This window comes from Phytoactinopolyspora limicola, assembly GCF_011320225.1.
Lineage (GTDB): Bacteria > Actinomycetota > Actinomycetes > Jiangellales > Jiangellaceae > Phytoactinopolyspora > Phytoactinopolyspora limicola.
In genome coordinates this window covers 152,858-209,529 of sequence record NZ_JAAOEN010000005.1, presented here as the reverse complement: position 1 = coordinate 209,529, position 56,672 = coordinate 152,858, and the positions used below count along the sequence as shown (strand labels likewise).

Here is a 56,672-nt window from a genome sequence, read left to right as displayed (position 1 = left end):
ATGAGGAACGCTCTGGCGATCTCGTCACTGTTGAGACCACCGAGTACCCGGAGGGTGAGTGCAACTTGCGACTCCCGCGACAACACCGGGTGACACGCCAGGAACATCAGCGCCAGTTGATCGTCATCGATGCGATCGGGGTCCCACAATAGGTCGCTGTCCGGCCGGGATGCCCCCGCGGACACTCCGGTCCGGCCTGAGGCGACGCCGCCCTCACCCAGCTCACGGGCGAGGGCGGCGTACCGTTCGTCGAGTGCGGAGCGGCGGCGGAAGGCGTCGATCGCCCGCCGACGGCCCACGGTGAGCAGCCAACCGGCAGGGTTGCGTGGCACACCTTCCCGAGGCCAGGTGACAAGCGCCTCGGCCAGCGCCTCCTGCGCCAGATCCTCAGCCATCGGGAAGTCACCGGTGTACCGGGCCAGTGTGCCGACGATGCGCGCCGACTCGATGCGCCACACAGCCTCTACGGCCTTGCGGCCGCTACCGGATGGGGTCACCGCTGGCCGGTCGATTCCCGCCACGCACGCTCCTTCTGGATCCACTCGTTGTCCTGCGGAAACTCGTCGATACTCGTCACCCGACGGATCTCGGTCTTCATGCCGGGGCCAGTCATGGGGGCCCGTTTGGCCCACGCGACAGCTTCTTCTTTGGAGGCGACGTCGAGGATCCAGAACCCACCGAAGAGCTCTTTGGTCTCGCCATACGGCCCATCGGTAACAACAGGTGGTTCGGAAGAGAAGTCGACGACGACACCTTCGGCCGCATCGTCGAGGCCTTCCGCGGCCACGAGAACGCCGGCCGAGATCATCTCGTCATTGAACCGGCCCATGGCCTCGAGGATCTCGTCGAAGTCGACGTCCTGGAATGCCGCGTATGCCTCGTCGGTCGCCCGCATGATCAGCATGTACTTCACGGTTGCCTCCTACGTTGCAGGTCCTCTTTCGGACCCTCTCACCCTCAGGTCGAACGGCGGAACTCCAGAATCGACATCACGTACAGAATTTTTTCCGCCGTACCACCGGGCTGTGCTTTCAACGCGCCAACCGCCGACGACGTACCTGGTAGAGCCCAACCAACACAACAACAAGAACAGCACCTCCGAGCAGCCACGGGATCCACGGCACCCAGGTGAACCGCGCGGACGGCGGCTCCGCTGTCCGCACGTCGGCATCCAGGAAGACCGTCGGCACGAGGGCCGACCACACGGCTATCTCTGTCGACGTGTGGACTTGCCTGACGATGGTCTCACTCGACACCTCGGGAAGGTCCGAGACATCGAATCGGACAAAGCGCGTCCCGCGATCCGAGTGGGGGATGAGCCCCAGTAGTCCGGTTTCGCCCCAGCCCAGAAGGCTGCCTCCACCCAGACCGCCAAGCTCGACGGTGCCCAGGTGGCTACCCGTCGTTGTGGCGAACACCTCGAGAGAATGTGGGTTATATCCGTCGGGCGGAACGTTATCGTCTCCCACAGCCCACACGGCGACGGACTCACCATCCGGTGAGAAGGCCGCCGCTTGGTGCGCCCCGACGGCTAGTCCTTCCACAAGCAGCTCCGGCGTTGACATCTCAAGCGTGGCCTGTGCCGGACCGTCGCTGCGGGCAACAACCAGGTCTCCGTAGTCTCCGGCCCAGCGCAGCTCCAGCCGGCCGTCCCGCGACACCGCCAGTGGTGTGCCGTGGGCGCGTATACGCCACTCGCCAGCATGGCTGTCGAGAACCGCGTCGCGATCGTCGGCGCGGTAGGCCCCCTCGTCGAGCCATTGGGTCACCACCGCCACCTGAACCAGCAGCTCCCGGCTATCCGGTGCCCACGTCAGCCGTTCAATACTGCCGCCCGACGGCAGGTCGGGCACCTCGAACCTCTCGGTGCGCCCGCTGACCAGGTCGGTGATGAGCACACTCGGCCCGTCATCCGGGTCGGGATAGGAATCAGCTGATGCTGCCAGCCGAGTGCCGTCCGGCGATAGGGCGACCCGGTCTCCGCGGCCATCCAACTCACGGACCGCCCGGACGACGTCCCGTTCCGCACCGACGACAAGCGGAATATACGACGACGTGGACCACAACCCGGTCCTGATCGGTGCTGCCCCCCAATACACCACGGCGGCGGGGCCACCCAGTGGATCGTCCCGGAGGTCGGGGATGTCACGCGGCGCATCGAACAGACGGTCCGGCAGGGTGGCTTCCGTCGGTGTGGGGCCGGCCGGCGGTGGTGCGTCGCTCGACAACTGGGGCACCCCGCCCAGCACCAAGGCCGCGACCAGCATCCCGGCGCCGACGAGTGCCCCCACTACCTGAATCTGCCGGCGTCGTCGCACCCGGCGACCCCGCGCCCACGGGTCCGTGGTCAGATCGAACGGCGGAGCCGAGTCCGCCGCCTCCCGTAATGCGGTGCGCAGCCGTGTACTCATGGGGTCATCTCCAGGTCGGCTAACTCCGGCGCCAGCGTCCTCAGCCGCGCCAGCGCGTACCGCGTCTGAGATCGCACCGTCCCGATGGACACGTTCAGCAGTTCCGCGGCCTGTGACTCGCTGAGGTCCTCGTAGTAGCGCAGCACCAACACCGCCCGCTGTTTCGGAGTCAGCTTGGCCAGCGCCTGCTCGAGGGTGACCCGCATGGGCACGTCGACGACGTGCTCCAGCTGGTCCGCCGGCGCCGACTCCAACACCTCGGTGAGCTTGCGGCGCCGCCACCACGAAACATGTTCGGTGTAGAGGATCCGCCGCACGTATGGCTCCGGGTCCCCCTGCGCGACGATCCGTTCCCAACGCATGGCGGCTTTGGACAGTGCGGTCTGAACGAGGTCTTCGGCGAGGTGAACGTCGCCGACCAGCAACCATGCTGTCCGTTTCAACGCCGGCAGCCGCGCGCCGACGTAGGCACGGAAAGACTCTTCCACCTGGTCCACAGTCGCCTCCGGCCGCACCGAGCTTCTGTAGTGTTCCACGTTCACGGGCACCCGGATCTATGGAACGGACGGGGCGGACAACGGAAACCCGGCCCCCGGCCCACCTCAGGACCGCTCCGGCCACAGCCGGTTTCCGCCGACACCCCGACTTCCTCGAACGCGCCGTGGCATAGGCGGGCGCCTACACTGCGCAACGTGAACTCGTCTGAGACGTTGAGCGGCCTGCCCCACCGGGAGGCGGCCGGGCGGCTGCTAGCCAGCGGTTGGAGTGTGTGCGGCCTGGGTGACTGGGCGACGGTGTGGCGGTCCCCGGACGGTACGCAGGTCGCTCGGATCAGCCCATTCGAGCCGGCGTATGGCGTCTTCGTGGCGCTATGCCACGGCCTCGACGGGAACCCCATGCTGCCCCGGATCGACCTCGACGTCGCGTTGGGGGGCGGAGGTCGCCTGACGGTGATGGAGTTCCTCTTACCGGTGAGCGCGGAGGAGGCCGGCGCGGTAGCGCAGCGCTGGACCGACGCGTCGCCGGGTGATCCGATCACTCAGGTGCGCCACGAGGCTGAACGTCTCGACGCGGAGGCGGCAACGTCGGTCCCGTTCTGGGGCGGACTCGACCACAACCCGAACAACGTCATGAAGAACGTCCATGGCGAGTTCAAACTCGTGGATCTCTTCTACGCGGCAGGCCTTGAGATCTACCGGGTGTTGCTGGAGGATCCGGCGACGATCGCCAACCGTTTCGCGCCGCACCAGCGCGAGTACATCTGCGATATCGCCGCTATCTCGCGGATGTCGACACCGGAGGAGATCGCCCGACTCCAATCTGCGGCGGCGAGCATCACCTGACCTGTGGCCGACGCCGGGCTCCGACGGTGCCTGAGTCTCGACCCGGCGGGGGCGACCACACTGGTCACCCGCCGGCCGGTGAACCTCGGCGGCAGAGCTGTGTCGACGAACCGCCCGTCGCCAGGTGGCACACACGTACCATCGGAGATGTGAAAGGCATCGCACAGGGGGACGGTGTCGGCGGCCCAACAGCTCCGTCGACCATCAACGACGCCGCCGAGGTCGTCGCCGAGTTCCGCCAACTGAGAGACGAGTTCTCCCGCTTCATGCTGTCCTACAAGTTCGGGATGGACGAGATCACGACCAAGTTGCGGATCCTGCAGGAGGAGTTTCGGCTCATCCACTCGTACAACCCCATCGAACACGTGTCGTCCCGGCTCAAGACGCCCGAGAGTGTGCTGGACAAGGTCCGCCGCAAGGGGTGTGAGCCGACCTTCGAACGCATCCGCGAGGAGATCACCGATATCGCCGGTGTCCGCGTCACGTGCTCGTTCGTGTCGGACGCCTTCCGGGTCTTCGACCTGTTGACCGGGCAACGCGACGTCGACGTGGTCACGGTCAAGGACTACATCAGCAACCCCAAAGACAACGGGTATCGCAGCCTGCACGCGATCGTCGAGATCCCGGTCTTTCTGTCCGCCGGACCAACGGCGGTACGGGTGGAGGTCCAGTTCCGCACCATCGCCATGGATTTCTGGGCCAGCCTCGAACACAAGATCTACTACAAGTACGACAAACACGTTCCCGGCGAGCTTCTCACCGGCCTACGCGAGGCAGCGGTGACAGCGGCCAAACTCGACGAAGACATGGAGGAGCTGCACCGGGAGATCCACGGTGATCGCCATCAGCTACCTGCCGAACCGAGCGGCGGTGGGCTCGAACTGTCGGAGGAAGTGGTCGTTCAACTGCTCCGGCAACGAGCTGCGCTGCGGGCCGCCGTGAATACACCTTGAGTTAGCAGGTCGGCCGGACCTACCGTGAGCCCGTGGCTGATCTCGAACGTGAAGTCGACGGCGTCGCGGCTGAACGCGGCTTCTCCGGGGTCGTCCGGGCTGATCGAGGTGGCATCGTCCAGTTCGCCAAGGCGTATGGTCTCGCGCACCGCGGCTACGGCATCCCCAACACCCTCAACACCCGGTTCGGCACCGCCAGCGGTTCGAAGGGACTGACCGCACTGGCCGTCATTGGCCTGATCGACCTCGGGTTGCTGGAGCTGGGCACAACGGCCCGTTCGGTGCTGGGCGCCGACCTTCCACTCATCGACGACGCGGTCACGGTGGAACACCTGCTCGCTCACCGGTCCGGGATCGGCGACTATCTGGACGAAAACTCCGACCTCGACGTCAACGACTACCTGATGCCGGTACCCGTGCAGCACCTTGCCACCACCGAGCAGTTCCTGGCAGTGCTCGATGGCTACCCGATGCAGTTCACGCCAGGCGAACAGTTCGCATACTGCAACGGCGGATACGTTGTGCTGGCCCTGATCGCCGAACGGGTGAGCGGTGAGCCGTATCACGATCTCGTGGCCCGCACCGTCTGTGCGCCCGCCGGGATGACCGACACCGCGTTCCTACGGTCCGATGAACCAGCAGAACGCACCGCCATGGGTTATGTGCCCATGGACGGCACCTGGCGGACCAACGTGTTCCACCTTCCAGTACGAGGCACCGGCGATGGCGGCGCCTATACGACGGTGGCCGACTTCAGCGCCTTCTGGCCGGCCCTCATGGCCGGTCGGATCGTCCCCCGCGGGTGGGTGGACGAGATGATACGCCCACGCAGTTTGGTCCCCGAAGAATCGATGCGATACGGCCTGGGGTTCTGGCTGCACGAGTCGAACGACGCCGTCATGCTGGTGGGTTACGACTCCGGTGTCTCGTTCAAGAGCCTGCACCAGCCGTCCACCGGCCTCACCTACACCGTCGTCTCCAACACCGCCGGCGGCATCTGGCCGGTGGCGAGCCGGCTGGACGCGCTTCTCCTGTCCTAGGGCTATATCACCCAGGGCCGTCGAGTACGGTGCGCAGGGTGGCGGCGAACTCGTCCGGCTTCCCGGTCATGCCGTACTCACCACCGGCAAATCCAGCGTGGTCGCCGGGGAAGGTCGTGATCGGGATGCCGAGCCGGTTGGCCACTTCCTCGGCCGACCGGCGAGCCATCTGCCCGCCGGACTCGGCCCCGGCAGCAACGACGACCCGGGTCGAGGCCTCTCGTACGGCGTCGAAGTCGTGAACGTGGTGGGTACACGACACCATGTTCTGGCCGACGAGTGGATCGTCCCGAGAGCCGTCGTCGTCGGTTGGCAAACCGAAGTCGGCCGGATTGGGCGCGGGCCGGTCGAGGTATTCCGCCGAGAAGGGGCCATCATGGCTGGCCAATGCGATGAACTTCGCCATCGCCGGGCCGAAACCACTACGCAGGTATGTCTCGTGGACGTCTCGGCTGGCGGCCAACACGTGTTCGCGGTCCGGCAGCACCTGAGCGGCGGGGGGTTCGTGTGCCACCAGAGTGCGCACCTGCTCGGGATGGCGGGCGACGAGGACCAACGCGTTGACGGCGCCACCACTGCTGGCGAAGATATCGACCGATCCGGCGTTCAGCGCCGAGATCAGCTGGTGGAGGTCGTCGGCGTGTTCAACCGGCGTGGACTCTTTGGCGTCGTCGGTCCGCCTGCTCCGCTCCACGCCACGGGGGTCGTAGGTGACGACGGTGCGATCGGCGAAGTGTCCGGCGAGCGTGGCGAAGCCCGCTGCACCCATGGGTGAACCGATCAGCAACAGCACCGGTGTGGTGCTGTTGTCGTTGCTCCGGACGTCGTAGTGCAATACGGCGCCGGGCACATCGAGATTGTGTGTCTTCGCATCAGCCATGATTACTCCTCCGGTTCTGACCTACCCAACGAATCAGACATGTCACGGCTCAAGAACTCATCGGTGAATCGGCCACCCTTGGGTCCTCGATCACCCTGACGTCGTCCATGCGTCGACCCTGCCACCGAAAAGAAATACTGTCAAGACAGTACATTTTTTCGGCGCCGAGACTGCGCGGATCTGCTGTCCTGACCCTGACCAGCGGAACCGGGCGCGCCCAGCTCGCGTCAGATCAGTGCCGGGCATCGGCCCGGTACCACCCGAACGGAGCCCTGATATGCAGACCAACCGAGCTGTGCTCATCGTCCCTGTCATCGGCTTGTTGGCCGCCGCATGTGGTTCCCAGGGAGCCGACGCAACCACCTCACAAGCGCCGTCCTGTGCGGAGATCACCGCGTTCGCCGATCGGATCACCGATGTCGGGATCATGTATGACTACCAGCCATCCGACTCCCCTCAAGATCTGGCCGACGACACCGACGTGGCGTTCGCCGGAGTATTAACCGGCGGGTTCGACGAAGGGCCGAGCGACGCCGCGGGCGACGAAAGCATCGCGTACGTGGCCTTCGAGATCGAGGTCACCGAGGTCGCCACCGGCGAGACCGTGGCCACCGGCGACGTGGTGTCCGTCGCCGTCGACTACAGCCCAGCGGCGGTCGACGCCGACGAGTTCGAGCAGGCCATCGCCGCTGGGGCACCGGTAGTGGTGTTCGCCAACTCGACGAACGACGACCGTGGTCTCGTCGCCGCGATCGAAGGCCTCATGACCGCCTGCACCGGCGAGGCCCCCATCGGACTGCGCGGCACCATCGGGGCCTGGACGGACATCCAAACGCTCGACGAGGTGCTCGAGTTCGGCCGGTCCGACGCGTAACCGCGGGCGGCACGGGGTGACCCGCGGCGTCGGAGACGCCATCACCGGCGACGCTGGTCCGCCTCCGTGGCGACCCGTTCCAGGCGGTCGCGATAATCCTGCCACCAGGACTCGTCCCCCGGAATCATGTTGTCATTGTCCGGCCGTAAACCCACCACCCCATCGATCATTTCCCGGACGATGTCGGCGTGCCCGGCGTGCCGGTTGGTCTCGGCGATCAGGTGGATCAGCACCCGGTGCAGCGTGACCTGCCGGCGCTCCTCGGGCCACCACGGCACCGCGCCCCCGGCGTCGAGTGTCAGTGCTGCGATGGTGGCGTCACCATGAGCCCACACCTTCCGGTAAACCCCGACGATGTACTCCCGGGACTCGTCCGCGGTCGCCCACATGTCGGCGTCGGGTGGGGCATCCAGATCGAACCACGGAACCAACTCTGGAAACGGCCGGCCGAAGGTGGGCCCCAGATACCCGAACTCCACCGACGCCAGATGTTTGACCAGGCCGAGGAGGTTGGTGCCTGTGGGGGTCATCGGCCGCCGGATCTGGTACTCGGAGAGCCCGTCCAGCTTCCACACCATCGCATCACGTGCGATCTGCAGGTAGCGCTGTAGCTCGCCTTTGGGATCCGGATCGTTCATCATGCGCCTTTCTCTTGACCGGCCGCCCGAGCCGGCTCGTGCGCATGACAGTATCGGCACCGGGTGACAGGTGCCCTTCCGGTGCTAGCGGGCCCGTCCCTTCCGCTCGATGCGCTGCCGCGGTGACCACGGTAAACTCGCGCCGCATGATCCACGTGGATGACCAAGGCCGCCCCGAGCCTCCCTTGAATGCCGACGAGTCCGCCACCCTGTTAGGTTTCCTCGACTACCAACGAGCCACCTTGGCGTGGAAGACGGCCGGTCTGGACGCGGCCGGGCTGAACGCAACCGTCGGTGTCTCGTCGATGACCCTCGGCGGGCTCCTCAAGCACATGGCCTACGTCGAAGACCACTGGTTCTCCCGGACCCTGCGCGGCAACGAACCCCACCCACCCTGGGACACCGTCGACTGGTCCGCCGACCAAGACTGGGATTGGCACTCAGCCGCCAGTGACACCCCAGAACAACTCCACACCTTGTGGGCGGCAGCGGTCGACCGGTCCCGCGATTTCACCGCGGCGGCCCTGGCGGAGGACGGCCTGGAGACCACGGCCAAACGCGCTCAGCGCAACGGTGAATCGTTCAGCCTGCGGTGGATTGTCTGTCACATGATCGAGGAATACGCCCGGCACAACGGCCACGCCGACCTCCTCCGCGAGTCCGTCGACGGAGAGACCGGCGAATAAGAGGTTCGCCTCAAACGCTGATCACATCACCCGCAGCTGATCCCGCAGCGTCCGCGCCACTCGACCCATCACGGCTTCCGCCTCCGGCTGGACGATCGCCGGCACCCGCGACTCCGTCAGCACCGCGACGCCGAATATCTGCCCATCCGCGTGTTCCACCACGCCGACCTCATGCCGGAGGTTGAGCAAGGTGCCCGTCTTCGACGACCACGTCGACGCATCCGAGCTGAAGTCGGGCGCTAGCCGGTGTCTGATGACGTTGCCACCCAGCAGGGTGCGGATCCGCTCGGCCACCACCGGTTCGAGGCCGGACTCCGTCCACACCATGTGCAACAGCTCGACGAAAGCTCGCGCCGTCCCCGAGTTCGCCCGAGTGACGTCCAGCTGCCGGATCCGGTGCCCGCGGCCACCCGTCCCCGCCTCGATGGCCAGCGAATGGGCCAGATGCCGTTCAGCTGGCTCGAACCGGTCCGCCGGGGTATCACTGAGCTCGCGGATCGGATGGCGGACGGTGATGCCGGACAACCCGAGTTCTTCGAGGACGGCTGTCACGTAGTCCGGTGGTGTGAGGCCGAACAACACGTCGGTTGCGGTGTTGTCGCTAAGGCACATACTCAGGTAGAGGAGATCGTCGAGGGCGATCTGGGCCGGATGCCGAAACTGACTCAACCCCATGGGGCCGGGCACCGTCATCGGCCCAGGTTCGATCAGCACGGTTCCGGCAGCGTCCAGTTCGCCGGTGCGGACCCGTTCGAGAGTGGCCAGCGCTAGGGGAATCTTGACGAGTGAGGCGGTAGGGAACTCGAGGTCCGGGTCGATGCCCAGCTCGTCTCCGGTCTGCAGGTCTCGTACCAGGAACGACCCGCGAAGGCCCGCGTCGTCCAGCGCGCGGCGCTGCTCGCGGATGATGCGCTCCGCACTCACGTCTTGTCCTCACCGTGTCCGGGAGCGCCGAGGCAGTCGGCGATGCCGGCGCGCAACCGGGTGCGGATGTTGCGGGCATCGTCGCCACTATCGGCAACCACGTCGTATCCGCGGGCCAACCCGACCTCACCGATCGGGCACCAGTGCAAGCCCAGGTCCGCTGCCTGCCGAGCGGAACATAGCAGGAGGTCGGTGGTGGCCAAGACGTCGGCCGCGGCAACCGTCAGCGCCCCTGCCACGGCCACCTGAGCCGGCTGTAGTCCGACGGCGTCCCGTACCTGCATGATGCGGTCACGCACGTGCGGAACGTCGTCTTCGGGCTGAACCCAGATCCGCCGGAGCCGGCCGTGCTCGCCGCGACCCGGCCGGAGGGTCTCCATGTACACGGCTCGAGCACGCGGCTGGTCGACACTAGCCAAACCCAGCGGCACCGACCATGGCCCATCGCCGGGAGGGACCGCTACCAGTGCAGCTCGTACGTCCATGGAGCGCACCAACTCCATCCGTTCCGCTGGTGGCGCCAGCTGTACGTCCAGATAGATCTGTTGCCGGCGAGCTTCAGCCACGAGTAGCGCGAGATCACGCGCGGCACAGGTGTCGGGAACCGCCAACCGGAACGGGCTGAGTTTGGCCCTGGCCGCGGCATGATCCATAGCCTCGGCAAGGTGGACGAGACGTTTGGCCGCCGGAAGCATGGACCGCCCGAACGGAGTCAGCGTCGCCCGGCGTGCCGAACGGTCAAACAGCTGTTCGCCGAAGTGGCGTTCGAGCGCGGCGATTCGCCGGCTCGCCACCGACTGCGACATACGCGCGGTGGCGGCACCGACCGTGAAGCTTCCTCGTTCGCTGACGTATACGAAGGCCCGGCAGGCACCTAGCATGTCCACGGTCTGAAGGCTATGCCCTTTCCGCATCAAACCATCCGGCACAGCCTCGCACCGCATCAGGCGCGCCGCGGCCGACGCCCGGCTTCGAGAAGCAGCACAACCTGCGTTGGCCCGGTCCACCACCCCACGCTTCCTTATGGCTGCTGCCCCGAGGGCCGGAATGTGGTGCTCGGAGTGGAGTTGGTGATCGGAGTGAAGTTGGTGCAACCACGGAGCGGCGAAGGTGTTGCTTTGGCGACACCAACTCCACTCCGATCACGCTCCAACTCCACTCCGAGCGCTAACTCCACTCCGTGGGTCGGCGTCGTCGGGTAGCCAGCACCTCACGTCGTGCCAAAGCTCCACCTGGACGACAACAAGCCTCCTTATGGCGCACCCCGACCCGCCACAAGCCTCCTTATGGTCGCCTGGGCAACAACAAGCCTCCTTATGGCGCACCCCGATCCGCCACAAGCCTCCTTGTGCCGATGTGACGGGTGCAGCAAGGCGCCTTGTGGTGGCCACGCTCGGTCCGTCTGGCCGGCAAGCGGCGTAGCCCGTGCCGTTGCACGCTGCGGCAGCCCCGGCATCCGAGGGTGGCGTCAGGTGAGTACGCCGATAGTTGTCGCACTCCATGCCCATTCTGCATCAAACCATCCGGCACAGTCTTGGACCGCATCAGGTGTGCCTGGACAGACTAGCCGCCATGACCACTCGCACCACCCTCATCCGACGCGCCGCTGTCTCGACGCTAGCCGTCGCGGTGTTCGCTCCGCTCGTCGCCTGTTCGACCGACAACGGCTCGCCGGCGACGGCCGGCCCAACCGCCACCTCGACCAGCACCGACGAACCCGGCGACCCCAGCACGGCCGAACCAACGGCGGCTCCCACCACCGATCATGTCGTCGACCTTGAGGATCTCACCGAGCAGTTCGAGGAGCTGGAAGACGGCTACGACGCTCGGCTTGGTGTGTACGCGCTGGACACTGGCACCGGTCAGGAGATCACGTACCGCCCCGACGAGCGGTTCGCCTACGCTTCGACCTTCAAGATCCTCCTCTGCGCGGTGGTTCTGCAACAGAACTCGGTCGACGACCTCGAACGGGTCATCACATACACCGAAGACGATCTACAGGCACACGCGCCGGTCACCAGCGAACATCTCGACACCGGCCTGACGATCCGCGAGCTGTGCGACGCGACCACCAAATATGGCGACAACACCGCGGCGAACCTCCTGCTCGACGAGGTAGGGGGCCCCGAGGGTCTCGGCGACGCACTCCGCGAGATCGGAGACGACACCATCAGTGTCGACCGGTACGCACCTGAACTCAGCGATGCCGTGCCAGGCGACACTCGGGACACCACCACGCCGCGGGCTCTCGCGGCCAGCCTGCAGACCTTCGTGCTCGACGACACCCTGCCGGAGGAGAAACGCGAACTTCTGGTCGAGTGGCTGGTGGGCAACACCGCCGCCGACGATCTCATCCGTGCCGGTGTCCCCGACGACTGGACGGTGGGCGACCGGACCGGAGCTGGTGGGTACGGCACCCGCAACTGCATCGGCGTGGTCTGGCCGCCCGGCCGCGACCCCATCGTCATGGTGTTCCTGTCCACCCGGGAGACGGAGGGCGCCGAACGCGACGACCAACTCATCGCCGCGGCCGCCGAAGTCATCGCGGAGGCCTTCGAACCGTCGGCGACGCCGTAACCCTCGCCTCGCGCCGGTGCCCGGCGGGAATGGGCAGCTCCGGCAGCGGGACCCTAGGGTCCCGGCGATCGGGGTACACCTCGGCCAGCCAGGCTGCCGGTATCAGGCGCATGCCGACCGGCCCGCAATCGACCAGCACCGCGGGCTCGTTCCCCGCCGTCAGCAGCCCCACCACACACACCGTCACGCACGTGCTGTCCAGCGGCGTGACGTCGTAGTCGAGTGCGCAATCGGGCCGGCCCAACACCCGGTTCACCTCGTGGTCATCCGGTGCTCCGTCATCGGCCACCGGGATGGTGATGTAGTACTGCCGGCCCATCTCGACACCAGCGGGAGTAGTCATGAGTCCCCCTCACGAAGGCCGCGTCGACGGTGTCCACCCCAGACGCGGCCACGCGGTCCTTCTCATGATGCTCCTCAACCGTCGTCGCTGTCACGCCCTCGTCCCGTCCCCTCGAGGGCCGCCGATACGGCAGAATCGTGAGTTATGCGGGATGAGTCCGTCGCGTCGGTTGATACTGCTGGCGACGCCCACACCGACCTGGCGCGGGCGCAGGCTGGCGACGGCGACGCCTTCGGCCGCCTCGTGCAGCCACTCCGACCTGAGCTGCGCGCTCACTGCTACCGGATGCTCGGCTCCGTCCACGATGCCGACGACGCACTCCAAGATGCCTTGGTCCGAGCCTGGAAGGCGCTGACCCGCTTCGAGGGGCGGGGGTCGTTGCGCTCCTGGCTGTACGCGGTGGCTACTCGTACGTGTCTCGACACCGCCAGGTCACGCGGCCGGCGCGCACTACCCGTCGACCTCGGGCCGGCCAGCACACAGCCGGTCATCGGCGACATTCCGGCCACCGACGTCGCCTGGCTTGAGCCCTATCCCGGCGGTGACCTGGGTGCACCGTCGAACCCGGACGCCCGCTACGAGCAACGCGAGGCGATCGAGCTCGCCTTCGTCGCCGCACTACAACACCTGCCGGGCAACCAACGGGCCGCCCTGGTGCTGTTCGACGTGCTCGGTTTCTCCGCCGCGGAGATCGCGACGATGATGGACACCTCGACGACATCGGTCAACTCAGCGCTGGCCCGCGCCCGGAAGACACTGGCCGACAAGGTGCCGGCCGGCACTCAACACCAGATGCTGACCGAGCTCGGCGACACCCGGGTCCGGCAGCTCGTCGAGAGTTACACCGCCGCGCTCGAACGTGGCGATGCCGACGCCCTCGTGGCCCTGCTTACCAAGGACGTCACCTGGTCGATGCCGCCGCTGCCCCATTGGTACCAAGGATTGGCGGCGGTCACCGACTTCGCGGTGCGGGTCCCCTTGACCAGCTGCGGGTCATGGCGGCACGTCGTCACCAACGCGAATGGCCAGCCGGCGGTCGCGTCCTACCTGGCCGCCGATGGCTCCACCACCTACACGGCATGGTCGATCGACGTGCTGACCCTCCACGATGACCGCATCGCCGCCATCACCTCGTTTATCGGTGCCGGTCACTTTTCGGCCTTTGGCCTACCCGGTTCGGTCAGCTGAGCGCAGCACCTCCCGGAGTCGGGCGGCAAACAGCTCCGGGTGATCCATGAATCCGGTGTGGTCCCCAGGGAAGATGACCGGATCAACGCCGAGTTCGGCCGACAGCGCACGTGAGGTGTGATCGCACTCCTGCCCCGCCGATTCGTCGCCGATCGCAACAACGATCCGGTCTCGCACCGTCCGCAACAGGTCGAGGTCGGGCCGCCAATGGGTCGTGTGACGAAGTTCGTGTGCGAACCAGTAGTGCTCGTCCGGGCCGCGTTCCCCGCCGAATATCTGCTCGAAGACCTCGTCGGGTAGCACGATGTTGGCTTTGGCCAGGAACTTCCGCCACGCCCCAGTGTGATCCCCGGCGAGATACGTGGCGACGATGCGCTCGGTCTCCTCATGCATCTCCGCCCGGTTCTCGAGCAACTCGTCCAGCGGAGGCTCATGCGCCACTACGGTGGTGACCAGCGCAGGGTGGGCTTGGAGCAAGGCGAGCGCGTTCACCGCACCACCGCTGCTGCCGAACACCATTGCCGGGCCGGCATCCACGTCGGCGATGATCCGGGCCAGATCGTCGGCCCGCACCTCCGGGGTTGACTCCTGATCAAGGTCATCGAGCCGGCTGCGGTGCGCGCCTCGGGGGTCGGCCGTGACGACGGTGTAGTCGGCGGCCAAAAGGTCCGAGAGCGGAGCGAACCGGCTGGCGTCCATCGGTGAGCCAACCGCCATCACCAGCGGGCCAGCGCCGCGGACCTCGTAGTGAAGCCGTGCGCCTGGCACGTCGAGGGTGTGGGCAGCAACCGGGACGGTTGGGGCCTGGTTCATCAGATCCTCCTAGATGGAAAAGTAGTCGGTTACTGATGAGACCGCCCCGGGTCAGCCGGAATCGTCGCTCGTCCGCACAAATTCTTCAACGCATCGCGGTGAACCAGCGGTGGCCCGTTTCACAAGGTGTGGCGGACCCAGACGTTGGGTTCGACATACACCGCGTACTCATGCGCGAGGTCACAGTGCACCGGTACGAGCGCCCCGGACACCACGACGTCACCGTCTCGGTCGAACGCCAGCCCGGTCCAATCCCGCCATTGCGCCAGTGAGCCGGCGATCACCATCGACGACGGCGCCACCTTGACAATGGCAGCACCAGCACGCACATGCACTCTTAGCCACGGGTCCGCTGGCAGGCCGTCCGCGCGCATCTCGGTGATATAGGTCGTCATCGGAAGCGCCGGGCGCAGATGCTTCGCGTTGGGGCGGACCGGGGCCACCAGGACGTCGTGGCCTTGCGCCTGCACGGCCGCTCGCATCGCTGCCAGGATGTCGTGCGACAAGCCACGTCCGAGGTGGTCGGCGTCGATCGCGACATCCAGCGCGCTGGCGGCGGTCGCCGGCCGCCCTTTCCGCTGGTCGGCGAACCCCCATTGCAGAACCGTGTCCCAACCGCCGTCCGGGTACAGCTCACGGCCAGGCAGCTCCGTTGTGTAGGGAAGGCTGCGCCCCCGACCTATCACGCGACCGTCGTCAGCTGTGGCGACGACACAATAGTCCGGGAAGGTGACCGCCACCTGGTTGAACAGAGCGTTCGCCAGTTTGTCATGGCCCATGAACGTCGGCCAGGAGTCTCGGATCTCGTACATCCGACTGGCCAACTCCGGACGCTCGGCCACTGTGGTGATCGTTATGGTCGACATGGCGGCAGGTTACCGGTGAGCATTGGGCACCGTGCGGCAGTGAGATCGCCGCCGCGGGATCAGGCGTCGTAGTCGACAATCACTTTCGCCGAGCACACCAACGACTGGCAGGTCAGCACGAACCCCGCGGCGACTTCGGCGTCCTCCAACGCGAAGTTGCGCCGCATCGTGATGTCCCCCTCGACCACCCGGGCCCGGCAGGTGCCGCACACTCCACCTTTGCAGGCGAACGGCAGGTCCGGGCGGACCCGCTGAGCGCCGTCCAAGACGGGGGTATCGCGGGCCATCGTGGTTGTGGTGCTCCGGCCGTCCAGGATGATCGTGACCTCGCTGGTTTCACCTTCGAGGGGAGCGTCCTCATGCCGGACCGGGGGTGGTGGTACGTCGTCGACGTAGAAGAGTTCATGGTGCACCCGGTCGCGTGGGACACCGAGCTGTTGGTCCAACAGCTCCTCGATGGCGGTGACCATCTCGTACGGACCGCACAACCACCAGTGGTCGACGTCGCCGGCGTCCAGCAGAACCTCCACCAGGGTGTGCACCTTGTCCGGGGTGAGCCGGCCGGTGAACAGTTCCACGTCTCGGGGTTCCCGCGAGAGCACGTGCACCAACTCGAGACGGTCCGGGTAGCGGTCCTTGAGGTCGGCCAGTTCGTCGGCGAACATCACCGTGTCCGTGCGGCGGTTGCCGTACATGAGGGCCACCGTCGACGCCGGGTGGTTCAGGAGGCTGCTGGCGATCGACAACACGGGAGTGATCCCGGAACCGGCGGCCAGTAGGACGTGGTGGCCGGACTGGTCGAGGTCGGGGGTAAAGCTCCCGGTGGGCGTGCCGACCTCCACCTCGTCGCCGGGCCGGACGTCGCGCACAAGCCACCTGGAGAACAACCCGTCGGGGACCTCCCGCACACCGATCCGCGGCGGGCCACCTTCGGCCGCGCAGATGGAGTACGAGCGCCGCTCGTCCCGGCCGTCGATCCACCGCCGCACCGTCAGCGACTGGCCGGCCCGGAAGGCGTAGGTCTCGGCCAGTTCGTCCGGGACGTCGAAGGTCACCGCGACGGCGTCGGCGCAGAGCCGATCGACACCGGCGACGGTGAGCCGGTGGAACTCACCCCGTAGCCGAGCCCTGGTGTTCGTGGTGGCGGCCATTCAGATCTCCTTGACGTGCTCGAACGGCTCCTGGCAGGTGCGGCAGCGGCGCAGCGCCTTACACGCGGTGGCGCTGAATCGGGAGAGTTCCACCGTGTCCGCCGAGCCACACACAGGGCAGTCGACCCTGCGCACGGTGGGCGTCAGGACGAGTGGCACTGGTCCGGTCACCGCGGATGGTGCCGGCCCGGGCGGGGCGATGCCGTACTCGGCGAGCTTGCGTTTGCCCTCGGCGCTGATCCAGTCGGTGCTCCACGGCGGGTGCAGTGTGGTGCGCACCTCGACGTCGTGGTAACCCGCCGCGCGCAGCGTGTACACCAGGTCGTCACGCATGGTGTCCATCGCTGGGCACCCGGTGTAGGTGGGTGTGATGACCACTACGACGCGCCCGTCGTCCACCCACACATCCCGCAGCACGCCGAGGTCGGCGAGGCTCAGCATGGGGAGCTCCGGGTCGGTCACGGTCTGCGCCACCCGACGGGCGGCGTCGGCGGCCGGCGAGATGCGATCGACGGTGGGGGCCGGGGTGGTTGTCGCCATCGCCGTCACCAGACCCCATCCGGGTGGGCGCGGGCCACACTCTGCAGCTCGGCCAGCACATACCCCATGGCTTCGGTGTGTACGCCGTCGCGCCCATACCGGCCACCAACACCAGGCCGGGCCGGCACCTCCGGCACCGGAATGGTCGCCGCCTTCAGGACCTGCGTGAGTACGCCGTCGAACTCCTCGCGCACCGTCGCCGGGTCAACCGCGACTCCCCCGGCGTCGCCGGACACGAACAGCTCGCCGACATAGGGCCAGACCGCGTCGAGACCAGCGGCCAGCCGCTCCCGTGAGTACGCGGTGCCTCCGCCCAGGCGGACGGCCCACTGGGCGGCATAGTCGCGGTGATAGGTCAGCTCTTTGACACCTTTGGCCGCGATGGCCACCAGTACCGGGTCGGCCGCTTCCGTGAGCCGGGCGAACAACGCCAGCCGCCACGTGGAGAACACCAGGAGTCGAGCGATCAGCTCACCGAAGTCGCCATTCTCCACCTCGGTCAGGCGTACGTTGCGGAACTCGTGTTCGGCACGGAAGAACGCGAGGTGGTCTTCACCCGGACCGGGCGAAGTGGCCGCGGCCCGACTCAGCAACAGCCGCGCCTGGCCGAGCAGGTCGAGTGCGATGTTGGCGATGGCGACCTCCTCCTCCAGTTCGGGGAGGTTGGTGCACCATTGCTGCAACCGGTGCGACATGATCAGCGCGTCGTCGCCCAGGCCCAGACAGTATGTGGCCAGTTCGGCCGCGTCCACACCGTCGGGCAGGGTGGTGTCGATGCCGGCCAGCGGGTCCTCGAACCCGGTGCCGAATGCCCACCGGGCGTCGTCGGTCCCCTCGGTGATCGCTTCGTAAGCGTTGTCGAATCCCATGGCCGGCCTCACATGTGGGGGACGTGCTCGGGGATGTCATAGAAGGTCGGGTGGCGGTAGACCTTGTCCGCCGACGGCGCGAAGAACGGGTCCTTCTCGTCGGGACTGGACGCGGCGATGTCCGAGGACTTCACCACCCAGATACTCACGCCCTCGTTGCGCCGCGTGTACAGGTCACGGGCGTGCCGCAAGGCCATCTCGGCGTCAGCCGCCCGCAGCGATCCGACGTGTACGTGGTTGAGGCCCCGCTTGCTGCGCACGAACACCTCGAACAGCGGCCAGCCGGCTCGTATCTCTCGATGCTCCGCCATCTCACCTCTCCCTTCCTCGGTGATCGTTAGCGGTTTGGTGTCGCCATGGCGACACCAAACCGCTAACGATCACCGGCGTGTTTGCCGGCGTGTTTGGCGGCGTGTTTGGCGGCGTAGGCGGCCGCGGCGTCGCGTACCCAGGCACCGTCCTCGTGTGCGCGCCGCCGCTGTGCCAACCGCTGCGTGTTGCAGGGGCCGTTGCCCGCGATCACCTGTGTGAACTCTGCCCAGTCGATCTCCCCGAAGTCGTAATGCCCACGCTCGTCGTTCCAGCGCAGCTCCGGATCCGGCAGCGTGACGCCGAGCGCTTCGGCCTGCGGCACCGTCATGTCGACGAATCGTTGGCGCAGCTCGTCGTTGGTGTGCCGCTTGATCTTCCAGGCCATCGACTGCGCGGTGTTCGGGGAGTTGTGGTCCGGCGGGCCGAACATCATCAACGACGGCCACCACCACCGGTTGGTCGCGTCCTGCACCATCCGCCGCTGATCCTCGGTACCACCCATCATGGTCATCAGCAGCTCGTAGCCCTGCCGCTGATGGAAGGACTCCTCTTTGCAGATGCGCACCATGCCACGTGCGTACGGGCCAAACGAGCTGCGGCACAGCGGGACCTGGTTGCAGATGGCGGCACCATCGACCAGCCATCCGATGACACCGACGTCGGCGAAACCGAGCGTGGGGTAATTGAAGATCGACGAGTACTTCTGCCGACTCTCGATGAGGTTCTCGGTCAGCTCGGTGCGGTCTGCGCCCAGCGTCTCCGCCGCCGAGTACAGGTACAGCCCGTGCCCGGCTTCGTCCTGGACCTTCGCCAGCAGGATCGCCTTGCGGCGCAGCGACGGGGCTCGGGTGATCCAGTTGGCTTCCGGCTGCATGCCGATGATCTCGGAGTGGGCGTGCTGCGCCACCTGCCGGATCAACGTCTTGCGGTAGCCGTCGGGCATCCAGTCGCGTGGTTCGATGCGCTGGTCGCGGGCGATCACGTCCTCGAAGTGTTGCTCGAGGCTGGGCTCGGGTGTGGTGGTACTCATGTGGGCCACTCCTTCGCTACCAGGGTGAGAACGTCGTAGCGGGCGGCGAGTTCACCTTCGGTGTTGACGACGTCGCAGTTCCACCGCACCTCGCCGTAGTCGGCATCGACGCGCGGGGTGATCTGGGCGGCGGTCAGCGTCACGGTGAGTTCGTCGCCGGGTTTGACCGGAGTGAGGAAACGCAGGTTCTCCAGCCCGTAGTTGGCCAGCACCGGCCCGGGATCCGGCTGAACGAACAGACCCGCCGCGAGGGACACCACCAGGTATCCGTGGGCGACGATGCCCTCGAAGAACGGATTGGCCGCGGCGGCTTCGGCGTTGGTGTGGGCGTAGAAGGTGTCGCCGGTGAACTCGGCGAAATGGTCGATGTCCGCCTGGGTGACGGTCCGCGGGCCAGCGACGACGGTGTCACCGACGCGCAGCTCCGCCAGCGACTTCCGGAACGGATGGGTGGTGGTGTCGTGCTGCCGGGCACCGTGCACCCACTGGCCGGTCACCGCGCTCAGCACCGAGGGTGACGCCTGCACCGCGGTGCGCTGCATGTAGTGGAGCACACTGCGGATACCGCCCAGCTCCTCGCCACCACCAGCCCGGCCAGGACCACCATGGACCAGCATCGGCAACGGCGAACCGTGTCCGGTGGACTCCTTGGCGTTCTCGGTATCGACGACGAGCAGCCGGCCGTGCCACGGCGCCACCCCCACCACCACATCGCGGGCGAACCGTGCATCGCCGGTGACGACGGAGCCCACCAGGCTTCCGGCGCCCCGCGCGGCCAGCTCGATGGCGTGGTCGGTGGAGGTGTAGGGCAGCAGCGTCGCCACTGGGCCGAACGCCTCGACCTCGTGTGGTTCGGCACGTCCGGGGTCGTCGGCACGGAGCAGCACCGGGGAGATGAACGCACCTCGTTCGGGGTCGGCGTCGACGACGTCCACCTGCTCCGGATCGCCGTAGACCACCCGCGCGGCATCGGTGAGTGCCTTGAGCGAGCGCCGCACCTCTTCACGTTGTTCCAGACTGGCCAGCGCCCCCATCCGCACGTCTGGCGCGGTCGGGTTGCCGACGACGACGCGGCCCAGCCGTTCACGCACCGCCTCGGCGACCTCGTCCATATGGTCGGTGGGGACGAATGCCCGCCGGATCGCGGTGCACTTCTGTCCTACTTTCACGGTCATCTCGGTGACCAGCTGCTTGACGAAGAGGTCGAACTCCGCGCTGCCCGGCGTGGCGTCCGGTCCGAGGATCGATAGGTTCAGCGAGTCGGCCTCGGCGTTGAACCGAGTGGCGTTGCGGACGATGGCCGGGTGCGAACGCAGCCGCTGCGCGGTGGAAGCCGAGCCGGTGAATGCCACGAGGTCCTGCTCGGTGACGTGATCCAGCAGGTCACCAGCGCTGCCGCAGACGAGTTGCAGTGATCCCTCGGGCAGCAGGCCGGACCCGACCATCAGCTCTACCAGCTTCTCGGTGAGATAGGCGGTTTGGCTGGCCGGTTTGATCAAGGACGGAACCCCGGCCAGGAACGCCGGGGCGAACTTCTCCAACGGGCCCCATACGGGGAAGTTGAACGCGTTGATCTGGATGGCCACCCCGCGCAGTGAGGTGGCGATGTGCTGGCCGACGAAGGTACCGCCTTTGCCCAACGGCTCCATCGGGCCATCGACGTAGACGGTGTCGTTAGGTAGTTCGCGGCGGCCTTTGCTGCCGTAGGTGAACAGCACTCCGATGCCGCCGTCGACGTCGAACCGGGCGTCGTATTTGGTGGCTCCGGTGCGGTAGGACAACTCGTACAACTCGTCGCGTTGCCCCTGCAAGTACAGCGCGAGCTGTTTGAGGATGAGTGCTCGCTCGTGAAAGGTCAGCTCGCGCAGCGGCGGGCCGCCCACCCGGCGGCCATAGTCGAGTGCGCCGGCCATGTCGATGCCGGCGGAGGAGATACGTGCGATCTCGGCGCCGGTGACCGCGTCGTGTAGGGGTGTCCCGTCGACCGACGGAGACTGCCACCCGCCATGGACGTAACTACGTAGTGCGGTCATCGATGTCCGACCTCCTCGTCGTCCCAGGCACCGCCCGGTTCCGCTCTTCCAGCCTAGGTGCCCTGCGCCGGAGGACACCAACGAATTACCAACCGAACGTTCAGGAAGTGATGGTAGTCGACAGCGGAGCCGAGGAAAAGGAGTTGACAGTCACGAACCCCGCTCCGGACACCAACCACGGCCCGGTCCCCTATCACCAGCGATAGAAACCCTGACCGGTTTTCTTGCCGAGTTCTCCGCGAGCCACCTTGTCTCGCAGCAACTGCGGTGGAGCGAACCGCTCACCTAGCGTGCGGTGCAGATACTCGGCGATGGCCAGCCGCACGTCGAGGCCGACCAGATCCGTCGAGCGCAGCGGCCCCATGGGATGGCGGTAGCCGAGCTCCATCGCCGTATCGATCGCCTCGGCGTCAGCGACGCCCTCGTCAAGCATGCGGATGGCCTCCAGGCCAAGCATCACACCCAGCCGACTGGTGGCGAATCCCGGTGAGTCGCGCACGACGACGTCGGTTTTGCCGAGTCCCCGCACCCACGCCACCACGCGGTCTCGGACCCCTCCGTCGGTCTCCCGCGCCAGCACGATCTCGACGAGCTTCGACGCCGGGACCGGGTTGAAGAAGTGCATGCCGAGGAAACGGGACGGGGACTCTAGGACGGCACCCAGCTCGGAGATCGACAGCGAACTGGTGTTGCTCGCCAGGACCGTGTCGGGGCCTATCGCACCTTCCGCGGCGCTGAGCACGGACGTCTTCAGCTCGGCCCGCTCCGGTACCGCTTCCACCAGCAAGTCGAGCTGTGCCGGCAGGTGTGCGATGTCGGCCAGCACGGTGATCCGATCCAACACCATGCCAACCGTCGCTGGGAGTTTCCCGCGCTCGGCGGCTCTACCCAGACTGTTCTCGATTCGTCGCCGCGCGTCGGTGGCGGCATCCGGGCTACTCTCGACGACGGCCACCCGCGCACCCGCGGCGGCGAAGACATGGGCGATGCCGGCCCCCATGGTGCCCCCGCCGATCACCCCCACCGAACCCGGCACCCGCGCGCCCGGGGTGGTCGCGTCCGCGGCGGTCACGCTGCCTCCACGAGCATGGCGACACCCTGTCCAACGCCAACGCACAAGGTCGCCAGCCCCCGGTGTACATCCGCACGTTCCATGCGGCCCAGCAGCGTCACCAGGATCCGCGCCCCGGAACAGCCCAGCGGATGGCCCAGCGCGATAGCGCCGCCGTCGGCGTTGACCCGCTCGTCCTTGATGCCCAGTCGCCGGATCACCGCCAGGCTCTGTGCCGCGAACGCCTCGTTCAGCTCCACCGCACCGACGTCGTCGATGGCGGTCCCGGTCCGGGCCAGCAGTTTCTCCGTGGCGGGGACCGGGCCCAGACCCATGACGTGCGGCGCGACTCCCGCGCTGGCGCTGGCCACGACCCGCGCCCGCGGCGTGAGCCCGTAGCGTCGTACCGCGTCCTCGCCGGCGATCACCAGGGCCGCCGCGCCGTCCGCAAGTGACGACGACGAACCGGCGGTGACGATGCCGCCCTGGCGGAACACCGGGCGCAACCGGCCGAGTCTCTCCAGTGTGGTGTCGCGGCGCGGCCCTTCGTCGGTGGTGACCTCGCTGTCACCCACGGGTACTGGCACGATCTCGGCGTCGAAACGTCCGGCATCGATGGCCGCGACCGCCCGCTGATGGCTGCGCAGCGCGAACTCGTCGCATTCGGCCCGGCTCAGACCGTCGAGTACAGCCACTTCTTCGGCGGTCTCCCCCATGGACAACGTGATCTTGCGGGTGTCCGGCCCCGATCCGGTGGGCACCTCACGGTCGGCGGCGGAGAAACGAGGGTTGGTGAACCGCCAGCCCAGCGAGGTGTCGCTGACTTCACCGGGCCGGGCCCATGGTGTCCCCGGTTTGGCCATCACCCACGGCGCCCGCGTCATCGACTCCACTCCACCGGCCACGACGACGCCGTTCTCGCCGGCCCGGATGCTGTGGACGGCGGACGCGACGGCGGTCAGGCCACTGGCACACAGCCGGTTCACGGTGTACGCGGGTACCTCGTCGGGTAACCCGGCCAACAGTGCCGCCATCCGGGCGACGTTGCGGTTGTCCTCACCGGCCTGGTTCGCCGCCCCGAGGATCACCTCGTCCACTGCGTCTGCCGGCACTCCGGCTCGGCGCACCGCCTCACCCACGACGAGCGCCGCGAGGTCGTCCGGCCGGACCCCACTCAGGGCGCCCGCGTACCGTCCCTGGGGTGTTCGTACTCCATCGACGAGATATACCTCGGACATGGGATCTCCTCCCGGCTGCCTCGGACAGCCCAGCTCGAACCGCGTACGGAAGGTAGCATCGGCCCTCTCCCGGTGGCATATTATTAACCGGCCATTCGGTCGGTTGACTACCCGGTAGGTGGCCGTCCGTCCGCACCGGACCGGAGGTGATGCGTGGGCAACGTCTCGAACACCAGCCCGAACCCGGCGCGGGCCATGCTGGACGCGGATGTCGCCTCGACGTCGCTGGGTATTGAGCTGCTGGCCGTGGGCGACGGTTCAGCCACGGTCCGGATGCAGGTCACGCCGGCGATGGTCAACGGCCACGATATCGCCCATGGCGGCTACCTGTTCCTGCTGGCCGACACCGCGTTCGCCTGCGCATGCAACAGCTACGGCCCGGTGACCGTCGCCTCCGGTGCCGAGGTGTCGTTCGTGGATTCCGCGCGGGCCGGCGACGAACTCGTCGCGGTCGCCGAGGAACGAACGCGTTACGGGCGCAACGGCATCTACGACGTCACCGTCTACCGTGGTGCCCCCGACCAGCGCGACGTCGTCCTCGAGTTCCGCGGTCGCAGCCGCACCATCCAGCGAGAAGGCGAGCGGAGATGACCATCACCCACGGCGCCGTTCCGGCCGGCGGGCAGCCGGACCCGGACGGACTCGACACCGCCGAGCGCCTTACCCCGGAACAGCTGCGCGAGCTACAACTCGAACGCCTGCGATGGACTCTCCGGCACGCTTACCAGAACGTTCCCCACTACCGGCGGGCGTTCGACGCGGCCGGGGTACATCCATCCGACTGCACCAGCCTGGACGATCTCGCGTCGTTCCCCTTCACCACCAAGGACGACCTCCGGGAGAACTATCCGTTCGGCATGTTCGCCGTGCCGCGCGAACAGGTGAATCGGATCCATGCGTCCAGTGGCACCACCGGGCGGCCCACCGTCGTCGGCTACACCGCCGGAGACCTCGACACCTGGGCCACCGTGATGGCTCGTTCGATCCGAGCCGCGGGCGGTCGAGCCGGCGACATCGTCCACGTCGCCTATGGATACGGCCTGTTCACCGGCGGCCTCGGCGCCCACTACGGCGCCGAGAAGCTCGGCTGCACGGTGGTGCCGGTGTCCGGCGGCATGACCGCCCGCCAGGTCCAGCTGATCAACGACTTTCAGCCGAGCATCATCATGCTCACTCCTACATACATGCTCACTCTGCTCGACGAGTTCGAGCGCCAAGGCCTCGATCCGAAGGAGTCGTCGCTACGGGTCGGTATCTTCGGCGCCGAACCGTGGACACCGGCCATGCGTACGGAGATCGAGGAGCGGGCCGGGATCGACGCCGTCGACATCTATGGACTGTCCGAGGTCATCGGCCCGGGGGTGTCCCAGGAGTGTGTCGAGACCAAGGACGGTCTCCACGTCTGGGAGGATCACTTCTACCCCGAGATCGTCGATCCGCTGGGCGGCGATGTACGCGCCGACGGCGAGACCGGTGAACTGGTGTTCACCTCACTCACCAAACAAGCGATGCCGGTCATCCGCTATCGCACCCGTGACCTCACCCGCCTCCTGCCCGGCACCGCCCGCCCGGCGTTCCGGCGGATGGCCAAGGTGACCGGCCGCAGCGACGACATGATCATCGTGCGTGGCGTCAACCTCTTCCCCACCCAGATCGAGGAGATCGTCCTGCGGATGCCCGGCCTGTCTCCCCATTTTCAGCTGGTGCTGACCCGACAAAACCGGATGGATCATCTCACGGTGCAGGTCGAGGCCGCGCCTGGCGCCGCTACCGAAACCCGCAAGAACACCGCCGCGCAGGTGCGGCACGTGGTGAAAGACCGCATCGGGGTCACCGTCGACGTCGACGTGGTCGACCCCGAGTCTCTGGAACGTTCGGTCGGGAAGCTACGCCGGATCAAAGACCTGCGCACGGAGGACTGATCGGCATGGCCGTCGCCCCACCTCCCCCTTCCCGGCCGATCCGCCGGGGCCGCCCCGGCTACGACCTGGAGTCCCTGCTGAACGTGGCCGTCAAGCTGTTCAACGAGCGCGGCTACGACGGCACCAGCATGGAAGATCTATCTCGCAAACTCGGTATCACCAAGTCGGCCATCTACCACCATGTACCCAGCAAGCAGGAGTTGCTCAGGCTGGCGGTCGACCGAGCCCTGGACGGACTGTTCGAGGTGGCGCAGGAGGTCGAAGCGATGCCCGGGCCGGCCGTCGAGCGGCTGGAAGCACTGGTCCGCGGCAGCGTCGCCGTCCTCACCGATCGGCTACCTTTCGTCACGTTATTGCTGCGGGTCCACGGCAACACGAAGGTGGAGCGGGACGCCTTGGCCCGGCGGCGCGAGTTCGACCGATTCGCCGCCGACCTCGTCAAGCAGGCCGAGGCAGAGGGTGACCTCCGGCCGGACATCGAACCCGCCACCACAGCGCGGTTGTTGTTCGGCCTGGTCAACTCCCTGATCGAGTGGTATCGGCCGGGTCGCGGAACCGACACCGCGGCGCTGGCGGACGCGGTATGCAAGATCACCTTCGACGGGCTGCGGGTCCGGCCGGACCAGTAGGTGGTTGGTGCGCGGAGTGAGGTTGGTGCAGCGACGGAGCGGCGAAGGTGTTGCTTTGGCGACACCGATGTCACTCCGATCACGCTCCAACTCCACTCCGAGCGCTAACTCCACTCCGTGGGTCGGCGTCGTTGTGTAGCCAGCACCTCACGTCGTGCGAAAGCTCCACCTGGGCAACAACAAGCCTCCTTACGGCGCACCCCGCCCCGCCACAAGCTTCCTTATGGTCGCCTGGGCAACAACAAGCCTCCTTATGGCGCATCCCCGGGCCGGAACAAGCTTCCTTGTGCCGACGTGACGGGTGCAGCAAGGCGCCTTGTGGTGGCCACGGTCGGTCCGTCTGGCGGCCAGCCGGAGTCCGTCATCGATGGGCACAACTCGCCTGCCGGGGCACTGTGACACCGTTCCTGACCGGGACGGCCCGACGATCGGAGACGGCCGGCTCCACTGCCGCCACGTGGTCGGCGGAACCGGCCTCGTGGCCACCACATTTCGCCGACGTGGGCGGGGCGCGGCGCCCATGACACTTGTGTCACACCACCATATGCCCCGTTGTCCAGGTGATTCGTGCAGTTGCGTTCTCCGGCATGGTGTGGTTCTCTACGGGATGGTAACGGGACAATAACGACGATTTAGGGTGATCCTTAGGTGTCGAGGCCACGCCACAAGCACGCAAAGACTCGACGTCACCGCAAGGCTCGGCGTCTCCCCACCCGCGGGATGGTCATGCTGGCAGTTCCGGTCGCGGTTGCCGTGTCGGTGCCGGCCAGTTCGGTCACGTGGCTCGAGTCGCCGCAGCAGGCGATCTCGCTCGAACCCGTCATGAGTATGGGCGACATCGACCGAGAGGCGGCGCTGGGCCGTGGGTCGGTCGACCGGACCCCGGCGCCTCGACCGTCGCAGTCGCCGCTCCCTCCGGTGGCCACCCCCGACGTCGAACCCAATGAGGATCCCGACGACGAAACCGACGACGAAACCGACGAAGAGCCGGACGACACAGAAGAGGTCGAGGACACCCCCGAACCCGACGACGAGCCGGACGAGGAACCCACGGCCGTCGGCCAGATGTTCACCGTCAGCGAGCTCAACGTCCGCTCCGGGCCCGCCAGGCACACCACGGTGGTAGCCGTGCTGGCCGCCGGCACCGAGGTGGAGATCACCGGGAACACCGACGGCGACTGGGTGCAGATCCTGCACGGCGGTGGCACCTCGTGGGTCAACGGCGACTACCTCTCCGAAACCGAACCGTCGGAAGAAGACGAAGACGACGAGGCCGAGGACACCCCGGACGACGGCATTTCCTACCCCGAGTGTTCACACGGCACCTCGATCGAGAGCGGACTCACCCAGGACGCCATCCGGGTGTACCGTGCGGTCTGCGCTCGCTACCCGGACGTCAGCTCGTATGGCGGATACCGCTCCGGTGGCGGTGCCCACAGCCAGGGCCGGGCGGTCGACATCATGGTCAGGGGTTCGCTCGGCGACTCGATTGCCGAGTGGGTACGGGCCAACCATCGCGAGCTTGGTGTCAGCGAGGTCATCTGGGCGCAGCGGATCTGGACGGTCCAGCGCAGCAGCGAAGGCTGGCGCTGGATGTCGGACCGCGGCTCGGACACCGCGAACCACTACGACCACGTCCACGTCACGGTCTACGGCAACTCCGGCGGGTAGGACCCCGGTAGACCCACCCTCGTCAGGTGAGGTCGTTCCTACTCCCACGCCCACCATCGAGGGCGCTCAACGCGACGTCGGTGATCATGTCCTCCTGGCCACCGACCAGACCACGCCGGCCGACCTCGACGAGGATGTCTCGGGTGTCCAGGCCGAACCGTTCGGCCGCGTGTTCGGCGTGGCGCAGGAAGCTGGAGTACACCCCGGCATAGCCCAGGGTCAGCGTCTCCCGGTCCACCCGCACCGGGCGATCCTGAAGCGGCCGGACTAGATCATCGGCGGCGTCTTGCAGCGCGAACAGATCACATCCGTGTTCCCACCCCACCAGGTCGGCTACCGCGATGAACGCCTCGATCGGGCAATTCCCCGCCCCGGCGCCCTGCCCCGCCAGCGACGCGTCCACCCGGCTGGCCCCGTTCTCCACCGCCACGATCGAGTTCGCCACCGACAACGACAGGTTCTCGTGTGCGTGAATACCCACCTGGGTGTCGGGATCCAGCACGTCCCGGTAAGCACGAACCCGGTCCCGGACCCCGTCCATGGTGAGCCGGCCACCCGAGTCGGTCACATACACGCAGTGGGCGCCGTAGGACTCCATCAGTCTGGCCTGCTGGGCCAATCCGGCCGGACCGTTCAGATGGCTCATCATCAAGAAGCCCGCGACGTCCATGCCGAGTTCACGTGCGGTTGCGATGTGCTGCGCCGCTACGTCGGCCTCAGTACAGTGCGTCGCCACCCGCACGGACGTTACCCCCAGGTCATGGGCACGTTTGAGGTCGTCGACGGTGCCGATACCCGGTAGCAGCAGCGTGGTGAGGGTGGCGCGGCCGACGACCTCTGCCGCGGCCGATATCCACTCCGCATCGGTGTGTGCTCCCGGTCCGTAGGTCAGGCTGCCACCGGCCAGACCGTCACCATGGGCCACTTCGATCGCGGCCACACCACCGGCATCCAACGCGGCCGCGATGGCCCGCACCCGGTCCACCGAGTAACGGTGCCGGATCGCGTGCATCCCGTCGCGTAGCGTCACATCCTGCACATAGATCTCAGGCACCGTTCTCTCCCATCCGCGACGCCCACTGCTCCCCTACCCGCAACGCCGCCGACGTCATGATGTCGAGGTTGCCCGCATACGCCGGGAGATAGTGGGCTGCTCCTTCGACCTCCAGGAACACACTGACCTGGAGCAGATCTTCATCCGTCCCGGCCAGGACTGCCAGCTCCGGTCGGCTGGTCAACGTGCTGAACTGCACCTGCTGCTTGAGCCGGTATCCCGGCACGTAACCAGCGACGTCGGCCACCATCGTCTCGATGGCCGCCCGGATCCGTTCCGGCTCGGTGCCGGCCGGGACAAGACAATGCACGGTGTCCCGCATAACCAGCGGCGGCTCGGCCGGGTTCAACACGATGATCGCCTTGGCGCGCGCGGCGCCTCCTACCGCCTCCAACGCCCGAGCCGTGGTCTCGGTGAACTCGTCGATGTTCGCCCGCGTTCCCGGGCCGGCCGACCGCGACGCGATCGACGCGACGATCTCGGCGTACCGGACGTCGGCCACGCGACTCACCGCCGCGACGATCGGAACCGTGGCCTGGCCGCCGCAGGTCACCATGTTGATGTTGGGTGTGTCCTGGTGCTCGTCGAGGTTGACCACGGGCACGACGTACGGCCCGATCGCCGCCGGGGTCAGGTCGACGACGCGGCGGCCGGTCGGCCGGAGCACCGCGTCGTTGGCGACGTGAGCGCGGGCGGACGTCGCGTCGAACACGATCTCGACATCGTCGAAGCCCGGCGACCGCACCAGGCCAGCTACGCCGTCGGCGATGACCGGAACGCCCAGCCGGCCAGCCCGGGCCAGACCGTCGCTGTCCGGGTCGATCCCGACGAGAGCCGCGACCTCTAGTGTCGTGGAGAGCCGCATCACCTTGATCATCAGATCGGTTCCGATGTTGCCCGATCCGATGACCGCCACCTTCGTCGTCACGGTCCCTCCTGCGCGCCGACCATGTCCACGTCCGGCACGCTACGCACCAGGTAATCCCACCCCAGGCTGACCTGGCGGGTGCTGTAACAACGCGCCCGTTTGGCGATCGCCTCGTCCGGCGCCGACGCTCGCAAGGGCTCCGCGCCCGCGGCCATGGCGGCCAGCAGCTGCATCCGGCACGCCTTCTCCAGGATCACCGCCCCGAACACGGCTCGCTCCACACTGGACTCAGCGACGACGACGCCATGGTTGACCAGCAGCAAGGCGTTCCTGTCCCCCAGCGCAGCCGCCACCGACCGGCCCAGCTCCGGTGTCCGGATGAGGTCGCCGGTCTCGGTGAACCGAGGTACGTCGGGCGGGGTGAAGAAGGTGCCCTCGTGCCCGAGCGGTTCGAGTTCCAGTCCGGTCGCGGCCAGTGCCACCGCCGATTCTGGGTGGCTGTGGACGACGGCGGCCACGTCCGGGCGGGCCCGCAACACTTCGGTGTGGATGTGGTGTTCCAGGTGGACCGGCTCCGGTCCCTCCACCACATCGCCATCCCACGAGATCAGATGCACGTCGTCGGCCCGGACCTCGTCGAACCCCAGCCCGGCACGTTTGAGCCACACGCCGCGCCCGTCCGGGTCGCGGACCGACAGATGGCCCCACACGAGGTCAGAGTGGCCGTTCGCGGCCAGCACCCGGCAGCCCGTGGCGACCAGCTCCCGCAGCTCGGTGCGGCTCATGCCGGCTTCCCGGTCAGGAAGTCACCAACGATCCGGTTGAACTCGGCCGGCTGCTCGAACATCGGCCAGTGCCCGGCGTCGTCGATCATCTCGAACCGCCCGTTCGGCAAGATCTCACTGGCCCGGCGGCCCACCTCCGCTGGAGTGGTCGGGTTCTTGTCCGTCCACAACACGAGCACCTCGTGGTCGATGGCGGCCAGGCGTTCCTCGGTGAGCATGTAGACCCGGTTCTCCTCGCCGGGCTGCTCGGACACCAGCTTCGGCATGATGCGGCGGCTGTCCGGCAGCGTGTAGATCCGGTACCGGGTTTCCACCAGTTCGTCGGTCACCGTCGCGGGGTCGGCCATCAGCCATTCGAGCCGGGTCCGCACACTCTCCGGTGTTGGTGTGTCCACCGCGCGGCGGGTCACATCGCGCACCCGATCGTGGACCGCTTTGCTCTCCTGCTGCCGCTTGTTGTCGGCGAGCGCGATTCCAGCTCCGGTCACGTGGGCGATCCGGCCGATCCGGTCCGGGTGCTGCAACGCCGTCCACAACGCGATCCAGCCGCCCAAAGACTGCCCGACGACGTGTGCACGTTCCGCACCGAGTGCGTCCAGCAGCCGCAGCAGATGGTCGGTGAAAACGGGGGCGTGGTAGGTGACGTCGTCGGGTTTATCCGTCCAGCCGTGCCCGAGTGCGTCGATCGCGTGCACCCGCAGCCCACGCTCGGCGAGCGGGACCACGTTACGCACGAACGCCTCGACATGGCCGGTCAAACCGCCGATACAGATCACGTGGTCTCCCGTGTCGCCCGCCTCCAGCGAACGAGTCCGCCAGCCGCCGGCGTCGTGGAACCGGATCTCAGCGCCCAGCGCGTCGGTCCAGAACGTCATGATGTACCTCCATTGAGAAAACGGGCGACCTCGGTGTTAACAACCGCGGGGTTCTCGTAGTGCGGCCATTGCTTGGCCGCGGGCACGGTGTATACCTGGCCGACTGGGCTGGAATTCGCTGCGGCGCGCTCCACCACGGCTGCTGGAACGTGCGCGTTCTCGCCCCGGATGAACAGGGTCGGCACCCGATGCTCCAGCCACCACTCGGGGGTGAGCAGCCACCGGCTGTTGTCCGCCCGGCGGACCGCCCGGTGCACCGCGGTGGCACCATCGGCGGCGTAAAGGCGGCGGCGCAGTTCAACCATCTCGTCGTCGACGGTCGACTCGTCGTCCATCAGCTGCCGCAGCCGCAGCCGGACAGTCTCGGTAGTGACCTGCTTGAATGCCTCCCCGCCGTGTTCGTACGCGGCGGCGACCCGGGGATCGGCCAGCCGCTCGGCCTCCGCCTGCAACCCGGCCGGCTCCACGAGGACCAGACGGCGGGCCTGCTCCGGGCGCCGGCGAGACCACCAGGCAGCCACCCAACCACCCAAGGACTGACCGACCACGGTCGCCCGCTTTTCGCCGCTCTCCGCGAGCACGGTGTCGATCAGCGCGGTGGCATGGTCCAGCAGCTCAGCCACGCCGTATTCCGATCCGGCCGCCTCGGTGCAGCCGTGGCCCAGCAGATCAGCCGCGACCACCCGGTGGGTGCCCGCCCAGGCCGAGGTGTTGCGGTGCCAGGTTTCCAGGTGCCCGCCGCGGCCGTGCAACAGCACCAGCGGCGGCCCGTGAGCTCCGGCCGACACGACGCGGGTCCGCACACCGCCGGCGTCTATCCAGCGGACCTCCGCCCCGAGAAGATCGGTCCACATGGTCACGCGAGGTGCTCCCGAAGGTAGTCGACGGTACGTCGCCAGGTGAGCGCGGCGGCCTCCGGGTGATAGTTGGGGTGCGTGTCGTCGTGATACGCGTGCCCCGCTCCGTCGTAGCGGTACAGCTGTGCCGGTGTCGCGCTCGTGGGAAGGGCACCGTCGAGCTGGTCGATCTGGTCGGCCGGGATCGCTTCGTCGGCGCCGCCGAAGTGGAATTGCACGGGTGCGCGCAGCTCGGCCAGCAGCGGAATCCGGGATCGTGCTGAACCGGTGGGTGAGTACTCCGGCGGCAGCACCGGGATGCCGTACAACGACACCACGGCCCTGACGTCGTCGGTGCGCGTCGCCCACACCAGCACACTGCCGCCACCGAGGCAGAACCCGAGGGCTCCCGCGCGGGCTCCGTCCACCTCGTCGAGCCCAGCGGCGAACTCCAGCCCGGCCTGTAGGTCGGGCACCACGACCTCGTCGCGCGCGGCGAGGAACGCCTTGGCCCGGCGGTCTTCCTGCCCGGCGTAGTTCTGTGGTGGCATGCCACCGATCCGGCTGAACATGTCGACCGTCAGGCTGACGAAACCTTCGGCGGCGAGCTGGCGGGTGACACCCTGGCGGTGGGTGGTGACACCGAGGTTCTCGTGGGCGGTGACAACCAGCGGCCACGGCCCTCCGGCTTCCGGCAACGCCAGATACCCGCGGACCAGATCATCGCCGCTGGGAAAGTGCACCCAACCGGCCACGATGCCAGCCTCATGAGGCTTGAGGTTCAACACGGTGCTGCCCTCCTGTTGTTTGAACGTTCGTGTTCGCCGCCGGCACCGCGTGAGCGGCGCCCGAACCGGCCAGCGCTCGCAGCACCAAGCGGCCGAGCTGGTCGAGCCGCCGGCGCGGCGCCCGCGACGCCGGGACGACGATCGCCACCGCGCCGAGCGGCCGCCCACCCACGCTGACCGCGGCCGCCACCCCGGCCACCCCGTCGATGAACTCGTTGGACTCGGTGGCGAACCCACGCCGGGCGGTCTCGGCCACCTCAGCACGGAAGGTGGCGTGGTCGACGATGCTGCGCGGCGTGCGCGAAGCCAGATGCAGCTGGGGCACCAGTTCGTCGGCCTCGGCCGGATCGAGATGACCCAGGATCGCCTTGCCGATACAGCCGTTGCTCAACGCCGATCGCTTACCAACCGGTGAGGTCACCGCCAACGGATGGGTGGCGTCGCGTTTGTTGGTGATCAACACCGTGCGATCCATCCAGTCCGCCTCGGCCACCAGCACCGTCTCACCGGTCTCCCGGGCGAGCTGGTTGACCGCGTCCCGGGTCATCTGGGCCAAAGCCGCGGTGTTGGACACGAGTCCCCCGAGTTCCAGCAGCCGGCTGCCCAGCGAATAGGCGCCGTCGGCGTCCTGACGCAGAAAACCACGTTCGATCAGCGACACCGCGATCCGATGAGTGCTCGGCTTGGGTAGGCCGACGATGTCGGCCAGCTCTCGCAGCTGGAGCCGCGGGTAGGCAGCACTGAAGGCGGTGAGAATGTCCAGCGCACGGTCAACCGAACGTACGCCGCGCCGCTCAGGTACCACGATGTCTCCCTTCCCAGAGGTACACGTCGACATCCAGCCTAGATTCCGCATCACGGAACGGTGATCCGGTGAATGGACCACTACCGGGCGTCGTAAAGTTTCGCGTGCGGCACCCCAAGGATCACCAGGAGATTCCGCAGCACCACCGGGTTCAGTCCGTCGTCCAGCAGCGTGGCGGCGTCAAAATCCAGCACCGCCTGGTGGTGTCGAGGCTGTAGCCGGTAGCGGGCCAGCACCGCTGCCGGAGCGGCGTGGTAGGCGTCGAGCAGGCCTTCCTGGTGTTCCAGGTCCCAGGCCAGCTTGGTCAGGCCGAGAAGGCTCATGTGCCCGCCCCCATCGTCATCACCCCGATGCCGATGGCCCACTCCGGCATCGGCTGATACTCCAGCAGCCGTCCGGCCGGCGTTCCGGACGCGGCCTGGGCCACCACCCACGTCCGGATCTCCAGCGCGCCGTTGCCGGCTCGCTCCAGGATCTCCTCGTCCGGCCAGCTCAGGATCTCGTCGATCCCCCCGGATTCGAGCAGCGACAGGAAACGGCGGTCCCACTCCTCGTTGATGTCGCCGAACCTGGGCAGCCCGACCCAATGTGATACACCCCCGGTGCCCAAGACACCGACCCGCCGTTCGCCGGGCACCCCGGCCACCACCTCCCGGATGCTCTCACCGAGCGCTTGGCAGCGACGCAGGCTGGGCAGTGGCGCAGTGTTGCAATTGACGAACAGCGGCACCACCGGCAGCTCGAGCAGACCGAGCCGCACCAGCGGCACCATGAAGCTGTGATCCAGCGGCATCTCGTGACTACGGGACATATCGAAGCCCCGATCGACCAGCCCGGCCAGCATGTCCTGGGACAGCTCCGACGCGCCGGCTACCGTTCCCGTCGGGTTGCCGAACTCACCCCAGCCTTCGTATTCGTCGGCCACACCCAGGCAGAAGGTCGGGTAGTGCTCCAGGCGGAACGTCTCGTAATGATCGGTGGCCACCACCACCATGGCGTCCAGCCGCGCCGCCCGGATCTGCTCGGCCATCCGATCCCACGCCGCATTGAGCGGCCCCGAACGTTCAGGGGCGGGGTCTGGATTCTTGATGATGGCGCCCACGTGCGACGTTGCGCCAGTCCAGATCACGGCACTCATCACTACATCAACTCCACATCGTGCACGACCGGGCTGCCGGTGCGGGCCACATCCATCGCGAGCAGCGCACCGCATCCTGGACACGCGTATGAACGCAGCTCGAGTTGGGCGCTGAACCGGGTGGCCATGCTGACCTCGTGGACGTCGGTGCCGACCTGAAGACCGGCATGCTCACGCCAGGGATCACCGGCCCGGCACAACCCCTGCCAGCAGGTACACCTCACAAAACGCTCACCATCCGGCGCCGCGACCAGCTCCAGTCCCGCGCCGAGCGGGCCAACGCGGTTTACCCCGTCCGGAATCGGCACCGGTGGGCGGGCCGCGGGCCAGCCGCGACGCGTGGCCCGTATCTCGTCGCGTCGCTTCTCGGTCGCGTCGTCGTCGATCCGTCCGTCGTCGGTCAGGACCGCCCCGTACAGCCGGACCGCGGCGTCCGGGCTAACCGCCGCGTCGTCGAGATCCCGGCGCAGGTCGACCACCGGCCGGGCCAGCGGGTCTCCCCAACCGCCGCCGGATTGGTGAATGGTCGAGATGACATCACCGGACGCGATCGGAACCATCCCCTGGCGGCCCCGCATCACCGGCCGTTCCCCGTCCACCTCGGCAACCGCGCCCGGGATCCGGCCCGACGCCAGCTGATCGTGTGTGTTGCTGGCCCGGACCAGCTCGCGGATGTTCTGCGTGCCCGGATATCCACCGAACACACCCACCGAGTTGGGCACCTCCCAGCCGTGCCCGTTGCACATCGCTTTCAGCTCGGCGCCGCCGTGCACCAGGTAGACCGACCCCATACTCTGCCCGCCGCGGCGGCGACCGGCGCCGCCGGAGTCGGTCACCAAACCTCGCCAGAGGTACAACATGGGCGTCTCCAGCTCCATCGACTCCGCGTTGGACACCCGCTGCCGCTCGATGTTGTGTTGCCCCTGAGTCCACACGCCGTCCCGGTGCTCGTAGGCGCCGCCGCCGGTGGCCAGACAGTCGAGCATGACGTGGGTGAACCGCTCGCCATGGGTGTTGACGCCGGACAGAACGAACTGGTCCGGTCCGCCGGCGGGCAACGCCTGCGCCTCTCCCATCAGCTCGTCGGAACAGGCCAGCAACTTCGACAGGCACTCGACGGCGGTCATCTCCACCAGCCAGCCCGCCTCGAGCGCGCCACCGCTGACGGCGGCGGGCTGGGTGGCGTTACAGATCCGGCCCTCCGGGCAGACCACCTCAACCGGATGCAGCAGGCCCTCGTTCCAGGGCGCGTCGAACGCCAAACTCGGCAGCAGGGCCGCGTTGATTCCGGCCATCAGCCCGGAGAACGTGCAGTTGATGTAACCCGGCACCTGCGGTGACGACTCGGAGTAGTCGAAGGTCAGGGTCTCGCCGGCCTTGGTCAGGGTCAGCGACACGTCGTACGTCTCGTTCAGGCCCCCGTCGTTGTCGAGATAGGCGGTGGAACGGACCGTCGCGTCCGGCAAGCTGCGAAGACGCTGGCGCAGCCGGCGTTCGGACAGCTCGATCAACCCCGCCATCACCTGGCGCACCGTGTCCGCCCCGTACCGCTGGGCAAGCTGTGTCATGGCTCGCACCGCCGTGTGGTTGGCCCCGATCAGCCCGCGCAGGTCCAGCTTGAACGCAGCGGCCGCCCGGGTGTGAGCCATGATCAGATTCCACACGTCGGACCGGATCTCACCGGCCTCCACCAGCTTGGTCGGCGGCAGCTGTAGACCCTCTTGGTAACACTCCGTGGCGTCGTTGCAGAAGCTGCCTGGACGTGAACCCCCGACGTCGGGCATATGGCACATCGCACCGGTCCAAGCCAGCAGCTCGCCGTCGACGAAGATCGGCGCGACCACCCCCATGTCCTGAGCGTGGATCGAACCCTTCCACGGGTTGTTCACCACGAACATGTCACCCGGCTCGATTCCCGGATTCTCCGCACAGTCAGTGATGACGTGCCGGGTGATCAACGCCATGGAGGCCGAATGCAGCAGGATGGTACGGCCCATCGCGGCGACCGAACCGTCCGGCAGGTAGAGGCCGACGTTGAAGTCGTTCGCGTTCACCACATGTGGCGAACCGGAGATCGCTGCCAGGGTGGCGCCCTGCTCGTCGGTGATAGCCAGCAGCCGGTGCCGGATCACCTCGAACGTCACCGGGTCCACGTCGGTCACGGCCGCCGGTCCGTTCCCGGCCGGGTTCGTCATGGTGGCGTCCACTGTCACGCGGTCCCCCTACAGTCGATGATGAGATTCCGGTACGGGTCGACCCGCAGATGCTGGCCGGGCCCGATGACCACCGTCGTGCCGGCGAACTCGAGAATGACCGGACCACTGACCGCGCTGCCAGGGCCTACCTGTTCGCCTCGGAGCACCGGCACCGGCACCTGTCCGGTTTCGGGGAAGTAGACGTCACGTTCCCCGGCACGGGCCGCCGCCCAGTCGCCGGCACCGTCGTCGGGTTCGGGGTCGACGAGGCCATCCACCGCGACCCGGCCTTCCACCCGCAGCGTGTGGATCTCCAACCCGGCCGAACGTAGCGCCGTACCCGGGCCGTAGACACGTTCGTAGGTGGTGAGGAAGTCCTCGACGACACCGCGCATCATCTCCGGTGTCACCGGCCCCTTCGGCAGCGCGACCGGCAGTTCGTGGGTCTGGCGGCGGAACTTCAGGTACAACGACCGGGTGAACCGGGCCTGCGGTTCGTGGTCGAGGTCGGCGTGGCACCGAGCTTGGAGTTCGTCGAGGGCGGCCTGCAGCCGCTGCAGATCGATGTGTTCAGCCGGGTCGGCTTCACCGGCCGGGGTGCGCTGTACGTCGGTGACCTGCACGGCCCGGAACCGGTCCGCGGTCACCGTGCCGTACGCGGAGTGCACGGTGGACGTTGGTGGCACGACGAGCTTCGTGATCCCGGCCGCGGCGGTGTAGCCGGCCGCGTGGGTGGGCCCGGCGCCGCCGTAGGCGAACACGACGAAGTCGCGTGGGTCGCGGCCCTGTTCCACCGTCACTTTGCGCAGCAGGTCAGCCATCTGGTTGTCGGCGACACTCCGAATCCCGGCCGCCGCGTCCAGCACGGTCATCCCCAGCGGCCCGGCGACGTGCTGCCGGATGGCCTTCTCGGCTAGCTCGCGGTCCAGCGTCATCCGCCCGCCGAGGAAGTAGTCCGGGTCGATGATGCCGAGGACGACGTCGGCGTCGGTGACCGTCGGCAGGTCCCCGCCGCGCCCGTAACAGGCCGGACCGGGCACCGACCCCGCACTTCGCGGCCCCACCACCAGCGCGCCGACCTCGTCGACCGCGGCGATCGATCCACCACCCGCGCCGATCGCACTGACCTTGATGCGCGGCAACGACAGGTGGTAGCCGCCCAGTTCGGCCGTGTGTTCCACGAGCGGCTCACCGTCGACGATGAGTCCGACGTCGAAGCTGGTGCCACCCATGTCGCTGGTGATGACGTTGGGGAAGGCGAGCCGGCTGGCCAGCTCGGCCGAGGCGAGTACACCCCCGGCCGGACCAGAGGTCAGCAAGGAGGCGGCCCGCCGCGCGGCATCGCCGGCGCGCATCACGCCGCCACCGGAGTCCATGATCGAGATCTCGCCGGTGAACCCGCCGTCCTGCATCCGGGATTCCAGCTTGGCGACGTAGTCGCGGATCACCGGCCCCAGATACGAATTGACCACCGTCGTCGCTGTGCGTTCGTACTCGCCGATCACCGGAGCGATCTCGTGCGAAAGTGTCACGTACGCCTCGGGCCACTCCTGCCGCAGCAGCTCACCGATGCGCCGTTCGTGCTCGGGACGCACGAACGACCACAGCAATGAGACCGCCACCGTGTCCACTCCGGCGCCGCGCAACCGGTTCAGCACGGCGCGGACCGCACGCTCGTCGAGATCCACCAGCACGTCGCCCGCGGCGTCCACCCGTTCATGGACCTCGGCCACCAGGCCGCGCGGCACGATCGGCTCCGGGTCCCGGCGCCGGCTGTAGTGTCCGGTCGCCCCGTCCATCCCTACCCAGGAGCTCATACTCCGCTGAATCAGCAAGGTATCCGTGAAACCCGCGGTGGTCAGCAGCGCTGTGGTAGCACCACGCCGCTCGATCAGCGCGTTGGTGGCTGCCGTCGTGCCATGGGCGAAGTAGGCGATCTGGGCGCAGAAATCGCGCAGCGGCAGCCCGACGGCGGAGGCGGCCAGCGCGAGCGCGTCCACAACAGCCTCGGACCGATCGTGCGGTGTGGTCGGCACCTTGAACAGCCGCGGCTGCTCTCCGGCCTCCAGCAGGACCAGGTCGGTGAACGTGCCACCGATGTCGGTGCCAACCAGGAATCGCCCGGCCGGTACGGCGGACTTGGAAGCGCGATCCACGTGCTACTCCTTCGGTTCCTCGGGCATGGGGGAACACCGTCAACTGTTCAGGGCCGCGGCCACGTTCACAAGAAGGCGATCCGCGGTGCGGAATGCGTTGCCAAACTGGACTGAGGTTCACGCAGGCACGTCGTGCCGCGTCCTCCGCTCGATCCGAACCATGAGCGCGTTCAACACAAGACCGACAACACCGATCACCGCGACGATCGCGAACACCTCGGTGTTGCGGAACCGGCTGCGGGCCTCGACCACCATCGACCCGAGGCCGCCATGACCACTCATCATCTCGACGACCAGCGCGATCACCAGGGCGATCGCCAAGCTGATCCGGATTCCGGTCATGATCTGCGGCAGCGCGGCCGGCAGTCGGATCTTGACCACGGCACGACGTGCGGACAGCCGATGTACCCGCGCCACGTCCAGCAGAACCCGATCGGTCTCCCGCACGCCGAGGATGGTGCCGAGCAGAATTGGCCACACCGCGCCGAAGACCACCGCGAGCACGGACAGACTCTCCCCCGGGCCGACGATCACCATCAGCGCCGGCACTATGGTCACGGTCGGCAGCGCCCGGAAGAACTCGCGAGCCGGGTAAGTCAACCCGTCAGCCAGCCGCGACGAGGCGAAGACCAACCCGGCCGGCACCGCGATGACGATCGCGATGGCCAGCCCGAGCAACGCACGACCAGTGGTTGCCGCGGCGGCCGGGATCAGGTCGCCGCCGGTGAGCATCTCGTAGCCGGTGCGGGCTACCCGGTCCGGGGGTGGGACGAAGACCGGATTCACCCACCCCGATGTGCTCGCCACCTGCCACAGGCCGATCAGCGCGGCCGGCAGCACGAGCCGGATCAGCACGTTGGCGAGGTGTCCCATTCCGCTTCCATCCCGCCTTCCCATCACGGCCGCCGCAGATATCGCTCGGTGGCCTGTAGGACCGAGTTGAGCAGCAAGCCCACACAGCCGGTCCAGACGATGTAGGCGTACATCGTGGGCAGTTGCAGGGCATTGCCGGCGAAGCGCACCTGGTGTCCGAGCCCAGCCGGGACCGCCAACATCTCGATGGCGACCACCAGGATGAGCGCGAGTGCGGCGGCGACCCGTACTCCGGTGATGGTGGCCGCCACGGTTCCGGGCACGTAGACCGAGAACAGCTTGCGCACCGGGCCCAACCGCTGGATCCGGGTCATGTCCTCGAACCTGCTCTTGATCTCACGGCTGGCCGCGGCGACGTTGAGCAACACCGGCCACAGCGCCGCGAACGTGCCGACCACGATCTCGCTGCCCGATCCGAAACCCATGATCAGCAGCACCACCGGGATCAACGCGACCGGTGGCACGAACCGGAGGGTATTGATCGTCGATCCGAGCAGCCGGTCCATCATGGCCGACATCCCGATAGCAGCCCCGACGAGCACGCCGATGACGGTGGCGATCGCGGTGGCCGATGCGGTCACCGCAACGGTGTGCCCGGTGGCCCGCCACAGCTCAGCGCCGGTGAGCTGCTCCCCGAGGGCGGAGAACACCTCCAATGGGGGTGGCACGCCGTCGAGTAACTCGGCAGCGGCGACCACCGCCCACCCGGCCGTCAACACCGCGATTCCGGCCAAGCCGAGCACATAGGGCCGTAACCCAGCGACGATTCCCGCCATGTTCACAGCGCCCGGATCGTCTCGAACAACTCATACCGCAACGCGACGAACTCGGGCTCGGCTCGTGTCCGGCCCTGATCACGAGGCCGGTCGAGCTCGACCTGAAGTTCCCGCACCACCCGGGCCGGTCCTCGTCGCAACACGACGACCCGGTCGGCGAGATAGACCGCCTCATCCAAGTCATGGGTGACGAAGACCACCGTGAGCCCGAGCTCCCGCCATACCTCCAGCAACGCGTCCTCGAGCGCGAACCGGGTCAGGGCGTCGAGAGCGGCGAACGGCTCATCCATCAGCAGGATGGACGGCGTCGCCGCCAGGGCCCGAGCGATCTGCAGTCGCTGTTGCATGCCGCCGGACATCTGCGCTGGGTACAGGTTCTCCACATCGGGCAACTGCACTCGACGTAATGCTTGCCTGGCCAACTCCCGGCGATCCTTGCGGGCCACGCCGGCCGCCTCCAGCCCGAACTCTACGTTGCGGACGGCATTACGCCACGGCAGCAGGGCCCGGGCATGGTCCTGGAAGACGAACCCAAGGTTCGACGGCGGCCCCTGCACTGGCACGCCGTCCACATGTATCCCGCCCGATTCCGCCGGAACGAGCCCGGACAGCAGCTTGAGCAGCGTCGTCTTGCCACAGCCGGATGGGCCGACCACACAGACGAACTCTCCTGGGCGGACCGAGAAACTCAGATCGTCGATGACCTGCCGTTCGGCGGCGGCGCCCGGATACCGGTAGCCAACACCGGACACGTCGATCGATCCGCGTCCGGCGACCTCCGGTGTTGGTTCGATGGCGACGTCAGAGGTCTGCCGGCCCCCAGCCGAGGTCGGAGCCAGGCGCACAGTCATGGAACGATCAGCTCCGCAGGGTCGACGTCGTTCTCCAACATGTCTTGATCCCGCATCGCGTCGATCCACAACTGAACCTGATCGGTGTCGATGTCGACTCGGGAGGTCGGCAGCGGAATCCGTTCCGCAGCTTCCGGCGGCAGCCCGGTACGCTCGACGATGATCTCGATCGCGCGCTCCGGGTTGTTCTCGGCGAAGGTCGCGGCGTCGTCCAGCGCCGATCGGACCCGATCGATGATCGCTGGATTCCGTGCCGCCCATTCCTGGCGCGCGGTCAGGAACGTGACCAGCACGTCGTCACCGAACTCGCTGAGATCGAGCACGACGGCGTGCCCGGCGGCCACCAGCGCACCTTGCAGGGTCACCGACGTCGCCACCGCGTCAACGGTGCCGGAGTCGAGGGCAGCCTGCATCTGCGCGAACGGAACCTCCACCCAGTCGATGGAGCCGGCGTCGACGCCATGTTCCGCCACGAGCTGCACGGTGCTCACCTCGAACGAGCCGCCGCGGCTGGGGGTGCCGATCCGGGCTCCCTCCAGGTCGGCCGGGGTGTCGATGCCGCTGTCGCTACCGGCGACGACGAAGAGGCGGGGGTTGTCCGGCCGGTTGACGGACAACCCCGCAGCGGCGGTCAGCGGCAGCCCTTGGTCGACGGCTTGCAGGAAGTCCGGCGCGGTCTGGATGCCGAGTTCGACCTCCTCGTTGGTGAGCGCGATCGGGGTGAGACCAGCGCCGGCGACGTCGGAGATCTCGACGTCCAAGTCGTGCTCGTCGAAGATCCCTTCGGCATCGGCGATCCACATGACGAGTTCCTCCGAAGAACCGGTCGAATTCATCCGGATCGGACCCTCGTGGTCGTTCGCCGCGTCCTCCGGCGAGTCCGGCGCAGGGTCAGCGGAATCCGTTCCGCACGCCGCGGTGAGCGCGACTCCAGCGGCGATCACGAGTGCCAGCACACGTGGCTGACGACGGGGCGAGCTTGGCATAGCGTCACAACCCTCTCTTCCGAGCCTGGTCCAGCATGTCCGTCATCGCTTTCATCCGAGCCAGTCAGCGGCGGGCCGGACGGTCTTCCCTCCGTTACCACCACCACGTCCCCGGCGGCCGGTGGAGCACCGGACGTGCCCACTGGCCGCCGGGACGGCCGTCGTCGGGAGATGCACCACTGTCCGCGCGGGCAGGCCACCAACACAACCAACAATCCGCTCTGCGAAACGCATTGGACACCTGTCGGTCTCCTGATCGCAACTTCAGCGAGATGTGATCCACGACCGGGTGTCGGTGACGCAGCGATACCGTCCGGGGAAGAGGTCATAGTCGGCAGGGAGATCCGCGTCAGCGGCCACGTCGGCGATGTTGCGGAGCAAACTCACCGGTGGGCTACCCCGCCGGTTCGTCGCCACCGCGACATTGATCTCGGCGTCGGCCAAACCACCCGGCAGGTACTTGGTGATGCGTGCGCCGCCACCGCGAGGTGTCGACCCGCTCTTGGTAACCGCCGGAGTGCCACTGCGGAAGTCCCAGCCCAGGGGCTGGTCGGACTTGGCGTGCGGGTACGGCACCGTGGCCATCGTCTCGGCCGACTCGGGGGTCAGCAGTCGCAGGTGGTTGTTGACTCCGTCGATGCCACACATGACGCGGACCAAATCCTGGGCCGTGGCGACCCAGCCCCCGGTCGACGTACTGATCGCCGGCGTGTCGCGAACCTCTTGGTACTTCTTCGACGGAAGCACGGGGTCGCCGGCGCTGTTGTACGCGTACGACGTCGCGTCCCGCTCGCCCAGCTCCGACTCGAGGTCACGGGGCACGACGTGGTGCAGTCCAAGTGGCTGGAACACGTTGGCCCGCATGTAGTCGACATAAGGGGTGCCGGTCGCCTCAGCCATGATCTGCCCCACCAGCCCGAACCCGTGGTTGGAGTAGGCCCGGTCGGTTTCGGCGCGGAAGGTCAGCGGAATCCCGTTCGCTCCTGCGAGCATCGCCCAGTGCACGTCGGGGTAGGTCAGATCATCCACATCTTTGCCGAGCATCGCCGCCGCCTTCTCCCCGTTGCCGCTGCGCAACAAGCCGGCGGTGTGGGTGAGCAGGTGACGCACGCGCATATCGGTGGCCCAATCCAGCGCCTCGGTCACATTGGCCTGGTAGCTGCCCTTGCTCAGGTAGGCAGGAGCGTTCGGGCCAAGGAACGAGGACTGGGAACTGCCGGGCTGCGGCCCAAACTTCCGCACCCCTTCCGTGAGGGCCGCCAGGTACTCGCCCGCGTCGTCCAACACGCCGTCACCGGAATGCACGATGGCCGGCGGCTGCTGAGGGTCCGAGCCCCACACGGGTGTCGCCGACGACGCATACAGGTGCCCGTCTATGTCAAGGGCGCCATCCTCGGCCAGCTGCAACGCGCCAATCGTCGTCAGAACCTTCGAGACGCTGCCGATCCGGGTCCGGTGCCAGGGCTGCATTGGAGTTTGGTCCTCCAGGTCGGCCAGCCCGTACGCCTTGGACAACACCAGACGTCCGTTCTTGGTCACGGCCACGGTCGCACCGGGAATCTTCTTGCTTTCCAGGTAGCCCATGACGATGTCGTCGATCTCCTTGGTGATCAGCGGTGAACCCGCTCCGGTTCCCGGCGCACTTGGCGCGACGAAGTTGTCCGGTGCGCCGTGTGCACCGAGGACACCGGCCGCGGTGACACCCGTCAGAACGAACCCAACGGCCGCCGACCGGCCCCGCCTCGTTCGACGCCTTCGAGGCACCTGACGTGTCGCGTGATTCATGATCGATCCTCCTATCTCGGCAAACACTGTCGAGAATGAGAGCAGCGAGCACGGCGAAACCTCACAAGAAAAATCAGGGCGATCCCGACGACCTACGGTTCTTTCGCGAGGACCGGCACGAGCTCGTCCGGATGAGTGAGCTGCGGACGATGGCCAACCGCTTCCCCCCTTCCCCATGATCATGAACACTTAGCCGTGCTATGGCACGGCTAAGTGTTCATGATCATGGGGAAGGGGGGTCAGGGCAGGTCGCGCAGTGCGTCCTCGATCCCCCGGTGGAAGGTCGGGTAGGCGTAGATCATGTGCCGCAACCGTTCGATCGGCACTTCCCCGTGAACCGCGACCGACAGCGCTCCCAGCACCTCGCCGCCGTTCGGGCCGGCCGAGGTACCGCCGACCAGGACACCGCGGCCGGCGTCGGCCACCAGCTTGATCACGCCGTCATTACCCGCCTTGTGAATCCAGCCACGTGCTGTCGAGGGCACCTGCGCCACACCCACCCGCACATCGATACCGGCTTCCCGGGCCTGAGCCTCGGTCATGCCCACAGCGCCGACCTCCGGATCGGTGAACGTCACCCGCGACAGCGCCCGGTAGTCGGCCGGTGGGCCGTCCTCGCCGAGGATGTCGCGCACGATGATCCCCGCCTGGTAGGTGGCGACGTGGGTGAACGCACCGTGCCCGGTGACGTCGCCAACGGCCCACAGCTGCTCCCCGGCCCTCAGGTGCTCATCGACGGTGACCGCCCGCGCCGACGGGTCGAGGCCAACCGTCTCCACCCCCAGAGATCCGAGGTCGACCCGCCGGCCCACGGATACCAGCAACCGCTGCACGGTACGCGACGAGCCGTCGGCCATGGTGACGGTGAACGCGGTGCCGTCATGGTGCACCGCGGAGACGCCACTAGACGTGTGTAGTGCGATACCGTCCGCCTCGAGCGCGGCATGTACCACCGCCGACGCCTCCGGTTCCTCGGGCGGCAACACCCGGTCAGCCGCCTCGACGACAACAACGTCCGATCCGAACCGGGCGAACGCCTGCGCCAGCTCCAGCCCGATGGCTCCGCCGCCGATCACCAGCAGCGATTCCGGGCGCTCGGTGGCCTCCAAGGCTTCCCGGTTGGTCCAGTACGGTGTGCCGGCTAGTCCGTCGATGGGTGGGATCGCCGGTGTGGTCCCCGTACCGAGTACTACCGCGCGCCGCGCTCGGTACGTGGTGCCGTCGACGGTCACCTGCCCCGGTCCGGCCAGCCGCCCCCAGCCGCGTACGAGCCGTCCACCCTTGTCGGTGAAGCGATCCGCCGCGATCTGGTCGTCCCAGTTGGTGGTGGCTTCTTCGCGGATCCGTTCGGCCACCGGTTTCCATGACGAGTCCACCTGGGCGTGCCCGGCCATGCCGTCGACCCGGCGTGCCTCGGCGAGCAGATCGGCCGCCCGGATCGCCATCTTGCTCGGGATACAGCCCCAGTACGGGCACTCGCCACCGACGAGGTTCCCTTCGACGCCGATGACGTCGAGCCCGGCGTCGGCCAGCGAACCGGCCACCATCTCGCCGCCTACCCCCATACCTACGACGATGACGTCTGCTTGTTCGGTCATGGCATGTCTCCTCGCTCTCGCCCCTGGTGGCGCGCGCTCACGATGTTTCCGATACCAGTGTCACGTCCGGCTGCCGTGATCGCCGGTGATTTCGGACGTCACATGCGTCGAAGTACCCCGATCACTCCGTGGTCATCAGCGCAACTGGGTGGCGAGCCGACCGGCCCTGAGGTCGGCGACGAAGGCGAGCACCATGGCCAGCATGCACGTCACGGCGAACAGTTCGACGCTCTCCTCGATGGGGCCGTCGACGACGAAGTAGTGCGCACGATCCTGGGTCATGCCTGGCGCCGGAGGGAACCGTCCGCCAAAGAACGCCCGGTCGATCACCGATCCGAGGTTCACGTACAGGCTGCCCAGATGGCGCAGGCCGGAGCTGATCGCGGCTAGGCCGTACAGCCCGACCGCGGCGACCAGGTAAGGGCGGGCCGACACCGACGCCCACGCGTGCCGGCCGTAGCGGATCACCGCGTACAGCGGCAGCACGGCCAGCGCGGCGAAATACGGCACGTCGGACACCATCTGGTATGGGAGGCCGAGTACATCAGCGCCGAAATGTAATCGGACGGCGCCACTGATGCCATGCCGGATGTCGCCGGCCTCCTCCACCAGCATCAACCCGAGCCCGATGGCGAGGATGAAGAAGAACGACGACGCACCCCGGTGCACCGTTCCAGCCAGCCGACCGCCCAGGTAGCCACTGAGCGCTACCACAACCGCCAGCATGATCCACTGGGTGACCTCGACGACGTGGTCGTTGAACAGGTACGTCCACATCGGCATCGGGATCCGGTCGCTGATGCCACCCACGTCGATGATGTCGACGGCGAGGAACACCAGCCAGGCCGTCAGGACGAAGGCAGCGACGGCCACGAGCAGCAACCCGGGGCGCAGCCGCAGCAACCAAGGCCATGGCGCAGGCTCCGGCGTGGCCGTGGGCCCGCCGAGCCCGGATGGCGGCGTGGTGAGATCCATCGTCTGATCACCGGTTCCGGTTGGCTGACCAGCCGCCGCTTCGGTGTCTGATGCCGCCTCGAGGTGTCCGCCCTGACCTGGCAACTCGGAGTCAGCATGATGCTCAAGCTGGCGCGGCATGCCAAGGAGCGTACATGATCCGTTCACCTGGAAGTCCACCCCCGGACTCCACAACGCCCGCTGCCCAAACCGGACCAGGATCCGCGCCGCGGATCCACCCGCCGGTCGCGCCGGCGACGTCGATGCCGTGGACACCCCCCGCCGGCCCGGCCACCCTGCGCTCGGCGCGTTAACCTGGCAGTACTCATGAGCAAACGACGAGCAGGCCGATACCGGCCCGGCGCGGAAGCACGCGGCACCACCTGGCCCGTGGCGGCTGTCGCGGCGGCCCTGACGCTCGGCGCCGCGGCCGTCCTCGCCGCCAGTTTCAGCCCACCCTCCGGCTCAGACGCCCCGCTCACCTTGCTCGACGGTCCGGCGCGGACCGGTTCCCCGAATGCCGACCCGTCACGCGATTCCACCCCGTCGCGGGGTGATGGCCGCAGCCCCCTTCAGCTCCCCGAGCCGACCGCCGACGCGACGATCGTCGGGCCCAGTGTCGACGGTCGCACTCAGCCGGTCCCGGTCGACCCGCCCGACTCGGCGGGGGGATCGTACGACGTCGTATCTGGCGAGGCCGCCCCGCCGGACGGCGACGGCGACGTCGTGCGTTACCTGGTCGAGGTCGAGGACGGCCTGCCGTTCGACGCTGAGGAGTTCGCCGCCGACGTCCATACGATCCTCAACGACGAGCGCGGCTGGGGGCGCGACGGCGTGGCTTTCGAGCGCGTCGATGACGGACCGGTGGAGTTCCGGGTGTCGCTGTCCAGTCCAGATCTCACCGATCAGCAGTGTTACCCGCTACTCACCCGCGGAGAGGTGTCTTGCTGGAACGGTGAGCGGGCGGTCATCAACGCCAAACGCTGGGGACTCGCGTCGCAGACCTATGGTGACGACATCCTGAGCTATCGCGAGTACCTGATCAACCACGAGGTCGGGCATGCCCTTGGCCACGGCCACGTGAGCTGCCCGGCCGACGGCCGCCCGGCTCCGGTGATGGTGCAGCAGACCAAGTCGCTCGAAGGCTGTGTCGCCAACCCGTGGCCGTACCCCTGACCCCTCGCGCACAGCGAGGTGCCGACCCAGCCGCGGCTCCGTCGACCCCGGGCCCACGGCCCAACCCGCAAACCTCACACCCCTCTATTTCTACGAATGTAGACAAACACTGCCCGTCGCCCGTAGCCTCCTGATCGTCGGTAGCCGTCAAGAGGTAGCGGGGTGTTATGAGCACGGTGGTCACGGTCACGGGCACAGTTCCATCCGACGGGATAGGCGTGTGCACGATCGGGGAGCACCTCGTGGCGCGACTCCCGGTCCGCCGACCCGAACGGGCCAGCGATACGTGGTTCTTCGAGCACGCGGTCAGCATCGAACTGCTCGGCGATCTCATGCTCGGCCGCCCGAACCGGGACGACGCGATCCTCGAGGCTTCCGGGGCGCACCGAGAACTCGAACGTTTCGCCGTGGCCGACGGGCGGCTCGTCGTCGAGATCACCACACCGGCCCAGGGCCGCGACCCGGCGGCGCTGCATACCCTGGCGGAGCGGACCGGGGTCCACATCGTCCTGGCCGCGCAGCCGACGAACCGAACGGACGTGCTGGTCGACGAGTTGCAACATGGCGTCGACGGGATCCGGGCCGGCGTGATCAGCCTGTCCGACGGCTCAGCACCGGAGGTGGCGTGGGAAGCGGCCGCCGCCACCGGCGCTCCCGTGCTCGCCGACATCGGCGGCGACCTCGACCGGGCGCGCTCGCTCATCCACACCGCCGACACATGCGGCATCGATCCCGCTCGCATCGCGGTCCGGGCGGCCCACGACCTGCTCGCCGGGCCGGACGGAGTCAAACCCGTACTCGACACCGGTGCTCACATCGTGTTCGACCGGCTGGGCCGGATCCCCTCGATCTACACGACGATCTCCGACCACGAGATCGCGGCCACGATCGCCGACCTGGTGTCGACTGGTCACGGCGACCGGATCCTCCTCGGCGCCGGGCTGGACCGCAAACACGCGTTCACCACCTTCGGCGGGAACGGCCTGCGGTTCCTGCCCCTGCAGTTCCTGCCCTACCTCACCCGCCTCGGAGTACCCGAGGACAATGCTCGCCGACTAGTAACCACGAACCCCGCCCGTTTCCTGGCCTGGACGGAGCCCATCGCATGATCACGTTCCCGGCCGACATCCCCAACCTATCCGGGAAGGTCCTCACCGTCACCGGACCAGCCGATCCCGAGACCCTCGGCGTGGTGTCGATGCATGAACACATCTTTCTCGACATCACCCGGCCAGAGCACAATCCCCGCCCCGGATACAACTCACCAGCGGCCCGCACCCCACTCACTCTGGACAATCTCGCCGACGTCCGCTCGGGCACCGGAAACATCGACAACGACCAGCTCGGGAACTTCGACGAGCAACTCGCCGAGATCCTCCCCTACCGGTATGCCGGCGGCGGCACCCTGGTCGACGTCACCAACATCGGCCTGGGCCGCGACCCGGCGGCGCTCCAGCGGATCAGCCAGGCGAGCGGCCTGCACATCGTGATGGGCTCCGGGTGGTACGAACGCAACTTCCATCCAGCCGACATGGACGATCTCACCGTCGACGACCTCACCGCGGTGATCGTGACGGACGTCGTCTCCGGCGCCGACGGAACCTCGGTCCGCGCCGGCATCATCGGCGAGGTCGGGGTCGAAGGACAACCGCTCACCACCAACGAACTCAAGAGTGTCCGCGCCAGCGGTCGGGCCGCCGCGATCACCGGCGCCCCCATAACCTTCCATCGCGGCGGCACCGGCGACGAACAGTTCGCCGTCCTCGACATCCTCGAAGAGGAGGGTGTCGACCTCCGGACCGTCGTGATGGGTCACGCCGGCACCCTGGGGCTGAACCTGGACTTCGCCCAGCGGCTGCTCGCCCGCGGGGTGTTCGTCGAGTTCGACTTCCTGGGCGCGCCGGGCAGTCCCTGGGGGACACTGTGGCCCTTCACCGACCTGAAGGTGGCCGAAGGCATCGCGAACCTCGTCGCCGCCGGCTACACCGACCAGATCGTCCTCGGCACTGACGTCTGCACCAAACTACAGCTCAAGCGCTACGGCGGGCACGGCTACACCTACCTGCTCGACCATTTCCTGCCCGCGCTCACCCGCCTCGGGGTCCCCGATGCGGCCACCCGCGCCTTCATGACCACCAACGCACAGCGTGCGCTGACGTTCAGCGAGGGTCGACGCTGACCAACACTCCCGTGGCATACATACGATGTGACGAGCCGAACCGGGGCCAACACGTGGTCAGGGTGATCCGCCGTTCGGTCGGCTCGGTGCTTCGCGGCTCGCCGGGCACCGGATCCACCACCCAACTATCGGTGATGTTGATCCGGTTGCCGTCCGAGTCGCCGTCGGGTGCGTCGTCCAACTCGTACACGTAGGTGCCATCCGCCATGATGATCTCGACGGTGTCGCCCACGTGGAGGTCGGGGAACTTGGCGAACGGCTCGCCATGCCCGGAGCGGTGCGCCGCCACGGCGAAGTTGCCCAACTCGCCAGGATGTGCGCTGTCCGGATAACGTCCAGGTCCATTGCGCAGGTCGTCGTCCTCCACACCCTGGACGATCACCCACTCCCAATCGTCGCCGAACCGCGGGATGCGGATGATCCCGTAAGCGTCGCCGATGTCGATCTCGTCGAGGTCGGCCACCTCGCTGCTGTCCAACTGTCCGCGCAGGTCGTTCTGTGCGGCCGCGGTCTGCAAGCCGGTGCCCCACAGGATGTAGACGACGAAGAGCAGCACCAACACACCCGCCGTCAGCAACATCTCGCCGATGAACCCCACCAGTAGGGCCACCGGGCCGCGCCTGGGAGCCGCAGGCCGTGCGCGTCTACGCCCCCGCTCCGCCTCTCGCTGCATGTCCCTGCCTTCCTCCGGTGCACCCACCCCGTCGCTGCATTCGCAACCGCCTGCTCAACGGCCGTCCGGCCGGCCGAGTTCCATGGTGGTGAATCCGGTGGCGTCGTCGATGCCGCGCACGAACACACCGTACTCTCGGCGCAGGGAATGCGTGGGCGATTCTTCGTCGTTTGCCCCATCGTCGCCTTGTCCACCGTCGGCCGAGAATCAGGAACACACATGCCGAAGACCGAGAGAATGACGTTCACCGGTGCTGGTGGGGAGGACCTCGCCGGCCGCCTCGACCTTCCAGATGGTCCGCCTCGTGCGGTGGCGCTGTTCGCGCACTGCTTCACCTGCGGCAAGGACGTCGTCGCCGCCTCCCGGATCTCTCGAGCGCTGACCGAGGCCGGACTCGCCGTGTTCCGGTTCGACTTCACCGGCCTGGGTGAGTCCGACGGCGAGTTCGCGAACGCCACGTTCAGCTCCAATGTCACCGACCTGATTCGAGCGGCGGACCACCTGCGCAGCGAGCTGGCCGCACCCAGCCTGCTGATCGGTCACTCTCTGGGTGGCGCGGCCGTGCTGGCGGCTGCCGCGAAGATCCCGGAGGCGGTGGCCGTCGTCACCATCGCCGCGCCGTCGGACCCGGCGCATGTGGTGAACCTGTTCGCCGACGACGTCGACGAGATCGAGGATGCTGGTATCGCCACCGTGCGCCTGGCCGGGCGCACGTTCCGGGTCCGCCGTGAGTTCCTCGCCGACATCGCCGCGCAGCCACAGGCCGAGCGCATCGCCGAGCTGGGCCGGGCTTTGCTGGTGCTCCACGCGCCCGGTGATCAACTGGTCGGAATCGACAACGCACGGGAGATCTTCGACGCCGCCCGGCATCCGAAGTCATTCGTCAGCCTCGACGACGCCGATCACCTGGTGTCCGACCCGGCCGACGCGGCGTACGCGGCCACCGTCATCGCCGGTTGGGCGGATCGCTACCTTCCGTCGGCTCCCCCCGTCGACGACACCGATACCGCCGATGGCATCGTCATCGTTTCGGAGACCGGCGACTCCCGGTACACACAGCGGATTCGGGCCGGTCGGCACCTCCTGATCGCCGACGAACCAACGTCGCTCGGCGGTGGCGATCACGGGCCGACGCCATACGACCTGCTGTTGGCCGCGCTCGGAACCTGCACGTCGATGACCATGCGGATGTACGCCGAACGCAAAGGGTGGCCGCTGCGGTCGGTGTCCGTCCGGCTGCGGCACAGCCGGATCCATGCCGAAGACTGCGCTCATTGCGAGACGACGGCGGGCAAGTTAGACCACATCCAGCGCGAGATCCACATCGAGGGTGATCTCGACGCCGAGCAGCGCGCCCGGTTGCTCACTATCGCCGACCGGTGCCCGGTGCATCGCACCCTCCACTCCGAGATCGTCGTCGACACCACCGAAGGGACCGACTGACCGGCGCTGAGCTCGCCGGAACCCGGCGACACTCCATCGGCCAGGACCTCATACCCTGGCGATGTGCACAAACCGGCCCGGGGCAGGGCACGCGTGGCACGTGGGCTGGTTATGTCCACGGCCTGTTTGATGCTGCCCACGGTGGCACACGTCGCTGCTGGTGGCGGGGTTCCGGCACAGCTCGAGTTCATGTTCGCGGCCGCCTTGCTCAGCGTGGCCTGTGTCGCGCTGGCCGACCGACGCCGCCATCCAGCCGAGATCGGCACCTTCCTGCTGCTGTCTCAAGCACCGTTGCACCTGCTGCTTAGCCTCGGCGGGCACAACCACCCGGCCACCGTCAGCACGGCCACCATGATCCTGGCGCACGTCGCCGCCGCAGCGGTGCTGACCGTCCTACTCTCCGGTATCGAGTCCGTCGTGTGGGCCTTCGCGGCCCTGTCGGCCACAGTCCTGTTCGACCGCCTGCGCGAGCTGTTCCAGCCATCGCCGATCGCCTCACCGGCCCGCCGGGTGCCGGCCGCACCGGATGGCGTGGGGTATCCCGCAACTCTCGCGGTCGCCACGTCCGCGCCTCGTCGTGGTCCGCCGTTGGCGCCGGCGCCGGCAACCCGCTAAGAGGTCACCCGACCTCTACGTCGCCGGTCCGCCGCGCAGTTTTCCCACCGCGGCCCGCGCTGCGGGCCGTCGCCGACACCCCATACAACAGGGACTTCCCATGACTGCTATTTCTGCCGCTGCCTGCCGCAGCCGGACCCGACGCCGCGCGACCGCGCTGGTCACCGGGTTGGCCGTGGCCGCCGCCACCATGATCACCGCGACCCCGGCCACCGCCCACAACGTCCTCATCGACACCATCCCCGACGACGGCTCGACGGTGACCAGCCAGCCCGACACCGTCGAACTCGTCTTCGACCAATACGTTCAAGACACGTTCGCCCAGGTGGCGGTCATCGACGCGGACGAGAACCCGTACCAGGTCGGCGAACCCGAGGTGGATTTCAGCACGGTCCGCCAAGACGTCGGCGACCTTCCTGACGGCGACTACACCGTCTCCTACCGGGTCATCTCCGCCGACGGCCACCCCGTGAGTGGAACGTTCACCTTCACCCTCGCCGCCGGAGGCGACACCGCCGAAGACGACACCGCCGTGAGCGACGACGACACCGCCGTGAGCGACGACGACACCGCCGTGAGCGACGACGACATCGACGACGCGACGAACGATAACGAGGCGACACCCGCCGAAGAGGCGACCGAGGAGACGCCCGATGCCGACACCACCCCAGCGGCCGACGACTCCGGCAGCGGTCCTGGCGCACTCGTGGCCGCCTTGGTGATCGTCGCGATCGTGGCCATCGCCGGTGTTGTCCTGGCTCTGCGCCGACGTGCTCGACCGGCCGGGCCGGACCGCCCCGGTGACGACGACACCCCGGCGGCGGGAGAGACTGGAACGCGATGACCGCGACCTTGCCCACCACCCCGCCGTCCACCCGGCGGTGGGGTGCCGCGGCTGTCGCCGCCGCGCTGCTCACCCTGGTCCTGGCGCTGACCTTCGGTGGTGGTGGTGCCAACCTGGCCGTTCCCGGACTGGGCGATCCTGGGGAGGGCACCCGCTGGGGGCTGCCGGTCGCCAAGGCCATGATGAACGGCGCCGCCGCGGTGACCATCGGGTTGATCGGCCTGGCCGTGATCCTGCCGGTGCGCCGCGGCGAACTGGGCGGCGACGCGCTGCGCGCGCTGCGCGGAGCGTCGTGGAGCGCACTCGTCTGGGCAGTGGCCGCCGCGGCCGTGCACCTGTTGACTCTGTCCGACCTGATCGGCCAGCCACTCCCCGAGGCGCTCGGCGGCGAGGGTTTCCGCTCGTATACGGCGAGTGTGGCGCAGGGGCAGGCATACGCGGCCGTCGTGGTGCTGGCGCTGGCGCTCATTCCAGCTGCCCGGTTGACGTTGGGGCACGGCGGCGCGATCGCGCTGCTGTGTCTGGCCGCGGCCACGATCGCTCCACCGACCCTGGTTGGGCATTCGTCGAGCGGCGACTACCACCACTCGGCCACTACTTCGATCTTGATCCACGTCGTGGCGATGGCGTTCTGGGTGGGCGGATTGGCCGCGGTCTCGTGGTACGCGGGACAACGGGGCCGGGAGCTACCGCGCGTGGCCCGGACGTTCTCGGCGGTAGCGCTGGGCTGCTTCTTCCTGGTCGCCGCCAGCGGCGTGCTCAACGCCTGGGTGCGGATGAGTTCGCTGGCCGAGTTGTTCACCACCGAATATGGGCTGTTGCTGCTGGGCAAGGTGGCCGCGCTGGTGGCACTGGGGTGCTTGGGCCAGGCCCACCGGCGGCGTACGCTGCGGGCGCTCGAGGCCGGCCGGCCGGGCCGGTTTCGCCGGCTGGCCGCCGGTGAGATCGTCGTCATGGGTACCGCCTTGGGTCTCGGCGTGGCGCTGAGCCGCACCGAGCCGCCCGTGCCGGATGTGGTGCCCGACCTGACGCCGGTGCGCGACCTGATCGGCTTCCCGGTCCCACCGGAATTCACGTTCTCCCGGTTGTTCACCGAGTTCTATCCGGACGCCTTGTTCGCCATCGGCTGCCTGGCCGCGGTGCTGCTGTACCTGGGTGGTGTGCTCAGGTTGCGGCGTCGGGGCGATACCTGGCCCATCGGCAGGGTGGTGGCCTGGCTGCTCGGAGTGGGTTCGGTGGCATTCGTCGAACTGTCCGGGGTGATGACCTACAGCATGACGATGCTGTCGGTGCACATGGCGCAGCATATGACACTGATGATGGTCAGCCCGGTGCTCTTGGTTCTCGGTGGCCCCGTCACCCTCGCGCTGCGGGCTATCGCTCCGGCGCGGCGGGGGGAGACCGGCCTCCGGGAACTGATCGTGGCGGCGGTGCAGAGCCGGGTGGCCCGGGTGCTGACCCATCCACTCGTGGCCTTGGCGTTGTTCGTCTCAGGTTCGTTCATGATGTACTTCACCGGCCTGTTCGAGAGCGCGATGCGCAATCACACCGGGCACATGCTGATGAGCCTGCATTTCCTCGCCGTGGGCTACATCTTCTACGAGATGCTGATCGGCATCGACCCGTTGCCCAAGCGCCCGCCGTTTCCGGCCCGGATCGTCCTGCAGCTGCTGGCGATGGTGTTCCACGCACTATTCGGGCTGGCCATGATGGAGTCCGCCCGGCTGATCGCCGGCTCGTACTACCGGCAGTTGGCCACGGAGATCGCCTGGCTGCCGGATCCACTGGATGATCAGATCCTCGCGGGGCAGATCACGTGGGGTTTCGGCGAGATCCCGGCCGTCGTGATCATCGCGGTCATTTTCGTGCAGTGGTTCCGGTCCGACGAACGGGAGGCTCGCCGGTTCGACCGCAAAGAGTCGAAGGCGGAGGCGGAACGGCAGGCCTACAACGCCTACCTGGAACGGTTGAACGCCCGGGCCGAGCGGCATTCCGGCTCGGGTAGGTCCTGAGCCGGCGCCGCGGATCGCGGTAGCTACCCGGTGGGTGGCACCGCGGTTCGAGCCCAGCTAGCTGGTCACCGCGTGCAGCATCGTCCGGATCTTCACGCGTAGTTGGTCCACCGTCAATCCGCGCCGCCCTGCCCCGGCGATCTCGTCGAACAGAAGCCCGTCCAGGTACGCACTGAAGTCGTACGCTTTGTCTTCGGCGTCGTCTACGCCGGCAGCGATGAGCTGATCGGCCACGATCGCCCGCACCTGGGCACCGGCCGCGACGAGGCGTTCACGCACCTGAGGACGGCGGGACGCCTCCAGGGTCAGCTCGTACCGGGCGAGCTGGCGGCTCCGGTCGACGGTCAGCCACTGATGCACGATTTCCGCGGTCACCGCGGCCAACGAGTCGAGGTCTCCTCCCGGGCTAGGTGGCCGTTGTGATT

At 67.6% G+C, this 56,672-nt stretch carries 58 protein-coding genes (2 of these 58 running past the window's edge); 19 read left to right on the top strand and 39 right to left on the bottom strand.

Annotated features, from left to right (window positions below; translation table 11 throughout):
- The 4 genes from G8760_RS15040 to G8760_RS15025 form a co-directional block, all read right to left on the bottom strand.
- Positions 1-521, bottom strand: the start of a protein-coding gene (locus G8760_RS15040; protein ID WP_246222554.1) for an RNA polymerase sigma factor. Its footprint begins 799 nt before the window's first position; only the first 521 of its 1,320 coding nucleotides appear in the window; it begins with the start codon at positions 519-521; the stop codon falls past the left edge of the window.
- Positions 494-913: a YciI family protein gene (locus G8760_RS15035; protein ID WP_166352515.1), complete on the bottom strand. Its 420-nt coding sequence runs from the start codon at positions 911-913 to the stop codon at positions 494-496. Before G8760_RS15035 ends, G8760_RS15040 begins: the two co-directional genes overlap by 28 nt.
- A gap of 118 nt (positions 914-1,031) precedes the next feature.
- Positions 1,032-2,411 (bottom strand): hypothetical protein, encoded by a 1,380-nt coding sequence (locus tag G8760_RS15030; RefSeq protein ID WP_166352513.1) that lies wholly within the window; start codon positions 2,409-2,411, stop codon positions 1,032-1,034.
- Positions 2,408-2,947: a SigE family RNA polymerase sigma factor gene (locus tag G8760_RS15025; protein WP_207782374.1), complete on the bottom strand. Its 540-nt coding sequence runs from the start codon at positions 2,945-2,947 to the stop codon at positions 2,408-2,410. The genes G8760_RS15030 and G8760_RS15025 overlap by 4 nt, the downstream gene beginning before the upstream one ends.
- Before the next feature lie 156 nt (positions 2,948-3,103).
- Between G8760_RS15025 and G8760_RS15020 the strand changes: the two genes are divergently transcribed.
- The 3 genes from G8760_RS15020 to G8760_RS15010 all read left to right on the top strand — a co-directional run bounded on the left by G8760_RS15020 (position 3,104) and on the right by G8760_RS15010 (position 5,747).
- Positions 3,104-3,754, top strand: a complete 651-nt coding sequence (locus G8760_RS15020; protein ID WP_166352511.1) for a hypothetical protein — start codon at positions 3,104-3,106, stop codon at positions 3,752-3,754.
- A 266-nt stretch (positions 3,755-4,020) separates the two neighbouring features.
- Positions 4,021-4,707, top strand: coding sequence for a GTP pyrophosphokinase family protein (locus G8760_RS15015; protein WP_166352759.1), 687 nt, complete (start codon positions 4,021-4,023; stop codon positions 4,705-4,707).
- Positions 4,708-4,739: 32 nt separating this feature from the next.
- The gene (locus G8760_RS15010; protein ID WP_166352509.1) at positions 4,740-5,747 is read left to right on the top strand and encodes a serine hydrolase domain-containing protein; all 1,008 of its coding nucleotides are present in this window, start codon (positions 4,740-4,742) and stop codon (positions 5,745-5,747) included.
- A 7-nt stretch (positions 5,748-5,754) separates the two neighbouring features.
- On the opposite strand, the gene G8760_RS15005 is transcribed toward G8760_RS15010, so the two are convergent.
- Entirely contained in the window at positions 5,755-6,627 is an 873-nt protein-coding gene (locus tag G8760_RS15005; protein ID WP_166352507.1) for an alpha/beta fold hydrolase, read from the bottom strand.
- A gap of 277 nt (positions 6,628-6,904) precedes the next feature.
- Here G8760_RS15005 and G8760_RS15000 point away from each other — a divergent pair, with 277 nt between their 5' ends.
- The gene (locus G8760_RS15000) at positions 6,905-7,501 is read left to right on the top strand and encodes a hypothetical protein (protein ID WP_166352505.1); all 597 of its coding nucleotides are present in this window, start codon (positions 6,905-6,907) and stop codon (positions 7,499-7,501) included.
- A 41-nt stretch (positions 7,502-7,542) separates the two neighbouring features.
- On the opposite strand, the gene G8760_RS14995 is transcribed toward G8760_RS15000, so the two are convergent.
- Entirely contained in the window at positions 7,543-8,139 is a 597-nt protein-coding gene (locus G8760_RS14995) for a DinB family protein (protein WP_166352503.1), read from the bottom strand.
- 146 nt (positions 8,140-8,285) lie between these two features.
- Between G8760_RS14995 and G8760_RS14990 the strand changes: the two genes are divergently transcribed.
- Positions 8,286-8,825, top strand: a complete 540-nt coding sequence (locus tag G8760_RS14990) for a DinB family protein (protein ID WP_166352501.1) — start codon at positions 8,286-8,288, stop codon at positions 8,823-8,825.
- A 21-nt stretch (positions 8,826-8,846) separates the two neighbouring features.
- Here G8760_RS14990 and G8760_RS14985 read toward each other — a convergent pair whose 3' ends face one another.
- Positions 8,847-9,749 carry a serine hydrolase gene (locus tag G8760_RS14985; RefSeq protein WP_166352499.1) on the bottom strand — a complete coding sequence of 301 codons (903 nt, stop codon included), beginning with the start codon at positions 9,747-9,749 and terminating at the stop codon, positions 8,847-8,849.
- On the bottom strand, positions 9,746-10,636 hold the full coding sequence (locus G8760_RS14980; protein ID WP_166352497.1) for a LysR family transcriptional regulator: 891 nt from the start codon (positions 10,634-10,636) through the stop codon (positions 9,746-9,748). Before G8760_RS14980 ends, G8760_RS14985 begins: the two co-directional genes overlap by 4 nt.
- A 685-nt stretch (positions 10,637-11,321) precedes the next feature.
- On the opposite strand from G8760_RS14980, the gene bla reads away from it, so the two are divergent.
- A complete protein-coding gene (bla, locus tag G8760_RS14975) occupies positions 11,322-12,326 on the top strand; it encodes a class A beta-lactamase (protein WP_166352495.1) in 1,005 nt (334 codons plus the stop codon).
- Here bla and G8760_RS14970 read toward each other — a convergent pair.
- Complete coding sequence (locus tag G8760_RS14970; RefSeq protein ID WP_166352493.1) at positions 12,289-12,669, bottom strand: hypothetical protein; 381 nt, start codon at positions 12,667-12,669, stop codon at positions 12,289-12,291. The genes bla and G8760_RS14970 overlap by 38 nt on opposite strands.
- Positions 12,670-12,813: 144 nt before the next feature.
- Here G8760_RS14970 and G8760_RS14965 point away from each other — a divergent pair, with 144 nt between their 5' ends.
- Positions 12,814-13,857 (top strand): sigma-70 family RNA polymerase sigma factor, encoded by a 1,044-nt coding sequence (locus tag G8760_RS14965; protein WP_166352491.1) that lies wholly within the window; start codon positions 12,814-12,816, stop codon positions 13,855-13,857.
- On the opposite strand, the gene G8760_RS14960 is transcribed toward G8760_RS14965, so the two are convergent.
- The 10 genes from G8760_RS14960 to G8760_RS14915 form a co-directional block, all read right to left on the bottom strand.
- Positions 13,837-14,670, bottom strand: a complete 834-nt coding sequence (locus G8760_RS14960) for an alpha/beta fold hydrolase (RefSeq protein WP_166352489.1) — start codon at positions 14,668-14,670, stop codon at positions 13,837-13,839. The genes G8760_RS14965 and G8760_RS14960 overlap by 21 nt on opposite strands.
- A 119-nt stretch (positions 14,671-14,789) precedes the next feature.
- Positions 14,790-15,536 (bottom strand): N-acetyltransferase, encoded by a 747-nt coding sequence (locus G8760_RS14955; RefSeq protein ID WP_166352487.1) that lies wholly within the window; start codon positions 15,534-15,536, stop codon positions 14,790-14,792.
- Positions 15,537-15,595: 59 nt separating this feature from the next.
- Positions 15,596-16,687: a 1,2-phenylacetyl-CoA epoxidase subunit PaaE gene (paaE, locus tag G8760_RS14950; protein ID WP_166352485.1), complete on the bottom strand. Its 1,092-nt coding sequence runs from the start codon at positions 16,685-16,687 to the stop codon at positions 15,596-15,598.
- A complete protein-coding gene (gene paaD, locus G8760_RS14945) occupies positions 16,688-17,227 on the bottom strand; it encodes a 1,2-phenylacetyl-CoA epoxidase subunit PaaD (RefSeq protein WP_166352483.1) in 540 nt (179 codons plus the stop codon). It abuts the gene before it with no gap.
- Between the two features lie 5 nt (positions 17,228-17,232).
- Entirely contained in the window at positions 17,233-18,096 is an 864-nt protein-coding gene (gene paaC, locus G8760_RS14940; protein WP_166352481.1) for a 1,2-phenylacetyl-CoA epoxidase subunit PaaC, read from the bottom strand.
- 8 nt (positions 18,097-18,104) lie between these two features.
- Positions 18,105-18,407, bottom strand: a complete 303-nt coding sequence (gene paaB / locus G8760_RS14935) for a 1,2-phenylacetyl-CoA epoxidase subunit PaaB (RefSeq protein WP_166352479.1) — start codon at positions 18,405-18,407, stop codon at positions 18,105-18,107.
- A gap of 62 nt (positions 18,408-18,469) precedes the next feature.
- Entirely contained in the window at positions 18,470-19,438 is a 969-nt protein-coding gene (gene paaA / locus G8760_RS14930) for a 1,2-phenylacetyl-CoA epoxidase subunit PaaA (protein WP_166352477.1), read from the bottom strand.
- Complete coding sequence (gene paaZ / locus G8760_RS14925) at positions 19,435-21,471, bottom strand: phenylacetic acid degradation bifunctional protein PaaZ (RefSeq protein WP_166352475.1); 2,037 nt, start codon at positions 21,469-21,471, stop codon at positions 19,435-19,437. The genes paaA and paaZ overlap by 4 nt, the downstream gene beginning before the upstream one ends.
- 193 nt (positions 21,472-21,664) lie before the next feature.
- Positions 21,665-22,471, bottom strand: coding sequence for a 3-hydroxyacyl-CoA dehydrogenase family protein (locus G8760_RS14920; RefSeq protein WP_166352757.1), 807 nt, complete (start codon positions 22,469-22,471; stop codon positions 21,665-21,667).
- A gap of 68 nt (positions 22,472-22,539) precedes the next feature.
- Positions 22,540-23,760 (bottom strand): thiolase family protein, encoded by a 1,221-nt coding sequence (locus G8760_RS14915; RefSeq protein WP_166352473.1) that lies wholly within the window; start codon positions 23,758-23,760, stop codon positions 22,540-22,542.
- A gap of 195 nt (positions 23,761-23,955) precedes the next feature.
- On the opposite strand from G8760_RS14915, the gene paaI reads away from it, so the two are divergent.
- The 4 genes from paaI to G8760_RS14895 all read left to right on the top strand — a co-directional run bounded on the left by paaI (position 23,956) and on the right by G8760_RS14895 (position 27,982).
- Positions 23,956-24,351, top strand: coding sequence for a hydroxyphenylacetyl-CoA thioesterase PaaI (gene paaI, locus G8760_RS14910; RefSeq protein ID WP_166352754.1), 396 nt, complete (start codon positions 23,956-23,958; stop codon positions 24,349-24,351).
- Positions 24,348-25,682 (top strand): phenylacetate--CoA ligase PaaK, encoded by a 1,335-nt coding sequence (paaK, locus tag G8760_RS14905; protein WP_166352471.1) that lies wholly within the window; start codon positions 24,348-24,350, stop codon positions 25,680-25,682. The genes paaI and paaK overlap by 4 nt, the downstream gene beginning before the upstream one ends.
- A gap of 5 nt (positions 25,683-25,687) precedes the next feature.
- Positions 25,688-26,311 carry a TetR/AcrR family transcriptional regulator gene (locus G8760_RS14900; RefSeq protein ID WP_166352469.1) on the top strand — a complete coding sequence of 208 codons (624 nt, stop codon included), beginning with the start codon at positions 25,688-25,690 and terminating at the stop codon, positions 26,309-26,311.
- Positions 26,312-27,037: 726 nt separating this feature from the next.
- Positions 27,038-27,982: an SH3 domain-containing protein gene (locus G8760_RS14895; RefSeq protein ID WP_166352467.1), complete on the top strand. Its 945-nt coding sequence runs from the start codon at positions 27,038-27,040 to the stop codon at positions 27,980-27,982.
- Positions 27,983-28,004: 22 nt separating this feature from the next.
- Here G8760_RS14895 and dmpG read toward each other — a convergent pair whose 3' ends face one another.
- The 18 genes from dmpG to G8760_RS14805 form a co-directional block, all read right to left on the bottom strand.
- Positions 28,005-29,036, bottom strand: a complete 1,032-nt coding sequence (gene dmpG, locus G8760_RS14890; protein WP_166352465.1) for a 4-hydroxy-2-oxovalerate aldolase — start codon at positions 29,034-29,036, stop codon at positions 28,005-28,007.
- Positions 29,029-29,964, bottom strand: coding sequence for an acetaldehyde dehydrogenase (acetylating) (locus G8760_RS14885; protein WP_166352463.1), 936 nt, complete (start codon positions 29,962-29,964; stop codon positions 29,029-29,031). Before G8760_RS14885 ends, dmpG begins: the two co-directional genes overlap by 8 nt.
- Positions 29,961-30,689 carry a class II aldolase/adducin family protein gene (locus G8760_RS14880; RefSeq protein ID WP_166352461.1) on the bottom strand — a complete coding sequence of 243 codons (729 nt, stop codon included), beginning with the start codon at positions 30,687-30,689 and terminating at the stop codon, positions 29,961-29,963. Before G8760_RS14880 ends, G8760_RS14885 begins: the two co-directional genes overlap by 4 nt.
- A complete protein-coding gene (locus G8760_RS14875; protein ID WP_166352459.1) occupies positions 30,686-31,564 on the bottom strand; it encodes an alpha/beta fold hydrolase in 879 nt (292 codons plus the stop codon). The genes G8760_RS14880 and G8760_RS14875 overlap by 4 nt, the downstream gene beginning before the upstream one ends.
- Positions 31,561-32,418, bottom strand: a complete 858-nt coding sequence (locus G8760_RS14870) for an alpha/beta fold hydrolase (RefSeq protein WP_246222566.1) — start codon at positions 32,416-32,418, stop codon at positions 31,561-31,563. The genes G8760_RS14875 and G8760_RS14870 overlap by 4 nt, the downstream gene beginning before the upstream one ends.
- Before the next feature lie 2 nt (positions 32,419-32,420).
- On the bottom strand, positions 32,421-33,188 hold the full coding sequence (locus G8760_RS14865) for a dienelactone hydrolase family protein (RefSeq protein WP_166352455.1): 768 nt from the start codon (positions 33,186-33,188) through the stop codon (positions 32,421-32,423).
- Positions 33,166-33,993, bottom strand: a complete 828-nt coding sequence (locus tag G8760_RS14860; RefSeq protein WP_207782370.1) for an IclR family transcriptional regulator — start codon at positions 33,991-33,993, stop codon at positions 33,166-33,168. The genes G8760_RS14865 and G8760_RS14860 overlap by 23 nt, the downstream gene beginning before the upstream one ends.
- A gap of 80 nt (positions 33,994-34,073) precedes the next feature.
- Complete coding sequence (locus G8760_RS14855; protein WP_166352451.1) at positions 34,074-34,316, bottom strand: hypothetical protein; 243 nt, start codon at positions 34,314-34,316, stop codon at positions 34,074-34,076.
- Complete coding sequence (locus G8760_RS14850; protein WP_166352449.1) at positions 34,313-35,131, bottom strand: DODA-type extradiol aromatic ring-opening family dioxygenase; 819 nt, start codon at positions 35,129-35,131, stop codon at positions 34,313-34,315. Before G8760_RS14850 ends, G8760_RS14855 begins: the two co-directional genes overlap by 4 nt.
- A gap of 2 nt (positions 35,132-35,133) precedes the next feature.
- Entirely contained in the window at positions 35,134-37,344 is a 2,211-nt protein-coding gene (locus G8760_RS14845) for a hydantoinase B/oxoprolinase family protein (protein WP_166352447.1), read from the bottom strand.
- Positions 37,341-39,482 (bottom strand): hydantoinase/oxoprolinase family protein, encoded by a 2,142-nt coding sequence (locus G8760_RS14840; protein WP_166352445.1) that lies wholly within the window; start codon positions 39,480-39,482, stop codon positions 37,341-37,343. Before G8760_RS14840 ends, G8760_RS14845 begins: the two co-directional genes overlap by 4 nt.
- 117 nt (positions 39,483-39,599) lie before the next feature.
- Positions 39,600-40,355 carry an ABC transporter permease gene (locus tag G8760_RS14835; protein WP_166352444.1) on the bottom strand — a complete coding sequence of 252 codons (756 nt, stop codon included), beginning with the start codon at positions 40,353-40,355 and terminating at the stop codon, positions 39,600-39,602.
- A 23-nt stretch (positions 40,356-40,378) separates the two neighbouring features.
- Entirely contained in the window at positions 40,379-41,131 is a 753-nt protein-coding gene (locus G8760_RS14830) for an ABC transporter permease (RefSeq protein WP_166352443.1), read from the bottom strand.
- A 2-nt stretch (positions 41,132-41,133) separates the two neighbouring features.
- Positions 41,134-41,982 carry an ABC transporter ATP-binding protein gene (locus G8760_RS14825; RefSeq protein WP_166352442.1) on the bottom strand — a complete coding sequence of 283 codons (849 nt, stop codon included), beginning with the start codon at positions 41,980-41,982 and terminating at the stop codon, positions 41,134-41,136.
- Positions 41,979-42,968, bottom strand: coding sequence for an ABC transporter substrate-binding protein (locus tag G8760_RS14820; RefSeq protein WP_166352441.1), 990 nt, complete (start codon positions 42,966-42,968; stop codon positions 41,979-41,981). The genes G8760_RS14825 and G8760_RS14820 overlap by 4 nt, the downstream gene beginning before the upstream one ends.
- A 264-nt stretch (positions 42,969-43,232) precedes the next feature.
- Positions 43,233-44,753, bottom strand: a complete 1,521-nt coding sequence (locus G8760_RS14815) for a serine hydrolase domain-containing protein (RefSeq protein WP_166352440.1) — start codon at positions 44,751-44,753, stop codon at positions 43,233-43,235.
- A gap of 239 nt (positions 44,754-44,992) precedes the next feature.
- Positions 44,993-46,351, bottom strand: coding sequence for a dihydrolipoyl dehydrogenase family protein (locus G8760_RS14810; protein ID WP_166352438.1), 1,359 nt, complete (start codon positions 46,349-46,351; stop codon positions 44,993-44,995).
- 135 nt (positions 46,352-46,486) lie between these two features.
- The gene (locus G8760_RS14805) at positions 46,487-47,446 is read right to left on the bottom strand and encodes a hypothetical protein (RefSeq protein WP_166352436.1); all 960 of its coding nucleotides are present in this window, start codon (positions 47,444-47,446) and stop codon (positions 46,487-46,489) included.
- Here G8760_RS14805 and G8760_RS14800 point away from each other — a divergent pair.
- The 4 genes from G8760_RS14800 (at position 47,445) to G8760_RS14785 (ending at position 50,660) form a co-directional block, all read left to right on the top strand.
- Positions 47,445-47,636: a hypothetical protein gene (locus G8760_RS14800; protein ID WP_166352434.1), complete on the top strand. Its 192-nt coding sequence runs from the start codon at positions 47,445-47,447 to the stop codon at positions 47,634-47,636. The two genes, G8760_RS14805 and G8760_RS14800, sit on opposite strands and share 2 nt — an antisense overlap.
- A complete protein-coding gene (locus G8760_RS14795; protein ID WP_166352432.1) occupies positions 47,633-48,481 on the top strand; it encodes a DUF3152 domain-containing protein in 849 nt (282 codons plus the stop codon). Before G8760_RS14800 ends, G8760_RS14795 begins: the two co-directional genes overlap by 4 nt.
- Positions 48,482-48,723: 242 nt before the next feature.
- Complete coding sequence (locus G8760_RS14790; RefSeq protein ID WP_166352430.1) at positions 48,724-49,590, top strand: phosphotriesterase family protein; 867 nt, start codon at positions 48,724-48,726, stop codon at positions 49,588-49,590.
- Positions 49,587-50,660: a phosphotriesterase family protein gene (locus tag G8760_RS14785; protein WP_166352428.1), complete on the top strand. Its 1,074-nt coding sequence runs from the start codon at positions 49,587-49,589 to the stop codon at positions 50,658-50,660. Before G8760_RS14790 ends, G8760_RS14785 begins: the two co-directional genes overlap by 4 nt.
- On the opposite strand, the gene G8760_RS14780 is transcribed toward G8760_RS14785, so the two are convergent.
- Positions 50,641-51,270 carry a class E sortase gene (locus G8760_RS14780; protein ID WP_166352426.1) on the bottom strand — a complete coding sequence of 210 codons (630 nt, stop codon included), beginning with the start codon at positions 51,268-51,270 and terminating at the stop codon, positions 50,641-50,643. The genes G8760_RS14785 and G8760_RS14780 overlap by 20 nt on opposite strands.
- Positions 51,271-51,552: 282 nt before the next feature.
- On the opposite strand from G8760_RS14780, the gene G8760_RS14775 reads away from it, so the two are divergent.
- From G8760_RS14775 to G8760_RS14760, 4 genes are all read left to right on the top strand, one after another.
- Positions 51,553-52,776, top strand: coding sequence for a bifunctional alpha/beta hydrolase/OsmC family protein (locus tag G8760_RS14775; protein WP_166352424.1), 1,224 nt, complete (start codon positions 51,553-51,555; stop codon positions 52,774-52,776).
- Between the two features lie 93 nt (positions 52,777-52,869).
- Positions 52,870-53,391, top strand: coding sequence for a hypothetical protein (locus G8760_RS14770; protein ID WP_207782369.1), 522 nt, complete (start codon positions 52,870-52,872; stop codon positions 53,389-53,391).
- 100 nt (positions 53,392-53,491) lie between these two features.
- Complete coding sequence (locus G8760_RS14765; RefSeq protein WP_166352420.1) at positions 53,492-54,235, top strand: copper resistance CopC family protein; 744 nt, start codon at positions 53,492-53,494, stop codon at positions 54,233-54,235.
- Positions 54,232-56,247, top strand: a complete 2,016-nt coding sequence (locus G8760_RS14760; RefSeq protein ID WP_166352418.1) for a bifunctional copper resistance protein CopD/cytochrome c oxidase assembly protein — start codon at positions 54,232-54,234, stop codon at positions 56,245-56,247. Before G8760_RS14765 ends, G8760_RS14760 begins: the two co-directional genes overlap by 4 nt.
- A gap of 57 nt (positions 56,248-56,304) precedes the next feature.
- Here the strand turns inward: G8760_RS14760 and G8760_RS14755 are convergent, their stop codons facing one another.
- Positions 56,305-56,672 carry the 3' portion of a TetR/AcrR family transcriptional regulator gene (locus tag G8760_RS14755; RefSeq protein ID WP_166352416.1) on the bottom strand. Its footprint extends 184 nt past the window's final position, so 368 of the gene's 552 nt are visible here — the last part of the coding sequence; its start codon lies off the right edge, out of view; the stop codon is at positions 56,305-56,307.

Bases quoted from the DNA above. Each gene is read 5' to 3' on its own strand.
- G8760_RS15030 (WP_166352513.1), bottom strand. From the start codon at position 2,411: ATGAGTACACGGCTGCGCACCGCATTACGGGAGGCGGCGGACTCGGCT.
- G8760_RS15015 (WP_166352759.1), top strand. From the start codon at position 4,021: ATGCTGTCCTACAAGTTCGGGATGGACGAGATCACGACCAAGTTGCGG.
- G8760_RS15005 (WP_166352507.1), bottom strand. From the start codon at position 6,627: ATGGCTGATGCGAAGACACACAATCTCGATGTGCCCGGCGCCGTATTG.
- G8760_RS15000 (WP_166352505.1), top strand. From the start codon at position 6,905: ATGCAGACCAACCGAGCTGTGCTCATCGTCCCTGTCATCGGCTTGTTG.
- G8760_RS14995 (WP_166352503.1), bottom strand. From the start codon at position 8,139: ATGAACGATCCGGATCCCAAAGGCGAGCTACAGCGCTACCTGCAGATC.
- G8760_RS14990 (WP_166352501.1), top strand. From the start codon at position 8,286: ATGATCCACGTGGATGACCAAGGCCGCCCCGAGCCTCCCTTGAATGCC.
- bla (WP_166352495.1), top strand. From the start codon at position 11,322: ATGACCACTCGCACCACCCTCATCCGACGCGCCGCTGTCTCGACGCTA.
- G8760_RS14970 (WP_166352493.1), bottom strand. From the start codon at position 12,669: ATGACTACTCCCGCTGGTGTCGAGATGGGCCGGCAGTACTACATCACC.
- G8760_RS14965 (WP_166352491.1), top strand. From the start codon at position 12,814: ATGCGGGATGAGTCCGTCGCGTCGGTTGATACTGCTGGCGACGCCCAC.
- G8760_RS14960 (WP_166352489.1), bottom strand. From the start codon at position 14,670: ATGAACCAGGCCCCAACCGTCCCGGTTGCTGCCCACACCCTCGACGTG.
- G8760_RS14955 (WP_166352487.1), bottom strand. From the start codon at position 15,536: ATGTCGACCATAACGATCACCACAGTGGCCGAGCGTCCGGAGTTGGCC.
- paaE (WP_166352485.1), bottom strand. From the start codon at position 16,687: ATGGCCGCCACCACGAACACCAGGGCTCGGCTACGGGGTGAGTTCCAC.
- paaD (WP_166352483.1), bottom strand. From the start codon at position 17,227: ATGGCGACAACCACCCCGGCCCCCACCGTCGATCGCATCTCGCCGGCC.
- paaC (WP_166352481.1), bottom strand. From the start codon at position 18,096: ATGGGATTCGACAACGCTTACGAAGCGATCACCGAGGGGACCGACGAC.
- paaB (WP_166352479.1), bottom strand. From the start codon at position 18,407: ATGGCGGAGCATCGAGAGATACGAGCCGGCTGGCCGCTGTTCGAGGTG.
- paaA (WP_166352477.1), bottom strand. From the start codon at position 19,438: ATGAGTACCACCACACCCGAGCCCAGCCTCGAGCAACACTTCGAGGAC.
- paaZ (WP_166352475.1), bottom strand. From the start codon at position 21,471: ATGACCGCACTACGTAGTTACGTCCATGGCGGGTGGCAGTCTCCGTCG.
- G8760_RS14920 (WP_166352757.1), bottom strand. From the start codon at position 22,471: ATGGGGGCCGGCATCGCCCATGTCTTCGCCGCCGCGGGTGCGCGGGTG.
- G8760_RS14915 (WP_166352473.1), bottom strand. From the start codon at position 23,760: ATGTCCGAGGTATATCTCGTCGATGGAGTACGAACACCCCAGGGACGG.
- paaI (WP_166352754.1), top strand. From the start codon at position 23,956: ATGCTGGACGCGGATGTCGCCTCGACGTCGCTGGGTATTGAGCTGCTG.
- paaK (WP_166352471.1), top strand. From the start codon at position 24,348: ATGACCATCACCCACGGCGCCGTTCCGGCCGGCGGGCAGCCGGACCCG.
- G8760_RS14900 (WP_166352469.1), top strand. From the start codon at position 25,688: ATGGCCGTCGCCCCACCTCCCCCTTCCCGGCCGATCCGCCGGGGCCGC.
- G8760_RS14895 (WP_166352467.1), top strand. From the start codon at position 27,038: ATGCTGGCAGTTCCGGTCGCGGTTGCCGTGTCGGTGCCGGCCAGTTCG.
- G8760_RS14880 (WP_166352461.1), bottom strand. From the start codon at position 30,689: ATGAGCCGCACCGAGCTGCGGGAGCTGGTCGCCACGGGCTGCCGGGTG.
- G8760_RS14875 (WP_166352459.1), bottom strand. From the start codon at position 31,564: ATGACGTTCTGGACCGACGCGCTGGGCGCTGAGATCCGGTTCCACGAC.
- G8760_RS14870 (WP_246222566.1), bottom strand. From the start codon at position 32,418: ATGTGGACCGATCTTCTCGGGGCGGAGGTCCGCTGGATAGACGCCGGC.
- G8760_RS14855 (WP_166352451.1), bottom strand. From the start codon at position 34,316: ATGAGCCTTCTCGGCCTGACCAAGCTGGCCTGGGACCTGGAACACCAG.
- G8760_RS14850 (WP_166352449.1), bottom strand. From the start codon at position 35,131: ATGAGTGCCGTGATCTGGACTGGCGCAACGTCGCACGTGGGCGCCATC.
- G8760_RS14835 (WP_166352444.1), bottom strand. From the start codon at position 40,355: ATGGGACACCTCGCCAACGTGCTGATCCGGCTCGTGCTGCCGGCCGCG.
- G8760_RS14830 (WP_166352443.1), bottom strand. From the start codon at position 41,131: ATGGCGGGAATCGTCGCTGGGTTACGGCCCTATGTGCTCGGCTTGGCC.
- G8760_RS14825 (WP_166352442.1), bottom strand. From the start codon at position 41,982: ATGACTGTGCGCCTGGCTCCGACCTCGGCTGGGGGCCGGCAGACCTCT.
- G8760_RS14820 (WP_166352441.1), bottom strand. From the start codon at position 42,968: ATGCCAAGCTCGCCCCGTCGTCAGCCACGTGTGCTGGCACTCGTGATC.
- G8760_RS14815 (WP_166352440.1), bottom strand. From the start codon at position 44,753: ATGAATCACGCGACACGTCAGGTGCCTCGAAGGCGTCGAACGAGGCGG.
- G8760_RS14810 (WP_166352438.1), bottom strand. From the start codon at position 46,351: ATGACCGAACAAGCAGACGTCATCGTCGTAGGTATGGGGGTAGGCGGC.
- G8760_RS14800 (WP_166352434.1), top strand. From the start codon at position 47,445: ATGCCAAGGAGCGTACATGATCCGTTCACCTGGAAGTCCACCCCCGGA.
- G8760_RS14805 (WP_166352436.1), bottom strand. From the start codon at position 47,446: ATGCCGCGCCAGCTTGAGCATCATGCTGACTCCGAGTTGCCAGGTCAG.
- G8760_RS14795 (WP_166352432.1), top strand. From the start codon at position 47,633: ATGAGCAAACGACGAGCAGGCCGATACCGGCCCGGCGCGGAAGCACGC.
- G8760_RS14785 (WP_166352428.1), top strand. From the start codon at position 49,587: ATGATCACGTTCCCGGCCGACATCCCCAACCTATCCGGGAAGGTCCTC.
- G8760_RS14775 (WP_166352424.1), top strand. From the start codon at position 51,553: ATGCCGAAGACCGAGAGAATGACGTTCACCGGTGCTGGTGGGGAGGAC.
- G8760_RS14765 (WP_166352420.1), top strand. From the start codon at position 53,492: ATGACTGCTATTTCTGCCGCTGCCTGCCGCAGCCGGACCCGACGCCGC.
- G8760_RS14760 (WP_166352418.1), top strand. From the start codon at position 54,232: ATGACCGCGACCTTGCCCACCACCCCGCCGTCCACCCGGCGGTGGGGT.